The organism is Providencia sp. PROV130 (assembly GCF_028482225.1).
Taxonomy (GTDB): Bacteria; Pseudomonadota; Gammaproteobacteria; order Enterobacterales; family Enterobacteriaceae; genus Providencia; species Providencia rettgeri.
In genome coordinates this window covers 57,672-115,342 of the sequence record NZ_JAMPQC010000020.1, presented here as the reverse complement: position 1 = coordinate 115,342, position 57,671 = coordinate 57,672, and the positions used below count along the sequence as shown (strand labels likewise).

Annotated in this window: 51 protein-coding genes (2 of these 51 cut by a window edge); 21 read left to right on the top strand and 30 right to left on the bottom strand. The window is 39.4% G+C overall.

The window, feature by feature from the left end:
* From PSF28_RS14485 to PSF28_RS14470, 4 genes are all read right to left on the bottom strand, one after another.
* Window positions 1–570 carry the start of a sugar porter family MFS transporter gene (locus PSF28_RS14485; RefSeq protein ID WP_004913304.1) on the bottom strand. It extends 837 nt beyond the left edge of the window, so the window shows 570 of its 1,407 coding nt (coding positions 1–570); the start codon lies at window positions 568–570; the stop codon falls past the left edge of the window.
* A 406-nt stretch (window positions 571–976) separates the two neighbouring features.
* Window positions 977–1,963, bottom strand: coding sequence for an inositol 2-dehydrogenase (gene iolG, locus PSF28_RS14480; protein WP_004262138.1), 987 nt, complete (start codon window positions 1,961–1,963; stop codon window positions 977–979).
* Between the two features lie 582 nt (window positions 1,964–2,545).
* Window positions 2,546–4,483, bottom strand: a complete 1,938-nt coding sequence (gene iolD / locus PSF28_RS14475; protein ID WP_272685251.1) for a 3D-(3,5/4)-trihydroxycyclohexane-1,2-dione acylhydrolase (decyclizing) — start codon at window positions 4,481–4,483, stop codon at window positions 2,546–2,548.
* A 12-nt stretch (window positions 4,484–4,495) separates the two neighbouring features.
* Window positions 4,496–6,007 (bottom strand): CoA-acylating methylmalonate-semialdehyde dehydrogenase, encoded by a 1,512-nt coding sequence (locus PSF28_RS14470; protein ID WP_210838912.1) that lies wholly within the window; start codon window positions 6,005–6,007, stop codon window positions 4,496–4,498.
* 393 nt (window positions 6,008–6,400) lie between these two features.
* Between PSF28_RS14470 and PSF28_RS14465 the strand changes: the two genes are divergently transcribed.
* Window positions 6,401–7,237: a MurR/RpiR family transcriptional regulator gene (locus tag PSF28_RS14465; protein ID WP_004913314.1), complete on the top strand. Its 837-nt coding sequence runs from the start codon at window positions 6,401–6,403 to the stop codon at window positions 7,235–7,237.
* Between the two features lie 232 nt (window positions 7,238–7,469).
* On the top strand, window positions 7,470–8,465 hold the full coding sequence (locus PSF28_RS14460) for a hypothetical protein (protein ID WP_247605413.1): 996 nt from the start codon (window positions 7,470–7,472) through the stop codon (window positions 8,463–8,465).
* A gap of 110 nt (window positions 8,466–8,575) precedes the next feature.
* Here PSF28_RS14460 and PSF28_RS14455 read toward each other — a convergent pair whose 3' ends face one another.
* The gene (locus PSF28_RS14455; protein ID WP_272685250.1) at window positions 8,576–8,830 is read right to left on the bottom strand and encodes a helix-turn-helix domain-containing protein; all 255 of its coding nucleotides are present in this window, start codon (window positions 8,828–8,830) and stop codon (window positions 8,576–8,578) included.
* Window positions 8,831–9,737: 907 nt separating this feature from the next.
* On the opposite strand from PSF28_RS14455, the gene PSF28_RS14450 reads away from it, so the two are divergent.
* Window positions 9,738–10,622: a helix-turn-helix domain-containing protein gene (locus PSF28_RS14450; RefSeq protein ID WP_210840195.1), complete on the top strand. Its 885-nt coding sequence runs from the start codon at window positions 9,738–9,740 to the stop codon at window positions 10,620–10,622.
* A 50-nt stretch (window positions 10,623–10,672) separates the two neighbouring features.
* Here the strand turns inward: PSF28_RS14450 and PSF28_RS14445 are convergent, their stop codons facing one another.
* The 19 genes from PSF28_RS14445 to napF all read right to left on the bottom strand — a co-directional run bounded on the left by PSF28_RS14445 (window position 10,673) and on the right by napF (window position 29,289).
* Window positions 10,673–12,706 (bottom strand): TonB-dependent copper receptor, encoded by a 2,034-nt coding sequence (locus tag PSF28_RS14445; RefSeq protein WP_272685249.1) that lies wholly within the window; start codon window positions 12,704–12,706, stop codon window positions 10,673–10,675.
* A gap of 179 nt (window positions 12,707–12,885) precedes the next feature.
* Entirely contained in the window at window positions 12,886–13,239 is a 354-nt protein-coding gene (locus PSF28_RS14440; protein ID WP_442958816.1) for a DUF2946 domain-containing protein, read from the bottom strand.
* Window positions 13,240–13,625: 386 nt separating this feature from the next.
* The gene (locus tag PSF28_RS14435) at window positions 13,626–14,657 is read right to left on the bottom strand and encodes a phosphotriesterase family protein (protein ID WP_272685248.1); all 1,032 of its coding nucleotides are present in this window, start codon (window positions 14,655–14,657) and stop codon (window positions 13,626–13,628) included.
* A gap of 1 nt (window position 14,658) precedes the next feature.
* Window positions 14,659–15,624, bottom strand: a complete 966-nt coding sequence (locus PSF28_RS14430; protein ID WP_206082760.1) for a DMT family transporter — start codon at window positions 15,622–15,624, stop codon at window positions 14,659–14,661.
* A gap of 119 nt (window positions 15,625–15,743) precedes the next feature.
* The gene (locus PSF28_RS14425; protein ID WP_109912712.1) at window positions 15,744–16,481 is read right to left on the bottom strand and encodes a glutamine amidotransferase; all 738 of its coding nucleotides are present in this window, start codon (window positions 16,479–16,481) and stop codon (window positions 15,744–15,746) included.
* 26 nt (window positions 16,482–16,507) lie between these two features.
* Window positions 16,508–17,728: a PfkB family carbohydrate kinase gene (locus PSF28_RS14420; protein WP_272685247.1), complete on the bottom strand. Its 1,221-nt coding sequence runs from the start codon at window positions 17,726–17,728 to the stop codon at window positions 16,508–16,510.
* Window positions 17,729–18,214: 486 nt separating this feature from the next.
* On the bottom strand, window positions 18,215–19,288 hold the full coding sequence (locus PSF28_RS14415) for a cytochrome c-type biogenesis protein CcmH (RefSeq protein WP_210839976.1): 1,074 nt from the start codon (window positions 19,286–19,288) through the stop codon (window positions 18,215–18,217).
* Window positions 19,285–19,842: a thiol:disulfide interchange protein DsbE gene (dsbE, locus tag PSF28_RS14410; RefSeq protein WP_004262204.1), complete on the bottom strand. Its 558-nt coding sequence runs from the start codon at window positions 19,840–19,842 to the stop codon at window positions 19,285–19,287. Before dsbE ends, PSF28_RS14415 begins: the two co-directional genes overlap by 4 nt.
* Entirely contained in the window at window positions 19,839–21,770 is a 1,932-nt protein-coding gene (locus tag PSF28_RS14405; RefSeq protein ID WP_004913344.1) for a heme lyase CcmF/NrfE family subunit, read from the bottom strand. Before PSF28_RS14405 ends, dsbE begins: the two co-directional genes overlap by 4 nt.
* Window positions 21,767–22,258 carry a cytochrome c maturation protein CcmE gene (gene ccmE, locus PSF28_RS14400; protein ID WP_210839975.1) on the bottom strand — a complete coding sequence of 164 codons (492 nt, stop codon included), beginning with the start codon at window positions 22,256–22,258 and terminating at the stop codon, window positions 21,767–21,769. Before ccmE ends, PSF28_RS14405 begins: the two co-directional genes overlap by 4 nt.
* A complete protein-coding gene (gene ccmD / locus PSF28_RS14395; RefSeq protein WP_004262214.1) occupies window positions 22,255–22,467 on the bottom strand; it encodes a heme exporter protein CcmD in 213 nt (70 codons plus the stop codon). The genes ccmE and ccmD overlap by 4 nt, the downstream gene beginning before the upstream one ends.
* Complete coding sequence (locus PSF28_RS14390) at window positions 22,464–23,204, bottom strand: heme ABC transporter permease (protein WP_210839974.1); 741 nt, start codon at window positions 23,202–23,204, stop codon at window positions 22,464–22,466. The genes ccmD and PSF28_RS14390 overlap by 4 nt, the downstream gene beginning before the upstream one ends.
* Window positions 23,205–23,401: 197 nt before the next feature.
* The gene (napC, locus tag PSF28_RS14385; protein WP_210839973.1) at window positions 23,402–24,040 is read right to left on the bottom strand and encodes a cytochrome c-type protein NapC; all 639 of its coding nucleotides are present in this window, start codon (window positions 24,038–24,040) and stop codon (window positions 23,402–23,404) included.
* A 9-nt stretch (window positions 24,041–24,049) separates the two neighbouring features.
* A complete protein-coding gene (napB, locus tag PSF28_RS14380; RefSeq protein WP_004913351.1) occupies window positions 24,050–24,499 on the bottom strand; it encodes a nitrate reductase cytochrome c-type subunit in 450 nt (149 codons plus the stop codon).
* Window positions 24,496–25,359 (bottom strand): quinol dehydrogenase ferredoxin subunit NapH, encoded by an 864-nt coding sequence (gene napH, locus PSF28_RS14375; RefSeq protein ID WP_004262229.1) that lies wholly within the window; start codon window positions 25,357–25,359, stop codon window positions 24,496–24,498. Before napH ends, napB begins: the two co-directional genes overlap by 4 nt.
* Entirely contained in the window at window positions 25,346–26,056 is a 711-nt protein-coding gene (gene napG, locus PSF28_RS14370; protein ID WP_210839969.1) for a ferredoxin-type protein NapG, read from the bottom strand. Before napG ends, napH begins: the two co-directional genes overlap by 14 nt.
* 6 nt (window positions 26,057–26,062) lie before the next feature.
* Window positions 26,063–28,549 carry a nitrate reductase catalytic subunit NapA gene (gene napA, locus PSF28_RS14365; protein WP_272685246.1) on the bottom strand — a complete coding sequence of 829 codons (2,487 nt, stop codon included), beginning with the start codon at window positions 28,547–28,549 and terminating at the stop codon, window positions 26,063–26,065.
* Window positions 28,530–28,808, bottom strand: a complete 279-nt coding sequence (napD, locus tag PSF28_RS14360) for a chaperone NapD (protein ID WP_004913364.1) — start codon at window positions 28,806–28,808, stop codon at window positions 28,530–28,532. Before napD ends, napA begins: the two co-directional genes overlap by 20 nt.
* Window positions 28,798–29,289: a ferredoxin-type protein NapF gene (napF, locus tag PSF28_RS14355; RefSeq protein WP_004262238.1), complete on the bottom strand. Its 492-nt coding sequence runs from the start codon at window positions 29,287–29,289 to the stop codon at window positions 28,798–28,800. Before napF ends, napD begins: the two co-directional genes overlap by 11 nt.
* A gap of 806 nt (window positions 29,290–30,095) precedes the next feature.
* Here napF and nrfA point away from each other — a divergent pair.
* The 8 genes from nrfA to yegD all read left to right on the top strand — a co-directional run bounded on the left by nrfA (window position 30,096) and on the right by yegD (window position 39,197).
* Window positions 30,096–31,529, top strand: coding sequence for an ammonia-forming nitrite reductase cytochrome c552 subunit (gene nrfA, locus PSF28_RS14350; protein ID WP_004913367.1), 1,434 nt, complete (start codon window positions 30,096–30,098; stop codon window positions 31,527–31,529).
* A gap of 48 nt (window positions 31,530–31,577) precedes the next feature.
* Window positions 31,578–32,147, top strand: a complete 570-nt coding sequence (nrfB, locus tag PSF28_RS14345) for a cytochrome c nitrite reductase pentaheme subunit (RefSeq protein WP_210840264.1) — start codon at window positions 31,578–31,580, stop codon at window positions 32,145–32,147.
* Entirely contained in the window at window positions 32,144–32,815 is a 672-nt protein-coding gene (nrfC, locus tag PSF28_RS14340) for a cytochrome c nitrite reductase Fe-S protein (protein WP_210840263.1), read from the top strand. Before nrfB ends, nrfC begins: the two co-directional genes overlap by 4 nt.
* Window positions 32,812–33,768, top strand: a complete 957-nt coding sequence (nrfD, locus tag PSF28_RS14335; protein ID WP_210840262.1) for a cytochrome c nitrite reductase subunit NrfD — start codon at window positions 32,812–32,814, stop codon at window positions 33,766–33,768. Before nrfC ends, nrfD begins: the two co-directional genes overlap by 4 nt.
* Before the next feature lie 24 nt (window positions 33,769–33,792).
* Window positions 33,793–35,667, top strand: coding sequence for a heme lyase CcmF/NrfE family subunit (locus tag PSF28_RS14330; RefSeq protein ID WP_272685245.1), 1,875 nt, complete (start codon window positions 33,793–33,795; stop codon window positions 35,665–35,667).
* Window positions 35,660–36,706 carry a heme lyase NrfEFG subunit NrfF gene (gene nrfF, locus PSF28_RS14325; protein WP_272683923.1) on the top strand — a complete coding sequence of 349 codons (1,047 nt, stop codon included), beginning with the start codon at window positions 35,660–35,662 and terminating at the stop codon, window positions 36,704–36,706. The genes PSF28_RS14330 and nrfF overlap by 8 nt, the downstream gene beginning before the upstream one ends.
* A 333-nt stretch (window positions 36,707–37,039) precedes the next feature.
* Complete coding sequence (locus PSF28_RS14320; protein WP_210840564.1) at window positions 37,040–37,438, top strand: hypothetical protein; 399 nt, start codon at window positions 37,040–37,042, stop codon at window positions 37,436–37,438.
* Window positions 37,439–37,844: 406 nt separating this feature from the next.
* Window positions 37,845–39,197: a molecular chaperone gene (gene yegD, locus PSF28_RS14315; protein ID WP_210840493.1), complete on the top strand. Its 1,353-nt coding sequence runs from the start codon at window positions 37,845–37,847 to the stop codon at window positions 39,195–39,197.
* A gap of 82 nt (window positions 39,198–39,279) precedes the next feature.
* Here the strand turns inward: yegD and PSF28_RS14310 are convergent, their stop codons facing one another.
* Both PSF28_RS14310 and PSF28_RS14305 read right to left on the bottom strand, forming a co-directional pair.
* Entirely contained in the window at window positions 39,280–39,759 is a 480-nt protein-coding gene (locus PSF28_RS14310) for a DUF4822 domain-containing protein (protein WP_272685244.1), read from the bottom strand.
* 185 nt (window positions 39,760–39,944) lie between these two features.
* On the bottom strand, window positions 39,945–40,799 hold the full coding sequence (locus PSF28_RS14305) for a LysR family transcriptional regulator (protein ID WP_210840000.1): 855 nt from the start codon (window positions 40,797–40,799) through the stop codon (window positions 39,945–39,947).
* A gap of 109 nt (window positions 40,800–40,908) precedes the next feature.
* Between PSF28_RS14305 and PSF28_RS14300 the strand changes: the two genes are divergently transcribed.
* From PSF28_RS14300 to dmsD, 7 genes are all read left to right on the top strand, one after another.
* On the top strand, window positions 40,909–41,379 hold the full coding sequence (locus PSF28_RS14300; protein WP_210840001.1) for a multidrug/biocide efflux PACE transporter: 471 nt from the start codon (window positions 40,909–40,911) through the stop codon (window positions 41,377–41,379).
* A 374-nt stretch (window positions 41,380–41,753) separates the two neighbouring features.
* A complete protein-coding gene (locus PSF28_RS14295; protein ID WP_210840002.1) occupies window positions 41,754–42,221 on the top strand; it encodes a hypothetical protein in 468 nt (155 codons plus the stop codon).
* A gap of 290 nt (window positions 42,222–42,511) precedes the next feature.
* On the top strand, window positions 42,512–43,258 hold the full coding sequence (locus tag PSF28_RS14290) for an energy transducer TonB (RefSeq protein WP_272665768.1): 747 nt from the start codon (window positions 42,512–42,514) through the stop codon (window positions 43,256–43,258).
* Between the two features lie 475 nt (window positions 43,259–43,733).
* Window positions 43,734–46,160 carry a selenate/tellurate reductase subunit YnfF gene (ynfF, locus tag PSF28_RS14285; RefSeq protein WP_247605454.1) on the top strand — a complete coding sequence of 809 codons (2,427 nt, stop codon included), beginning with the start codon at window positions 43,734–43,736 and terminating at the stop codon, window positions 46,158–46,160.
* 10 nt (window positions 46,161–46,170) lie between these two features.
* Window positions 46,171–46,788 (top strand): DMSO/selenate family reductase complex B subunit, encoded by a 618-nt coding sequence (locus tag PSF28_RS14280; RefSeq protein WP_196724638.1) that lies wholly within the window; start codon window positions 46,171–46,173, stop codon window positions 46,786–46,788.
* Window position 46,789: 1 nt separating this feature from the next.
* A complete protein-coding gene (locus tag PSF28_RS14275; RefSeq protein ID WP_210840004.1) occupies window positions 46,790–47,647 on the top strand; it encodes a DmsC/YnfH family molybdoenzyme membrane anchor subunit in 858 nt (285 codons plus the stop codon).
* 121 nt (window positions 47,648–47,768) lie between these two features.
* Window positions 47,769–48,386, top strand: a complete 618-nt coding sequence (gene dmsD / locus PSF28_RS14270; RefSeq protein ID WP_272665767.1) for a Tat proofreading chaperone DmsD — start codon at window positions 47,769–47,771, stop codon at window positions 48,384–48,386.
* Between the two features lie 143 nt (window positions 48,387–48,529).
* Here the strand turns inward: dmsD and PSF28_RS14265 are convergent, their stop codons facing one another.
* From PSF28_RS14265 to PSF28_RS14250, 4 genes are read right to left on the bottom strand one after another with little or no spacing between them, the layout of a single operon-like run.
* Window positions 48,530–49,672 carry a trans-sulfuration enzyme family protein gene (locus PSF28_RS14265; RefSeq protein ID WP_272685243.1) on the bottom strand — a complete coding sequence of 381 codons (1,143 nt, stop codon included), beginning with the start codon at window positions 49,670–49,672 and terminating at the stop codon, window positions 48,530–48,532.
* 23 nt (window positions 49,673–49,695) lie between these two features.
* Window positions 49,696–50,694 carry a D-cysteine desulfhydrase gene (locus PSF28_RS14260; RefSeq protein ID WP_272685242.1) on the bottom strand — a complete coding sequence of 333 codons (999 nt, stop codon included), beginning with the start codon at window positions 50,692–50,694 and terminating at the stop codon, window positions 49,696–49,698.
* 16 nt (window positions 50,695–50,710) lie between these two features.
* On the bottom strand, window positions 50,711–52,135 hold the full coding sequence (locus PSF28_RS14255) for a Na+/H+ antiporter NhaC family protein (RefSeq protein WP_272685241.1): 1,425 nt from the start codon (window positions 52,133–52,135) through the stop codon (window positions 50,711–50,713).
* 40 nt (window positions 52,136–52,175) lie between these two features.
* Complete coding sequence (locus PSF28_RS14250) at window positions 52,176–53,321, bottom strand: trans-sulfuration enzyme family protein (protein ID WP_210840519.1); 1,146 nt, start codon at window positions 53,319–53,321, stop codon at window positions 52,176–52,178.
* Window positions 53,322–54,537: 1,216 nt separating this feature from the next.
* Between PSF28_RS14250 and PSF28_RS14245 the strand changes: the two genes are divergently transcribed.
* The 3 genes from PSF28_RS14245 to dbpA form a co-directional block, all read left to right on the top strand.
* Window positions 54,538–55,668, top strand: a complete 1,131-nt coding sequence (locus PSF28_RS14245; RefSeq protein ID WP_210837785.1) for a M20 family metallopeptidase — start codon at window positions 54,538–54,540, stop codon at window positions 55,666–55,668.
* Between the two features lie 23 nt (window positions 55,669–55,691).
* Complete coding sequence (locus tag PSF28_RS14240) at window positions 55,692–57,131, top strand: YfcC family protein (protein ID WP_004913421.1); 1,440 nt, start codon at window positions 55,692–55,694, stop codon at window positions 57,129–57,131.
* Window positions 57,132–57,404: 273 nt separating this feature from the next.
* Window positions 57,405–57,671: the beginning of an ATP-dependent RNA helicase DbpA gene (gene dbpA, locus PSF28_RS14235; RefSeq protein ID WP_210837787.1), read on the top strand. It continues 1,107 nt past the right edge of the window; 267 of the gene's 1,374 nt are visible here — the first part of the coding sequence; the start codon lies at window positions 57,405–57,407; the stop codon falls past the right edge of the window.

Here is a 57,671-nt window from a genome sequence, read left to right as displayed (position 1 = left end):
TAACAGGCACAGTGCAGGTACCGCCTGCACTAACAGCATATAACGCCAGACATCCGGTAGATGCCCCCAAATAGAACCGATAATTGCATTGATAGCAAATGCCGCTAGCTGCCCGATAACAATAGCAACTTCATTGAGTCCGGTAAGTTTTCCCCGCATTTCAGTCGGAGCCACTTCCGAAATAAATGTCGGTGCTGTCACCGAAGCCCCGCCCACCGCAAAGCCCAATATAAACCGAGCAATAAGAAGAACTTCAATATTTGGAGCCGCCGCAGATAAAAATGCCCCAAATAAAAATAGAAATGAGAGGTAAAGCAAATAAGTACGGCGCCCGACAAAGTCTGCTACACGTCCACCACAAACACTGCCTAATGCCGCTCCCACTAATAGGACACTCATTACCAGCCCTTCCGTGGTTGGCGTTAAGCCCATGTTTTCTTTCAGTGATGAAAATGCACCGTTAATGACACCAGTATCATAACCAAATAGTAATCCACCAAAGGTTGCAACCAAGGTTATTTGGTGCAACCTTTTTCTCTGTTGTTGATTGAGATTCATGATTAATGACATATTATTACCTTATTATTTGAATCATTATGTCTTACCAAAAAAACAATTTTTCAATATTTAAATAAATGTTTAATGTTAAATGTTAAATGTTAAATGTTAAATAATGAAATAAGTTTCTGGCACTCTGGTTTGAATCGCTACTTTGCTAGCTTTAGGCCTGATCGATAAACTCTTTGAAAATAGTTTTCGCGAATTTAAAACGATAAATACATCAGTTAAATTAAAAAAAGTAAGATTATAAAAAGCCTCAATTAATCTCAGAACATTGAAAGCCTAAAGAGTATTAAATAAAAGTAAGGTCAGTATTTTATATACTCATTGATAAATGAATATATTTACAATTGCGGCCAAAAATAGATTTTTAACCGCAAGTCTATAATTAAGTTAAATAGTATTACCGTATTAATTACAATTTAACTTCTTTACCTGTTTTTAATGATTCCAGCGCTTTGTCTGCAAGATATAAAGCCAATTCACCATCGGTACCTGTCGTTTCAGATTCCGCACGACCAGCTAAGATATCAACAAAATGCTGCCACTCTGCTTGGTATGCCTCATGGTAGCGTTGTAAGAAGAAATACTCTGGCTTGGCGGATAAGCATCCAACTTCACTTAACAGTGCAACACTATTCTCTTTAATATTACCTGCCGTTAATAAGCCTTTTTCACCATGTAATTCAATGCGTTGGTCATAACCATAACCTGAACGACGGCTGTTAGAAATGGTCGCCATTGCGCCAGATGGGAATTTTAAGATGATAAACGCAGTATCAATATCACCTGCTTGACCGATAGCAGGGTCAACAACATTGCTGCCTTGTGCGTAGACAGAGCAAGGCTCTTCGCCAATCATAAAGCGCGCCATATCAAAATCATGAATCGTCATATCTCTGAACATACCACCGGAGACTTTCACGTATTCCGCAGGTGGTGGTGACGGATCACGAGACGTGATAATTAAAGATTCTGCTTTACCAATAGCGCCTTGTTGGAATAAATTTTTCAAGTGGCGAAATTGAGGGTCATAGCGACGATTAAAACCAATAAACAGTGGAACATTATGTTCTTTCACGCTTTTTAAACACTGCTTCACACGCTCAAGGTCGAGATGAACAGGTTTTTCACAGAAGATCACTTTTTTATGTTTGGCGGCGAGTTCGATTAAATCAGCGTGAGTATCTGTGGCTGAAGCGATTAAAACCCCCTGTATATTAGGGTCTTGCATTGCTTCTTCTGTCGTCTGTACTTTTGCTTGGTATTTTTCAGCCAAGGCAACCGCATTCGGTTGATAAGGGTCGATAACAGAATAAAGTTTGGTTTCTTTATGGCCGGCAATATTAACAGCATGAACCTGTCCGATACGTCCTGCGCCGAATAGTGCTATATTGAACATTCAAATGCTCCTTGATACCTTAAATCCACTATTTGGATATTACGGAATATACCAAATAAAACATTCATTTCAATTTATAATTTTTTGAAAATTATATTTTTGGGCTCTAGATAACAAATGTTATATTAAAGTGTATTTTTAGTGTTATTCAGATCACAAATTGACAATGTAAGCGAACAGCATTTAACAATAAAGTCAGTGTTTGCTCGCACATTAAATTTTCATAACTTCTTTTTTTGATCTTTTCTTACCTTAAAATAAAACATACATTTCAATAAAATAATTTTCAAACTATAAGAACCATAAAAAAACCCAGCCAAAGCTGGGTATATAATCCAAATGATCCGAGTTGTATTGGCGATTAGCGTAGTGCTGTCCCCTATACAACTTGAAGTATAGCGAATATAGAACGGCAAGTAATAACCACTATGCAAATTAAAACCAAAGCAATCCCTGCTAATTTTCCAGTAACTACCCTACTTAGTTACACATCTGACCCATTAAGAAAACGAAGAACATTCCTCGACGGTAAAACACCGTCGAGTTATTTGGATACTATAAGACACTAACGCAATATATTGATTAATAAAGACGTACTTTATGTTCCACCATCTCTTTAATCTTTTCAGCAGAAGCAACTATTTGAGGCTTTTTAGAAATTTGTGCCGTTCCTGTCCGCCACCAAGCTTCATAACCATTGGTCATTGTTTTCGGAAGTACTTTAATATCAATCAATACACAGCCCGAATGGGACTTCGCGTCTTTCAGTGCGGCAATCAATTGTTCCTCATCATGTACTCGATAACTTTTACAGCCATAGCTTTCTGCGTTTTTAGCAAAATCGACCTTCACTAACGGCCCATCCATCAACCCCGTCTGTGGGTTTCGATGGCGGTTCTCTGTACCAAAACTTCCCATGCCTTGGCTCATTTGCAGATTATTAATACAGCCGAATCCCGCGTTATCAAACAATAAAATGGTGATCTTAATATTCTCCTGAATCGCGGTTTGCAGCTCACTGTGTAGCATTAAATAAGAGCCATCTCCAACCATCGCATAAACAGGTTGTTTCGGTGCAGCGATTTTAGCTCCAACAGCGGCGGCAATTTCATAGCCCATACATGAATAGCCATATTCAAGATGATAGGTATCCCTTTGTTTTGGTAACCAAATACGTTGTAAATCACCCGGTAATGAACCTGCAGCACCTACAATAATGGCATCGTCTTCCATGCATTGCTGCATCAAGCCTAACACCCGTGTTTGCGCCAGTTCTGTACCAAGCGTTTTACGGTACTCTTCAAGCTTGTCATCAAGATGGCCTGCAATTTCAGGAACAAAATCTAATGGCCGGTACTGTATACTAAACAAGCGCTCCAGCTCATTTTTCCATTGTTGTTTAGCCTGCTGAATTTCATCCCCCCACTGAGTTTCATAGTGAGAATCTTTCAATTTTATACTCAGTGCTTGTAACGCTTCTTTGGCATCTGCAACCACTTTCAATGCATCTAACTTACTTGCATCAAACTCCGCAACATTGATATTTAAGAATGTTACATTTGGATGGCTAAATAATGACTTCGAGGCGGTGGTAAAATCCGTAAAGCGAGTCCCCACCCCAATCACTAAGTCAGTTTCTTTAGCCAACAAATTTGCTGCTAGCCCACCTGTTGTACCAATTCCGCCCATATTCAAGGGATGACTAGCAACGACGGCACTTTTACCCGCTTGGGTTTCGCCAAATGGAATACGGTAATCTTCAGCAAATTGCAAAAATGCGTCGTGAGCTTCGGAATAACGTACCCCACCACCACAGATGAGTAATGGTTTTTTCTTGCTACGAATTAGATTTACGGCTTCTTCGATACTCACTGTTGTCGGTGGTCTACGTTCAATACGATGGATGCGTTTTTGGAAAAAATAATCGGGGTAATCCCACGCCTCGCCTTGAACATCTTGGGGTAGGCAAATGGTTACCGTGCCAGTATCCGCAGGGTCAGTTAACACTCGCATGGCATTGACCATCGCCGCCATCAGCTGTTCAGGCCGTGAAACCCTATCCCAATAACGTGAAACTGGGCGAAAACAATCATTAGTACTGATAGTTCCATCACCGTATTGTTCGACTTGCTGCAATACTGGGTCGGGCTGACGAGTCGCAAAGGTATCCCCTGGCAACAATAATAATGGAATACGATTGGCAGTTGCCGTTGCTGCTGCGGTGATCATATTTGCGGCACCAGGGCCGACTGAGGATGTCACAGCAAAAATTTGTTTACGTTTTTTTTGTTTAGCAAAACCCGTCGCAATGTGCGCCATACCTTGCTCATTACATCCTTGATAAACGCGTAGATGACCAGGCGCTTCTTCAAGCGCCTGACCTAAACCCACAACGTTACCATGGCCAAAAATCGTAAATACTCCCTGAATAAACGGATACTGCTCACCATCGACATCAACATATTGTTGGTTTAGAAATTTAACCAACGCCTGAGCGGTCGTCATTTTCTGCTTATTCATACGGGTCTCCGTTTATTCCATGGTTGGCATTGTGAAACTACTTTCATGGTGCTCTAAGCGAACACTTGCAGGCCAACGGCTAGTGACTGTTTTCATGCGAGTATAGAAGCGAACACCGTCATTTCCATGTACATTTAATGGACCAAAAATAGACCGTTTCCAACCACCAAAACTGTGGAATGCCATCGGTACTGGAATAGGTATGTTAATCCCGACCATTCCCGCCTGAACATTTTCTTGGAATTCGCGCGCTGTTTCGCCATCACGAGTGAAAATAGCCGTTCCATTACCATATTCATGTTGGTTAATCAGTTTCAAACCCGTTTCAAAGTCTGGAACTCGCACTACGGCTAATACAGGCCCAAAAATTTCTTCTTGATAAATGTCCATTTCAGGCGTGACATTATCAAATAATGTTGGCCCTACAAAATAACCATTTTCGAAGCCTTTCACTTTAAAGTCACGGCCATCGACCAATAACGTCGCACCTTGTTTTTCACCGCTGGTAATATAGTCGCAGATTTTTGCTTTGTGCTGTGCTGAAATTACGGGCCCCATGTCATTTTCTTTGCCTTCCGTCATACCAGGACCCACGGACATTTTAGCAATTTGGCCTTTCAGGTTAGCAATGAGCGCATCTGCCGTTTCATCACCGACAGCTAAGACAACGGATAATGCCATACAACGTTCACCTGCAGCACCGAACGCGGCGCCCATAATAGCATTAGCTGCCTGCCCCATGTCTGCATCAGGCATTAAGATACAATGGTTTTTCGCGCCACCAAGTGCTTGGCAGCGTTTACCATGAGCGGATGCCGTCGTGTAAATATATTCTGCAATAGGCGTTGAGCCAACAAAACTAACGGCTTGAACTTCTGGTGCAGTTAAGAGTACATCGACGGATTCTTTGTCCCCTTGAACAACATTAAATACGCCATCAGGTAAGCCAGCTTCTTTTAATAATTTAGCTAATGCTAATGCTAAAGAAGGGTCTTTTTCTGACGGTTTTAAAACAAAGGTATTACCTGTTGCAATAGCCACTGGGAACATCCACATCGGTACCATTGCTGGGAAATTAAATGGCGTTATCCCCGCACAAACGCCCAAAGGCTGCATTAATGAGTGGCTATCAACACCTGTAGCAACATTGGCTGAGTGTTCACCTTTTTGTAAGTGAGGAATACCGCATGCAAATTCAACGACTTCTAAACCTCGGGTTAATTCACCTACCGCATCAGAAAAAACTTTACCGTGTTCTCTTGAAATTAAACGCGCCAGTTCATCCATATTCTCTTCAAGTAAAGCTTTAAATTTGAATAAAACCCGAGAGCGTTTTAGGGGAGATAGTTTTGACCATTTAGGAAATGCTTTATTCGCAATCTCAATAGCTTTTTTTGTTTCATCGGCACTACTGAGTACAACTTGAGCAATTTGCTCCCCCGTTGCCGGGTTGAATACAGGCGCAAAACGCCCACTTTTGCTGGATACTATTTCACCACCAATGAAATTATGAATCTGTTCCATGTTGCCTCTCTTTAGCTGACAGAGTTACCTTGTTACTCAATGTATATGAAATATTTGTTTCATTTACAACTAAATTTGAAATAACATTCAATTTATGTGATCTAGACAAAGTTTTTGCGAAATTTTAATCGCGACTAAAAAAATACCAATCCTAAACTTATATCCATCACCTATTTATTGGCTATTTTGCCGTTGTATTGAGTTAAACAGGGCTTTCTTTCAATCAAGAAAACAAGAGAACAAATTGATGTAAGCTGTTCAATTTATTATCCCAAATTCAAATTATTTCGCGATCCTAAAAAAAGAAAATTTTTAAATATGAACTAAGTGTTTCAAAAAGATTCGACTAACGCTGTAAAACAACTACAATTAGAGCCAAATTCTGGAGGTTATATGTCAAGTGCATCAAATTTAAATGAGTTTCAAGAGCAAGTTCGCTCGCGATATGACGAACTAAGTAAACGGCTACAGCAAGTGGCACGCTATGTATTAGACAATACGAATAGTGTCGCGTTTGATACCGTTGCCGTCATTGCAAAGGAAGCTAAGGTTCCGCCTTCGACGCTGATCCGCTTTGCAAATGCTTTTAATTTCAGTGGGTTTAATGAAATGAAACAATTATTTCGTATGAACCTTGTGGAAGAGACGGCCAGCTACACAGATAGAGCCCGTATGTTTCGTGAAATGGATGGTTCCCAAGAACTGAGTGATGACCCTTCGCAAATTTTGAAGGAGTTCGCTCATTCTAACGCCCAAGCGTTACAACAAATGGCAGCTAGAACCCCTGCTGAAGATATTGAAAAAGCTGTATCGCTTTTAGCGAATGCACAGAATATCTACATTATCGGTTTGCGTCGTTCATTCAGCGTTGCAACATATTTAAGTTACGCACTTAGCCATTTGGAATGCCGTCCTGTCCTTATTGATGGGCTTGGTGGAATGTTCAAAGAGCAGATCAGTCGGATCAGTGAAAACGACGTTGTAATTTCAATCAGTTTCACACCTTACGCCTCGGAAACTGTCATGGTAAGTGAGAAAGCGGCTCAAGCGGGTGCACAGCAAATCGTTATTACTGATAGCCAAATCAGCCCGTTGGCAAGTTTCAGTGATGTTTGTTTTGTTATCAAAGAAGCCCAAGTAGATGCATTTCGTTCGCAGTCAGCCACCTTATGTTTAGCACAATCACTGACCGTTGCATTAGCCTATCGTCAAGGTAGCAGCTTAGTCTAGTTATACGGCTCTGTAATTAAACACCTCCATTAATTCAGAGCCTCTTCCTACCTTTTCCCTGATTAACATACACGTCATTATTGAATACTTATTAAGTTTCATTTTTTTCTTTAATTTGTGAATCCCATCAGAAAATACAAATTCTAAAATGACAATAAAATGAAATTATTATTTCACCCTGCTATGTTGGAATTATATCGCGTGTTAGATAAACTAAGAATAAGGGCTAAGCATGTTAAATACACACTTTCTTTATTTACTCGGCCACCTGCGTTTACTTGAAGAACAGCACTCTGTCACATCAATTAATCGTTCTGGTATTGGTTTAATCGGCACTGCTCCTTATAACCAACTTTATATAGATGCGATAAAATGCTGCACCCATCATAGTGAGCTAAAGTCAATTTGCCATTTGTCCCCATCTCTTCCTTCTATGACTGACTTCATGTGCCAAAAGAAAAAGATAGAAGCGCTAATCAACAATGATGACGTTGATTGCATCATAGTGACATCCACTTGTAGTGATGAATTACTCAAATTTGCTATTCAAACAGCGGTAACTGCAGGAAAAGATGTTCTATTAAATGATATCCCTAACTTTAGTGAAAGCGAACTGAATGAAATATTAAAGCAAGCCATGCGCCATGACGTATTTATTGACTACAACCAGCCTTTGAGCTTTGATAACCAGTTCAATCAAATAAAAGCATCTTTAATGCCTAAACAGGGTAGCGAAACAGGGTTATTACGTATCACAACACACCGAATAGTAGAGCCTGAAAACCAACTACCATTCAATATATTACGAAACACCATCACAAAGAACATAGAATTATTGTTATCATTAATGCCTGATTTTGTCCTTTCACTCCCTTCTATTCAGTTCTCGCATCCCTTTACTCAAAGAGCCGATGGCGACGTATTAATAATTAATCTACGCCAAGAAAACGGTTTATTGGTTTCATTTGAAATCTTTTTCAATACAGGAAAGATCTCAGATAAACTATCATTGAAGCAGTGCAATAACCGCTATGAGGTAGAGAAAAAACTTTCTTTTAATGAAAAATATCAAGAGGTTAATCAAGATAATTTCATTGTAAAGCAACTTGACCAATTTGTTTTAAGACTCAGTAGTAACACAAAATTAGCTAAGATTAATCAATGGAGCCACGCTAATGAGCTAACAGATAAAGTAATAAAACAGCTAAATATCTATGGATATATTTGATTACCATAAAATATAAAGATTATTCTGATAGAAACAGATCACATTATTATATTAGTGGGTTATATAATAGTACCGTAAAATTTAATATAACATAATCAAATTACTTACAATCAGTGTATTAATCTACACATTCCACTATTTACATTGACAACCCCATATAAAAAAGAAGCCGGGTCAACATTGAAGAGATATGCAAATTGAAATAATGAATCAACATCAATACAACTCTCTCCTGTCTCAAATCGATTCATTTCTTCTTCTGTTACACCGATTAAGCTCGCCATTCTTTCTATCGATATTTTATGGTTTTCTCGTTGTTTTCGGATTTTTATCCCTAGCATTTTAGCAATACTTTCTTTCCCCATAATAACCTCTACTAAATATTAAAATTAATATAATTAACCGGTGCGTAAATTATCACCAACCATAAATTTATAAATTGACTTAAAATAATAAAAACCTAATTAAATAAGTCATTTAAAGACCATTCATTTATGACTTAAAAAACCAATTTTTAGCTAATACAATGATATAAATAGACTATATAATTTCACCATTACATTTAACTCGTGAAGCTGGTCACATTGTTTAATCTCACTATCAATAGCTAAATTTACATTATAATCAGTCGACGACTAAACGTTGTATTTTCACGTTAACTAAAATTCTAGCTTAGATCTTCAATTAGATAAAACCATCTTGCTTGATTTAATGTTATAACCTTAAGAAATTAGTGACAATTTGTATTCATGCGTATCAATAAGTTTCCAGAGGATAATTATAATAACTTTAATTTTTTCACATCATAAAAAAAGACGTTTTTTTTTATTTATTAGTCGGAATTACAACATTAAATTTAGATGATAAAGCAAAATATTTCATGTTATGCTTATAATACTAAATGACCTTTTCAGATTAATGGTTTACATTACACACCTCTTATATTGAGCCTCCAAAATAGATTACTTCAACAGGCTGTTTTCGATAAAAATAAAATTACTTCACCCTATTTATGCCATGTTCATTACTTTCAGTCCATACTGCAATATGTAAAAATTAGATAAATTACACAAACTCTAAATAGGTGTATTTAGGTAATATTCCTACTTTTTTACTTCCCAAAACTTACTTAACTTCACATCTTTTTAATAAAATTGTCAGTTGGCGTGGTATCATATTACGAGCACCTATGAATACTTGCCAGTCATAACCTTGATGTATTTTATGGCTTATTATTTTATTGGTAAGTAAAAGAGACCTGAAAGGAAAATCATGCTACAAGAAAGTGTTATCAGGGAAATCATTCTCTGGATAGAACAAAATTTAGAATCTCGCCTATCCCTAGATACTGTTGCCGATAAATCAGGATACACCAAATGGCACTTTCAGCGCCTGTTTAAGAACCAAACAGGGCTCGCGCTTGGTTCCTATATCCGAGCCAGACGCCTTTCTTGTTCTGCTGTCGCATTACGGCTAACAAATGACAGCATCATGGACATTTCTCTGAGGTACCGTTTTGACTCACAACAAACTTTTTGCCGCGCGTTTAAAAAGCAATTTAATCTCACCCCTTCTGAATATCGAAAACGCGAAGGTTGGAAGATTGAAGGGTTCTGTTTACCTCTACGAGAAAGTAAAGAGTTAAATGTTCGAGTTAAATTGACTCAATTACCAGCCATTAATTTACTCGGCATTAAACATCGTTACACTAAAGATATTAATGAGTGGAACCTAAAAACAGATGAGCTACGCCGATACTATTGGAAAGCTTTTTTCGATAAAAACCCTTATGTCACTCAGCATTTATATGCAATTCATGGTGTAGACCAAAGTGCGAATGCAGAAGGCCATTTCCTATATACCACGGCTCTAGATGAACAAGATGTAGAGATTGCACTTCCCCAGACAACCCATTTACAATTACCTGCAGGTAATTATTTAGAAATCAAGATAACCAGTAGCCTTCATGGTATAGATTACAATGATATTATTTATACTGCTTATGGGAAGGTACTTGCTGAAATGGACATCGTCCGTGGCGAAGGACCAGATGTAGAACAATATGTCCTGAAATCGAAGCCCTCTTATGAAGCGTTCGTGAATGACTCACGAAATTTTATTCAAGAGCTAAATTACTATATTCCTGTTATTATTTAATAAATAGCAAACAACCCATACGGAAACTGTACGGGTTGTTTACCTAATAATTAAAATGTCACATTAATTTTTGCCCAGAAATTTCTTCCTGGTTCATTTACTGGCACATTGGATGAATAACCAAAACCGCTATTTCCAGCTAAGTTAAGGTGCTCACTGTAGGTTTTGTCGAACAGATTATCAACGCCTGCGCTTAACTTCATGTTTTCATTAATTGTATATGCTGTATTTAATGAAAAAATCGTGAAACCTGCACTTTTACTGAAGTCTTTACCCACCACATTACCATCATTTATAGCAACGCGATTTTGGCGGCTAACAACGCGTACTAAACCTGTCGTGGTCCAATCGCCTTTTTCCCATGATAAGCCAAAACGGCTTTCCAACGGTGGCATCTGCGGTAATGCCTTTCCATCTGTGCGATTTTCTCCCCACGAATAAGCCAAGCTTGCATCTGCTTTCCATTCATCACTGAGTTTTTGTGCTACACCGAGCTCGCCCCCCATGATTAACGCATCCACATTTTCAACCTGACTCATTCTTGGATTTGTTGCGCTATAACGGAAGAGAATAAAATCATCGACACGACCCACATATGCAGAAACCCATGCATTGGTATCTTCATGGCTATATTTAGCCCCAATATCTAACTGAGTCGTTTTTTCTGTTTTTAGCTTATCAAACACATTATTACTACCATCTGGGCCGAGTTTAGGCGAGAACAGCTCCCAGTAATCCGGAAAGCGTTCGGTATAGCCAACACCTACATATAACATAACCGGCGTACCAGATAATGAATGCTCATAACGTGCAAAGCCTGCTGGCATCACCGTATTTCGCCCTGAAGAACCCACGCCTGTATTATTTTCAACTATCACGCGATCTAAACGAGCTCCACTGACCACTTTACCTTGTTCAGTCGCATGCCAAGTTAATTCACTAAAAACACCATAGTCTTGGAATTGTGCATCTTTTTTCCAACTATTATTATTGTTTTTACGGTGTTTATTGGTCTGCATGTCAGCCCCTGCACGCAGTTCATAATCTTTCCACAGCCATGTTCCCATGGTACGGCCGCCCATGGTTTCACGGTCAACGCGCATTTTCATTGGCATATTCATCATACCATGGCCTCCATGCCCCATATGGCCCCCCCCCATTCCACCGCCTGATGGAGAGCGCAGCGAGTAGTTATCCATAATATGGTCGGCATAATTGTAGTAGATATTAGCTTCAACTTTATCTAACACATCACCGATATTACTCTTTTCAAAGCGCAAACCTAAGCTTTCGCGTTTAAACTGAGACCCATCCATTCCTCTCCCCGCATAGCGAGCTTCTCCATCACCTTTACCGGCAGTCAGTTCTAATAATGTGTATTCATCAGGCGTCCAGCCAACAGCAATATCTGCATTCCACTTATCCCATTTCGAAGGAACCTTATCACCATTGCCATCTTTATAATCATTTGAACGTGATTTATTACCAATGACACGAATATACCCCGTTTCATTACCTAAACTGATATCTGCATTACCATCCCAACGCTCATTAGATGCCGTTAAGGCACTTGCGTTGCCTTTAATAGCCGCTTCAGTAAATAACGGCTTTTCGCGCTCAAAACGGATTGTTCCAGCAGAATTTCCAGGCCCCCATAAAACAGTTTGCGGGCCTTTAATCATATTCAATACATCAAAGTTTTCCGGTGAGATATAAGAAGTCGGCGCATCCATGCGAGAAGGACACGCACCTAACATTTCACTATCATTGGTTAAAATACGCAAACGAGAACCGAACATGCCGCGAAAAACCGGATCACCGTTAGTTCCACCATTACGTATTTGTGAAAAACCAGGAATGGTTTTGAGGTAATCAGAACCATCACTTGCAGGGACTGGCTGCCTTGGTGTTTTAGGGGATGTCGTAATGGTTAATGGTGAGTCGACCGGCGCAGTAACAATCATCACTGAACTATCTGAAAGTAGGCTTTGGTTTATTTCAGTTTTAGCAACTGTAGACGCCGTAAAAATTGCACTAATGACCAGTGTCGCAATAGGAGCCACTTTAAAAACGTGTGTATTCATTTTTCACCTGTTTCTTAGAAAAGGAAGATGCTGCCTTCATCTTTTAGGCTGCAAACACATTTCAGCTCCCACAGATAAATTGCTTAATAAGCAAAAAAATTCAAGGTGAGCGAACGCGTTTTGCCCAGTGAAGGCAAAATAGCAATAAATTGATTTGTAATATTTACAATGCTAAGACATCAGGAAATAGGCGGGGCTCGAGCAAGGTGTAATGACCATGGTCTAAATAACCAAATGTGAACACAACGTTCAAAAGGAATAAATAGTGTCAGCGTGGCTAATTGCCGAATAACTGCAGCAATAAATAAGATAAGAAATGGAAAGTGGATCAATAATTGGCAGTAACCACATGCAATGTCTTCCATCGGAGATTGCCCAATCCCCGTCATTAACATGTGATTCATTGGTGCAGAAACGTCACAATTTTCAGGCATCAGCATACCTTGATGCGAGTGCATCGAATGGCCTGCCATTGATGAATGCTCAATTGTACTATTAGGGTTAGTGCTCACGCAGTGTTCCATCAGCCTCATCGATTTAGAGAACAATGGAGCGATAAACAGCATAACCACAGCCAATAGTGCAAGATAGGCAGCAAATTGTCTGATTGAAGTGCGCAGGTGCAACGTTTTTCCGTCATCTGAGTACGAATTTATAGAGCAGAATTGTATCTTATTTAGATACCCATTGTTATTGATATTTACCGAAAATGTTAATTTAAGATGAACTTTATTGATAAAATTGATTATCTATCATCAATACAAACCCATTGAAAAATCAATCAATTGACTGATTTATAGTATTAGGTACATTTCTCTAAGTCAGCAAACTGTTTTAAAGGCGCCATAAAAAAGTAGCAACCACAAGTGATTGCTACTAATTTTCCATCCAAAGAATTCTAAAAATAACAAAGGGTATTCTATGCTAATAAGTTTGCAGGGTTATCAATACAAAGGCGGTTAATCATCGATTTATCCACCCCTTTTTTGGCCAATAACGAGAGAAAAACATTGGGTACAAATCCCCAGCCATTACCCCCATTTTTTGCCCACATTTGTTTGAGAAAAACATCATGACTCAACACGATTTGTGCCCCATACCCCATCTCAATCAGTTTACAAACCGCATCCGCAGTTTCTGTTACTGTTGGTGCAACACCTTCTTTTGGAAATGAAATATCTAGACCAATCATGTCAAACTCAAGCCAAACACCTCTATCAAGCATACGGCGTTGATAGTCAAAATCTTTACCTGACGGGTCTGAGTGTGCCAATGAAATTTTAGCGGGATTAACACCCATTTCTTTGATTAAAATATCGAGAACTTCATCTCCCCGACGTTGCCAACCAGGCATATGAATATTCATTGAAACATGGTCATTAGCCAGTTGCGCTACTGATGCCGCTCTTAGGCTATTCTTTTCACCATCAGTAAAAAAAGGAGATACCCCGATTTCACCAATCATTCCTGCACAAATATCCGTTCCATCAATGCCTACATTGAGCTCATCATCAATCATTTTAGCCATAGCATCGATATCATTGACTAACCGGTTACCTTCAAACTTTTCAATATACAGGCCAGAAGAAGCAACCACATTAATACCCGTTTTAATGGCAACTTCGCGCAGTTGATGTACATCTCGGCCAATCGCTTTAGAACCTGTAGCATCTACCAATGTCTTACCACCAAGTTCCTTAAAATTATTGACTTCATAAATCACATCTTCGATTGGCTTTTTATCCATATTGTCACAGCAGCAATATGGGTCGTACTTCAGTCCCCATTGAATATCGGCACTGACTTTTTTATCAACCAACACATGTGAGAAGTCATAAAATGGCTCATCGACAACCGTTGATAAATCATTAAACAGATGTTCATGTGGTAATGTCAGTCCCATATCTTCTTTTTTAACGGGCCCTGTCACCGTTTGGATATAACCTTTCATTTTATACTCCTGCGGCTTTTGTCGCTTTGGCTTCTCTAAACTCAGGAATGGTCGTAATAATTGCGCCGACTAAAGCAAATACTGTTCCAATAATAGTCACTAAGTACACGGTATTGCCCAAAGACGGTAGCAATAAGTCAATCAGTACCGAACCTAATAACTGCCCTGCCGTTGAAGCAACACCGAGCATCAACAAACCTAATCCGCGGACTAAGATTGCCATTAATGCGATGGACATTAAACCTAACGGACCACCTAGATACATCCACCAAACACCCGGTAAATCTAAAGTGAGATGACCTAATGCCATACGGATCACGAGCGCTATCGTCAGTACGGTAAAACCAACAATAAAGTTCCACGTAATAGAAACCATCATTGAACCTGTTGCTTCTGCAACTTTTGAGTTACCTGCAGGTTGCCACCCTGCTAACAAGCCAGCTAAAAAAGGTAAAATAGCTAAATAAATGGCAGAACTTGAATGCCATTGTGGTGAAACCACAAATAATGTTGCGACAACCGCAAAAACAGCACCTAATACACGAAAGGTAGTGAATGGTTTTTTCTCATCGATACCAATACCAAAGCGGTCACACAGCAAGCCTGATAATAATAGTGCAGAAATCAATGCAGTTTGGAAAGTTGCGATACCTAATGCACTCGCGGATGCGCCTTCAGAAAACACCACCATCGCACCGCACAGGCCTGCAAACCAATTCCACAATGGAATTTTTTTATTTTTAATTAAGCTAGGAATTGCTGCAAATTGTTGTCTGGTTTGTTTCTTCGCAATAATGATAAAAAACATCACCACCAAACCACTGGCAAATGAAATAACGGCGCTCGCATTTCCATCTTTTAATACATCACCCAGCTGCCCATTCACTGCGGATTGCATTGGCGATAACATACCGGCTAATACCGTCGCTATCATTAAAAAAGGGGTAGAATAACTTTTAACACTCATAAAATATTCCTTTTGGATTTTTGACTATGAGTCATTATTTTTTGTAATCGGCTTACAAGGTGCTGAATTAACTCAGCACCCATTTTCTTTATTTTGATTTTTTACTTTTAAAGAATTAATTAACGAGCGATTTGCTTAAGAATATTTACCCACATATCTGAATAATGCTCCCAAGCCATAAACTCACGACTTCCCCAGTGTGGCGAGCAGTCACTCATAAAACAGCCTGTTTTTCCTTTGTCATATTCACCGAATACCAATAATGGGTCTTCACCAATATTTAAAACAACTTGTGTATTTTCTTTAGCAGCAACTTTGTTATAACCTAAAAACATTGGCCAATTACCAAAGTTTTTAATTGATTCATGGCCTGTATTAGCGGGTGTTGCAAAAACTCCCTCAGGGGTTTCAACGCGGTCGTCACCATCTAACATTTCAACCGGTAATACATCGGCTAATAATGTATTTTTATAATTAGCTTTGGCTTCAATTCCCATAAATGACAAGTAACCACCGATCATTAATAAACCACCACCTTGGCTAACATATTGTTTAATTAATCCAAGTGCGTTAGGTAATACTTTCATATTATAGAAAGTGTCATTTTGTAATAAGAAAGTATTGGCACCGATATCGCTAATAACGACAACATCGTACTTCTCTAATTCCTCTACGGTTTTAGGGAATGCCATTTGCACGGTATGTGCAGGCATATAATCAATTTCAACGCCTTTATTTCTTAAACATTCTAATAAGAAAGTTGCACCTTCTTCATATTTACTTGAAGTAAAGCTGTCATAACCTTTAGTGTGGATCATATGGATATGCCATGATTCACCAATAAATAGAATTTTCATTTTTTTCCTCTTTTCAGAATATTAATTTATTCAGGGGATTGAGTCACAACCTGAGAATAGGTTGTTTGATTAATACGATACATAACATTTATATCTTCAGGCATTTCTGAAGCATTGCTCGTTTCAACAGCAAGGGATGAAAACGCCGATGCATAGCGCAAGGCATACGAAAATTGTTTACCTTTCGCCAAAGATGCAGCAAGAGCCCCATTAAATGCATCCCCTGCACCCGCGGTATTTTTAACAACAGCAGTATAAGCTGGAGAATAAATAAATTTATTACCATCAAATGCAATAGAACCTTTACTTCCGAGTGTAATAACCACTTTTTTCACACCTTTGTGATAGATAACTTCAGCGGCTTTTTTAGCACTTTCTAAATCAATAACATTAATGTTAGAAAGCAGACTTGCTTCAGTTTCATTAGGGGTTAAAATATCAATATTTTCAATTAATTCATTAACGATGTCGTTATACGGAGCAGGATTTAAAATAATTGGAATTTTATATTCATTACCAATCTCAATAATTTCCTTTAACGCTTCAATATTAGTCTCTAACTGAAGAAGAATAATATTTGAGTTAACAATTTTATCTTTTTGAATTTTCACTTCGTCAGCAGTAATATCCATATTAGAACCTGGATATATAGAAATAATATTTTCACCACTATTTTCAGAGACAAATATAGACGCTGTGCCTGTTTGATATTTTTCAGTTTGGTATATGGTTGACGTTTTAATTTTAGATGACGATATAAAATTTATTGCATATTCACTAAATTGATCTGTTCCTATCTTAGTAATAAAGTGTACAGGAGAGTCTGAATAACTCGCTGCTAATGCTTGGTTACACCCTTTACCACCAGGAGAAAAAATAAATTTATTTGATAATAATGATTCGCCTGCCTCTGGTAACCGAGGTAAGTAACTAATCATATCTACGTTAAATGAACCTAATACACATACTTTACCTAACACGGCATCATCCTTATCTGTTCTTTCATTAAAACTTTCATTGCACTCAAGAAATTGAATTATCTCTTTTTTAGCAACTTTATCTAGTGTTTCAAATTCGATGTATGCGCCACCATGGCAACGGCTAATAATTCCTTTTTTTGCTAACGAATTTAAATCTGCTCTAATGGTTTCTTTAGTGACATTAAGTTCTTTCGATAAAACAGAAACTTTGGCTGATCCGGTATTTTTTAAAATATTAATTATTTTCTTATGTCGTTCTGCTTTCATGCCATTTTACCTCATGGCATTTACTCTAATTTATACCTTGTTACATTAATGTGATTGTACTCATAGGTTCTCCCTGCAAAGCAAAAAAAAGCAAAAAGCATAAAAGTAAAAACAAAAAAAACCAAAAAAGAATAACCAAAGGTAAATCTTCTATTATTATCAAAACAATATAAGAATTGATTAGTTTATTTTATGAAATTTAAACTAAGAGGAAAGTACATAAGTAAATATAATAACTCGGATTATTTATTATATATTTCATAAATATAAAAACTTTAAAATAAAACAAAGTTAAATTAATAATTTATATTTAGAGCTTCATTAATTAAATTAGATAAAATAATCTTGATTAATCGTTATAATCTATTATGGGTAAAATAATGATAGGTTGAGAGAAGGATCACAAATTGAGTAAATGGATTATTCACCAGATAAACAAAAGGGAGCGGTTGCTCCCTTTTGGTCATAGTAATTGACTGCCGTTAACTATTCCGCTTTCGCTGGCAACCCTTTCTTTTCGTGTACCATCATCAGTGCTTGTTCAACACTGCGCTCGATGATAGGGCGACGTTGGTCATTCTCTGGCAGTAGTTTTAACATCATTTGCCAAGCAGAAATGGCTTCAGCGTAGCGTTCTTGCTCAAACGCATTGAATGCAAAAATGCTCAACGCTTTCACATTGGTACGGTCTTCTGCAATCAGCTTTTTAAGTAGTTCCGCACCTTGACGGTTATCTTCTGGGTCAGAAGAGCGCGTCAAAACTTCCGCATAGCCCATCACTACATTTTCATTTTTAGGTGCTAGGCGATAAGCACGGCCATAGGCATCGGTTGCCATGGTCGCATTCCCCAACACCATACCAATACGGCCTAGCATTTCCCACGCTTCTACATTTTGCGGGTCTTCTTGAAGGCGAGTACGTAGACCTAAGGCGAGGTGTTCCATTTCCGCATTATTAAGTGGCGGCTCTGACGGGTCTAGCGCTCTATCTAGCAAGGCCGGAGCTTGTTGGTAGGCATTATTCCAATCCGCCACTTTCTCGTAGCTACCTACCTGATAATAAGCACCGCCCGCAACACCTAATGCAATGATAAACCCGGGTAAATAAACCCAATTGCTAGTGCGAGAGGCCTCAGGTAATGCTTCTTCATCACCCTGCTCAACCTGTTTCAATCTAACGCGTTTTTTAGAACGGGCAAAAATGATCCAGCCGCCTACCGCTATCGCAATAAACGGCAATCCCCACAGCATAACCGTTAGTGGTGTCAGCGGTGGGTTATAAGTGACGAAGTAACCATAACGGGCAACCATGTAATCAACGATTTCATCACGGTTCTTGCCTTCTTTCATTAACTCATACACTTTTTGGCGCAAGTCCAGTGCAATCATTGAGTTAGAATCCGCAATGCTGTTGTTTTGGCATTTAGGACAACGCAGTTCTTCGGTTAATTTACGGAATTGCTGCTCTTGCTGTTCATTATCGAAAGTAAAGACTTCTGTCGATGCATATGTCACCGTTGCACTTAACGTTAACATCAATAAACCCAATAAATACCTCATTGGTTCGCCTCCTGATTATAGCGCTCCCAAAGGGGTTTAAACTCTTTTTCCCAAACGCGCTCGTCCATTGCCCCTGCGTGACGATAACGGATCACACCATTGCCATCAATTAAGAACGTTTCAGGTGCCCCATATACCCCTAGGTCAAGGCCTAACATCCCTTCACCATCAAATAAGCTTAAGGCATAAGGGTTGCCCAACTCACGCAACCACACAATGGCTTTATCCCGTTTATCTTTATAGTTCAACCCAACCACACGAACACCCTGTGCAGACAATTTATTCAAATATTGATGTTCTGCACGGCATGTTGGGCACCATGTTGCCCAAACATTCAACAAGATAGGTTGCCCTTGTGTTAATACATCGGATTCGTAGTGCTGGCCTGGGTTTTCTAGTGATTCAAGGCGAAAAACAGGCACTGGCTTACCAATTAAAGCAGATTCTAATAAACGAGGATCATCCCCTTCTGCATTACGCATCAATTGCCATAACAGAACCGCGGCAATTCCTGCAAAAATAATAAAAGGAATTAAGAAGACTTTGCGGTTCATGCTGTTTCCCCTTGTAATTTGCGACGACGATAACGTGGGTCAAACAAGCAGAATAACGCACCAATAGCCATTAATACGCCACCAGACCAGATCCAACGAACAAACGGTTTATAATACAAACGCATAGTCCATGTATCTTTAGCGATTTCCTCACCCAATGCAGCATATAAATCGCGAGTAAAACCCCCATCAATCGCCGCTTCAGTCATAACAGCTCGACTAACACTATAAAAACGTTTTTCTGGCATTAAAACACCGATGACTTTGTCTTTTTCCTTCACTGAAATACTGCCAATAACACCTTGGTAGTTAGGGCCATCAGCTTCTCGTACTCCGTTAAATACAAAGGTATAAGCACGAATTGAAATGCTATCACCCGGCTTCATTTTCACGTCACGCTCAATACTGTAATTTTGGCTAAAGGCAATACCGACGATAGTTACCGCCAAACCTAAGTGCGCCAGTACCATTCCCCAGTAACTTGGTGTGAGCTTGATTTTCTTACTGATGCGGACTCGCATTTCTGCGAAGGCAAGAATAGCAATCCAGCACGCCATCATTAAGCCAACGACCGTCAGGGCTTCTACCCTATCTTCCATTAATAATGGCAGGGCAAATGAGAGAATAACGGTTAATACGGTTGCAATGATTAATAACTTTTTAATCGCCGCAGGGCGGTCACGCCCCCAACGTACGAGTGGTCCAATCCCCAGTAGCAAGGCAAATGGCACCATCAACGCGATAAACATGGTATTAAAGAACGGTTCACCAATGGAAATCGTACCCAGACCAATTTGTTTATGGACCAACGGTAGCAATGTACCGAGTAACACGACTAACATCGCTGCCGTTAGGATAACGTTATTGCCCAGTAACATGGATTCACGGGACCATAGCGCATTGTTCACTCTTGAGCGTACCTTGTGCCCACGCAGTGCAAACACTAATAAAGAGCCGCCAATCACTAACACCATGAAGGCTAAGATGAATAACCCTCGAGATGGGTCTGAGGCAAAGGCGTGTACGGAAACCAATACCCCCGAGCGGACTAAGAAAGTCCCGAGCAAACACAATGAGAAAGCAAAAATCGACAATAATAGTGACCATGCTTTAAAAGTGGCTCGCTGCTCAGTCACGGAAAGTGAGTGGATCAATGCTGTTCCCACTAACCATGGCATAAAGGAAGCATTTTCCACCGGGTCCCAGAACCACCAGCCCCCCCAACCTAATTCATAATAAGCCCATGCGGAACCTAACATGATCCCTAGCGTTAAAAAGAACCATGCTGCCATCGTCCAAGGGCGAGCAAAACGCGTGAAAGAGCTATCTAACCGGCCACTTAACAATGCAGCAATCGCAAAGGCGAATGCCACTGAAAAACCGACATATCCCATGTATAACAATGGTGGGTGGAAAATCAGCCCAGGATCTTGTAGTAATGGATTGAGGTCACGCCCTTCAATCGGAAAGGCAGGCAGCGTGCGCGAAAACGGATTTGAAGTAAAGATGATAAACAGCAAAAAACCAACGCTAACCATCCCCATAACAGCTAAAACACGGGCAACAATGTCGAGCGGCATGCGATAACTGCAAATTGCCACCGCAAATGTCCAGCCACTCATTAATAATACCCAAAGTAATAATGAGCCTTCGTGAGCTCCCCATGTTGCCGCAACACGATACCAAATAGGTAATTGCGTATTAGAGTTATTGGCAACATAAGTGACTGAGAAATCATTAACAACAAAGGCATTCACTAATACTAGGAATGCCCCTGTTACACAAAGAAAAAGTAACCATGCTAATGGACGTGATGATGCCATTAAGCGTGCATCATTGCGTGCCACTCCCCATAGCGGGTAAAAAGACAGCAAAACGGCAAGCCCTAATGCCAAGCACAGTAAAACGCTACCAATTTCAGGGATCATGATGCATTGTCCTTATAGGCAGCAGCTGGCCTGCGATGGTTTTCTTGCATCGCTTTTTCAACCTCTGGTGGCGTATAGTTTTCATCATGTTTCGCGAGCACTTCTTTCGCTAAAATATGATTATTCTCTTGTAATTCCCCTTGAACAACGACACCTTGCCCTTCTTTGAATAAGTCGGGCAAAATTCCATGATAACTTACATTAACCTCGCCTTCGGCATCATAAACAGTGAAAGTGATATTGACAGCATTAGAGACAGGGTCAGAATCACGTACTACACTGCCTGGCATGACCATGCCACCGACACGTAAACGTTGCCCAACCTCAGGGACTTGCTGAGTTTCTCGCTTACCATAAATGATTTCACCGGGGGTATAAAACAAGTCAATACTTGAGCGCAATGCATAGAGAATCAATGCGAGGGTTAGCCCCACACCAACCAATATGGAACAGATCAGCCAAAGTCGGTTACGACGACGAATATTCACACTCCCTCCCTACGCGCTCTTGCTGCTTTTTGCCTGACTTCACGAGCTTGCTGTTGAATAATTGCATTTATTATCATTTTTCTTTGTATATACGTATGCAAACAGAGTAATAAAATAGGTATTAATGTCAGCGCAACCGCCAGCCATACATAAAAACCATAGCCGCCCATCGCCCAAAATTCACTCCAAGATGCAAATGCGCTAGTCATGATTGACGTCCTTTTTTATTAACAATATCTAATACCCATGGACGGTTACGTTCTAACATCAATAATTGACTACGTAAACGGATTAACGTTAATGAGATAAAGAGAAATAGGTAACCAAGGATAGCTAAACGAAGTGGTGTACGCATAGCAGGGTTGATACTTTCTTGCATGCGAGTCGAAGGTTGGTGCAAAGTTTGCCACCATTCAACTGAATAATGAATGATAGGTAAGTTAATCACACCAATTAATACTAAAATCGCAGCGGCTTTTCCTGCGGTGCGACGATCATCAAAAGCATGCCATAAAGCAATAATCCCCACATACAGAAAAAATAGAATTAATTCAGAGGTTAAACGTGCATCCCATACCCACCATGCACCCCACATTGGTTTACCCCATGTCGCACCTGTAACCAATGCGATAAAGGTAAATACCGCCCCTACTGGTGCCATCGCTGCTATCGCCAATTCTGAGACTTTCATTTGCCAGACTAGACCGACAAAAGCCGTAATGGCCATCGTGGCATAAATTCCCATCGACCACATTGCAGCAGGAACATGGATATACATAATACGATAGCTTTGACTTTGGACTTTATCAGTTGGCGCAAAACCAAATCCCCAAACCCATCCCACCGCTAAACAAATTACACTCAATATAATAAACCACGGTATTAGACGCCCACATAACCGATACAGGTTGGCTGGGATGGCTAGTTGATGAAGCTTTTTCCACATAGTTTAATTACCCTGATTTATTATATTGTTAGTAAATGCTGCGTGACAGCATCATACAATACACATTAAAAAAGCAAATATATTGATTTAACACAAATATAACTTAGGCTGATCATACTCAAACGCATAACCAGCCTATTTATTGATCATTACTTATAATTCATCGATGTAACTCATCATAAAATGATTACCTTGAATTAAAAGCCAGGTTCAACTTCACGCATGTCCGGCAACTTATGGGCGATCCCTTTATGGCAGTCAATACAGGTTTTACCATCCGTGATGGCTTGGTCATGCATTTTGGCTGCGACCCCTTTTTGTGCAGTAAAGTCCATATACTCAAAGTTATGGCAGTTACGACACTCTTGTGAGTCGTTATTTTTCATCCGCCGCCATTCGCTTTGCGCCATCGCTAACCGATGGTCTTCAAATTTTTGTGGCGTATCGATAATGCCAAAAATTTTTCCGTATAACTCTTTACTCGCTTGAATTTTACGCACCATTTTAGGGCCAAACTCATGCGGTACGTGACAATCTGGGCAAGTTGCACGGACACCACTACGGTTAGTATAGTGAATAGTATCCATATATTCTTCATAGACATTCTCACGCATTTCATGGCAGCTAATACAGAACTCTTCCGTATTGGCCATTTCCATACCGGTATTGAAGCCGCCCCAGAAAATAACACCACTCACGAAGCCTATCAGTAATAATGTTCCTAACGCTAAGCGGCTTGGCCTACGCCACCAGCGCCATACTCGGCCGATTAACCCAAACAAGCCCTTTTTCTTCGGCTTGTCATCATTTGTTTGCTTTTCATTGTTATTTGACATAATTCCCCCTTATTTCCCAAAACCTTTGGATGGGGTAAATGTGTTATCAACAATCGGTGCCGTGTCTGACTGAGGCACGTGGCACTGTAAACAGAAGTAGCGATTTGGCGCGACTTCGCCAAGAACTTTGCCTGTTGCATCCATAAAGTGTGTTGGGCTAACTCTTGGTGCCCCTGTAGTGCGATAATTTTCCACACCATGGCATTGCAAGCAACGATTAGTATTAGTGGTAATTTGATAACCTTCAACACTATGTGGGATCATTGGTGGTTGATTCACATAGTTTAATGCCATTCTTTCTTGCTCTTTCGGAATATGAATGCTTCCTTCTGACGTACCGGATACTTCTGGTGATTGGGTCAGGTCTACACCATTAGCAGCCCAAACAAGGCTGCTTACAACAAAGGCCATTCCAGCCACCCAACGGCTGATCGTCTTTTTCAGGACAGGATTTTTCATGATTTTGCTCCCGAACTCCATCTTAGTGTTATTTTAAAAACATCCTCAGAACAAACATCGATGCAACGACCGCAAGTGATGCAATCTTTATCGGATATCTGCGCTGGAGCTTGTTTATCTAGGACCGGTGCGCGCAGAACTTGCGGCTCCGGACAAATGTGGAAACAGTCCATACAACGGCTACAGTTTTCTTTATTTTCCGCTGTAACAACCAATGCGCCCTTACACCCTGCCACGCCATATAGCGCACCTAATGGGCAAAGGTGACCGCACCAACCATGTTCCACAACTAATAAATCGAATAAAAACAGTGCAACTAAAACCAATGCACCGCTGCCAAAACCAAAAATTAAACTGCGCCCCATTAATGAAACTGGATTAAGCCATTCCCAAAGTAAGGTACCTGTAATAGCAGAACCGATCAGGATCACGACCAGCAATACATAGCGAATATTGCGCGGTATGGTTGCGGATTGGTTAAAATCAAATTTACGTCTTAACCACGCCGCCGCATCCGTCACTGGGTTTACAGGACAGACCCAACTACAGAAAATGCGCTTACCCAGCAGTGCATAAACCCCGAATACGATAGCAGCCCCAACTAATGCTGAGATCCCCGGTAAGTAACCACTTGCTAAGCTCTCTAAGGTGATTAATGGGTCAGTCAAAGGTACGGTGTCTAACAATAAGCTACTGCTGTAGTTACCATGTAAAATCCATACCCCAAACCATGGCCCACTCAAGAACATCGCTAACACCAGCAATTGGCTTATGCGTCTAAACACCAACCATTTGTGGCTCTGCCACCAGCCTTTTTTTGCCTGAGCTTCACGTCCGGCATCACGTTTACGATTCGCCATTGTTACCCTCCAGCCAACCAAAGCGGTAATGGTGTCCTAACTCACCTTTCGCCAGCGACCTTGGTAATACCTTGATAGCCGCTTCTTCCAATACACATGCCTGTTCACATTTACCACATCCCGTGCAGTAGTTGCTATTGACGGTGGGTAGGAAACGCGCGTGCTTACCGGTTCGGTGGTTTTGTTCAAGTTCCAATGTGATGGCTTCATCAATCAATGGACATACGCGGTAACATACATCACACCTTAGCCCTTGAAAGTTCAGGCAGTTTTCCTGATCGAGTAAAACGGCTAACCCCATGCGTGCATCGTTAATCGACTCAATGTCTTTATCCAATGCACCACTTGGGCAAACCTTGGCGCAAGGAATGTCCTCACACATTTCACACGGATTTTCTCGGGCGATGAAGTATGGCGTTCCGGAAGCCAAACCGGATGCCAATGTCGCTAATTTCAACATGTCATACGGGCAGGCTTGAACGCATTGCCCACAGCGGACACATGCACTGGCAAATACTTTTTCATCAAGGGCTCCCGGCGGGCGAAGCTTGACGCCACTCGCACGGGAAGTTTGTTGCTGAAGCCCCAGCACCACACCAACAGCCGCCAACCCACCCGCAGTGCGGGCAACATCGCGTAAAAAGCGACGACGACTGTTCTGGGACTTAGCCTGTTGAGACTTAGCTTTCTGGGGCATGAGCAATTACACCTTTTCCAGTTTAACGGCACATTTTTTGTAATCCGTTTCTTTTGAAAGCGGATCGGTTGCATCCAGTGTTAAGTTATTCACTAGCTGCGCAGCATCGAAAAACGCCATGTAAACTAAGCCTTTTGGTGGTCTATTACGGCCACGTGTTTCGACAATCGTGGTTACATCACCACGGCGTGAAACCACTTTGACTTTATCACCACGGCGTAAACCTCTCTCTTTCGCATCGATTGGATGTATAAACACAAGAGATTCAGGGAAAGCACGGTGCAGTTCAGGAACACGGCGTGTCATACTACCGGTATGCCAATGTTCTAATACACGGCCTGTTGATAACCATAAATCATATTCTTTATCTGGCGATTCTGCAGCAGGCTCAAATGGCAGGGCAAAAATCACCGCTTTACCATCTGGTTTACCGTAGAATTGATAACCCTCGCCAGCCTTAACGTAAGGGTCATTTCCTTCGCTATAACGCCACTGAGTTTCTTTGCCATCAACCACTGGCCAACGGATACCGCGTGCTTTGTGGTAGTCATCAAAATCAGCCAAGTCATGACCATGGCCGCGACCAAAGCCAGCGTATTCTTCGAACAGCCCTTTTTGTAAGTAGAAGCCTAATTCACGAGACTCATCATTAAGTTGGTCTTCTGCTAACTCGCTCACAGGGAACTTCGTTACAGCTTGGTTAGCGAATAACACGTCATACAGTGTTTTACCGCGTAACTCAGGTTTTTTCGCGAGTAACTCTTCAGGCCACACTTCATCCGTTGTAAAGCGTTTAGAGAACAGTACCATCTGCATTAAGTCAGATTTCGCTTCGCCAGGTGCTTTAACTTGCTGGCGCCAAAATTGGGTACGACGTTCCGCATTACCGTAAGCACCTTCTTTTTCTACCCACATGGCTGTCGGTAAAATCAAGTCAGCAGCTAACGCACTGACCGTTGGATAAGGGTCAGAAACCACGATAAAGTTGCGAGGATCACGCCAACCAGGCATACGCTCTTGGTTGATATTCGGGCCCGCTTGCATGTTGTTGTTACACATTACCCAGTAGAAATTCAATTTACCGTCTTTTAAAGCACGGTCTTGAGCTACGGCGTGTAAACCCACTTTTTCAGGGATCGTCCCAGCAGGTACCCCCCACACACCTTCTACTTTCTCACGGTGTTTTTCATTGGTAACCACCATGTCTGCAGGTAAACGGTGTGAGAACGTACCAACTTCACGAGCAGTACCACACGCTGATGGCTGGCCTGTTAATGAGAACGGCCCACAACCAGGTTGAGAAATTTTTCCTGTCAGTAAGTGCAAGTTATACGCTAAGTTATTCGCCCAAACACCGCGAGTGTGCTGGTTAAAACCCATGGTCCAATAAGAAACCACTTTCGTTTTAGGGTCTGCGTAAAGCTTAGCAAGTTCCTCTAACTGATCTTTTGGAACCCCGGTCATTTCTGCGGTTTTGTCTAGCGTATATTCTGCAACAAAGGCTTTATATTCGTCCCATGTCATTGGCTCAGACGCATCAGAACCTGCATTTTTCGCATTTTGTTCGAGTGGGTGAGTTGGGCGTAATCCATAACCGATATCTGTTGCACCACGACGTAAATTCACGTGTTTATCGAGGAATTCCTGATTAACTGCATTATTTTGAATGATATAGTTTGCAATATAGTTCAGGATCACTAAGTCAGATTGTGGTGTAAAGACGATGCCGTTATCCGCTAATTCAAAGCTACGGTGTTTGAAAGTCGATAACACTGCAACACGCACGTCAGGGTTAGACAGACGGCGGTTGGTGATACGAGACCACAAGATTGGGTGCATCTCAGCCATGTTTGAGCCCCAAAGGACAAACGCATCAGCATGCTCAATGTCATCATAACAACCCATTGGTTCATCCATACCAAAAGTACGCATGAAGCCCACGACCGCAGAAGCCATGCAGTGGCGTGCATTCGGGTCTAAGTTATTAGAACGGAAACCACCTTTGAACAGTTTTGATGCCGCATAGCCTTCCCAAACAGTCCACTGGCCCGAACCGAACATACCAATCCCTTCAGGACCTTTTTCTTTTAATGTGGTTTTGACCTTTTCTTCCATAACATCAAAGGCTTGTTCCCACGTGATCGGTGTAAACTCCCCATTTTTGTCATATTCGCCGTCTTTCATACGCAACATTGGCTGCGTTAAACGGTCTTTTCCGTACATAATTTTTGGTAAGAAATACCCTTTGATACAGTTTAGACCACGGTTTACAGGAGCTTCTGGGTCACCTTGACTGGCCACAATACGACCATTTTGAGTTCCCACCAGTACCCCACATCCTGTACCACAAAAACGACAAGGGGCTTTGTCCCATTTAATACTTTCTTGTTGACCAACCACTGCTTTCGCAATGCTCGGTGCGCCAATACCTGCCGCCGCAGCAGCGGCCGCTATCGCATTGGCTTTCATAAAGCTACGACGACTGAGTTTCATAATCTTCCTCACCTTGCTCTTCCTGCTGATGGTAAACCAGCGAAACATCTAGTACGCCGTCAATATCGCGTACTAAATCAATAGTATCTAACAACGTTCTACTACCTTGCCCTTCAACAACCACAATCAGTTTTCCGTTTTCCGGGGCGCTTAGCGCCACTTCACAATGGGAAAGTTGATTAATTTCTTCGGCCACAGTAGACAGTCGCTCACTTTTTACTTGTACTATTAAACTGCACACTTGATAGTTACTGTGCATGTTCATGCTCCACGGTAATGGCTGAAACTGGGCAACCTGCGACGCAAGCACCACAGCCTGTACAACCTGGTGTTTCTACTTTTGGCTGGTATATACCGGCCATTGACGGACGAAAAGAGATGACTTCAGGCTCACAACTGTCTTGGCAACGACGACATTCAATCGAAAGATAAGCAAGACAATTTTGGCCAATCGAAATTGAGATATCCCAAGGTTGGGAATGTTTTGGTAGGAAAATAGGTTCTGGACATGCTGTTGCACATGCATAGCAAAATGTACATTCACCACGCTTAAAATCAACAACAGGGTAGCCCCCTGCTCCTGGTTGGATAATTGCCGTTTCGCAACTTTCAACACAGGCATTGCAACGGGTACACAATTCGATAAATTGCGTTTCACTACCACTCCATGGCGGCCGAACCACTGGGGCTGCACTACGCCACGCACCAGTTAATACTCCCCGACGGGTGAGATCAACCATGTTTTTTTCCTTTACATTGCCAACAAAAAAACTAAAACGTATTGATAAACCGCATTTTTTATATGTGTATTTATGAGAAATATTAACGATAGAGGTTATAAAAATACATACTACCAAGTGGGTAAAAGAGGTAATTACCCGTATACGACTAGAAATGACAACATTTACGTTATTTACTCACCATTAGCTAAAAATAGCATCAAAATGACAAGCGAGTAGGCCTTTTTAATTATTTATTAACATTTTTTTAATATGTATTATTAATTTAAACTCAAGTTTTAATTTTTTAAATTATAATTCCAGCTCAAAACTACCACTAAAGTGGTATACATAATGTCATTTAGCAAAAAAATATCTGTATTTTTTTTGATATTAAACAAATTTCATTTCTAACTTTATTTCAAAAACAGCAATCAAATATTTAAAATAAAAAAATTATTTTAAAATCAACAAAATAAAATCAGACAACGCCAAACATCAAAATAAGAATCATTACTAATTAATTGTTAAAAGTAACAGTTAAAAACCACAGAAAAATAACCATATCAATTTCAATAATACCTATTTTTTATTATTTCCTCACATTCTATTTCCTTATTACAAATTATCTTTTGATCAAAAACAATATTTTTAGTGTGGTTTTTTGTTACACATATAAATTGGCAATGTCTTGGTAGCAGATGAAAGCTTGCTATCAAACCTAAATAACAAAAAGATACCCAAAATAGTTCGAGTCACAGGTCACAATATAACAACAACTCGAAAAATGAAGGGATGACTGGCTAAAATTACTCGAGGCCCTTTTTATGGCAAACATAAGAAATAATGCACTATGCTTATTGAGTCTGGTTGCAGGAATATTTCTCTTTACCTCTGTTCATGCTCAAACTCCGACTAAAGATAGTACATCTACCATCAACGCTCGAAATGAAACTTTCGAAGCCGCTCACCCTGATCAATACCACTCTTGGCGAGCAACATCCGAGCAATCAAACCGAGAAGACGCATTAGCGGAAGACCCTCGCTTAGTCGTACTCTGGGCTGGATACCCATTCTCACGCGACTACAACAAACCTCGTGGTCACGCCTATGCCATTATTGACGTCCGTGAAACCTTACGAACTGGTGCTCCGAAAGATGCCCAAGATGGCCCGCTTCCGATGGCATGTTGGAGCTGTAAAAGTCCCGATGTGGCTAGACTTATCCAAGAACATGGCGAAGATGGCTATTTCGAAGGTAAGTGGGCGAAAGGTGGCCCAGAAGTGGTGAATGTCTTAGGTTGCGCGGATTGCCATAAAACCGACTCAGCGGATTTTGCAAAAGGTAAACCAGAGCTAACACTTTCTCGCCCTTATGCAGAGCGTGCAATGGAAGCGATTGGCAAACCGTTTGATAAAGCCAGCCGGTTCGACCAACAGTCCATGGTGTGTGGCCAGTGCCACGTAGAATATTATTTCTCTGGTGATAAAAAAGCCGTGAAATTCCCATGGGATAACGGCACCAAAGTGGAAGATATGGAAGTCTACTACGATAACATTGGTTTCTCTGACTGGACCAACTCACTGTCGAAAGCTCCAATGCTAAAAGCCCAACACCCAGAATATGAAACTTGGAGTGCGGGTATTCATGGCAAAAATAACGTGACCTGTATTGATTGCCATATGCCAAAACTGCAAAACGAAAAAGGCGAACTGTACACCAGCCATAAAATTGGTAATCCATTCGACAATTTCGAACAAACCTGTAGCACTTGCCATACCCAAAGCAAACAACAACTGCAAGATGTGGTTGCTGAACGTAAAGTCGCTATCCAAGAGATGAAAATCAAAGCGGAAGACCAATTGGTACGCGCTCACTTTGAAGCGAAAGCTGCATGGGATGCAGGCGCAACCGAAGATGAAATGAAACCAATTTTAACCGATATTCGCCATGCACAATGGCGCTGGGATTTAGCTATCGCCTCCCACGGTATTCATATGCACGCACCAGATGAAGGCCTACGTATGTTAGGTGGTTCGATGGATAAAGCGGCAGATGCACGTACTAAACTCGCTCGCCTGTTAGGCTCTAAAGGCATCACCCATGAAATTGCCATCCCTGATATTTCAACCAAGGAAAAAGCACAACAAGCCATTGGTTTAGATATGCAAAAAATCAACGCGGAGAAACAAGAGTTCTTAAAAACTGTCGTTCCGCAGTGGGATGACCAAGCTCGTAAAAATGACCTATTAGCCAAATAACCATGATTTGCCCCAAATAATGGGGCAATACCAACCAATGGAGTGAATATGAGCGTACTACGTTCGTTATTAACTGCTGGGGTGCTGGCAACAGGCTTATTATGGGCAACAGCCGCATCCGCAACCCCACAAATGGCACAAGAAAATGCCGAAGGCCGTTGGGTTGTCACGCAGCAACGCAGTGCTGACAGCGCCTGCTTAGACTGTCATAAACCAGACCAAGAAGGCATGCATGGCACTCACGCAGAAGTGGTTAACCCTAACAATAACTTACCCGTGACTTGCACCAACTGCCACGGTAACCCAGGGCCTGATCACCGTGAAGGCGTCAAAGATGTCATGCGCTTTAACAACCCAATGTATAGCGTTGAACAACAAAACAGTGTCTGTCTGTCATGTCACTTACCGGAGCAACTGCAAAAAGCGTTCTGGCCTCATGATGTCCACGTCACCAAAGTGGCCTGTGCCAGTTGCCATGACCTTCATCCAAAGCAAGATACGATGAAGGTACTGACTGATAAGGGCAAAGTAAAAATATGTGTCGACTGTCACTCAGATCAACGCAATAACCCTGATTTCAATCCAGCAGCGGTGAAATTGCGTAAGGAGCAGCCATGAGTTGTTCTCGTCGTCAATTCATTATCTACTCAGGAGCACTGGCGGCGGTAGGAGGGGTTGCTAGCCATACGCTAGCTAACACCATAAAAATAGATGGCGTTCGCTACGGCATGGTGCACGATGAAAATCTGTGCATCGGCTGTACGGCGTGTATGGATGCGTGCCGAGAGGTTAATCAAGTACCGGAAGGTGTTTCACGGTTAACCATCATCCGTAGTGAGCCTATAGGCCAATTTCCTGATGTTAAATACCGTTTTTTTCGCCATTCCTGTCAACATTGTGAAAGTGCGCCTTGTGTTGATGTTTGCCCTACTGGTGCCTCTTTTATCGACAAAACAACGGGGATTGTTGATGTAAACCCTGACTTATGTGTCGGCTGCCAATACTGTATTGCTGCCTGCCCTTATCGTGTCAGATTTATTCACCCTATCAATAAAACCGCGGATAAATGTGATTTTTGTCGTAAAACGAATCTAAAAAAGGGTAAGCAACCCGCTTGTGTCGAATCTTGCCCGACCAAAGCATTAACCTTCGGTAATTTAGATGATCCTAAGAGCGATATTTCGTTGATGCTAAAAGAAAAGCCGACTTATCGATTCAAAATTGCACTCGGTACTCACCCCAAAATGTATCGAGTCCCGTTCAAATATGGGGAGGTTAGCCAATGACAACAGCTTCTGCTTTCCATTTTGAATCCTTAGTGTGGGACTGGCCCATTGCCGTTTACTTATTCTTAATTGGTATTTCGGCTGGGCTAGTAGTACTTGCGGTACTTATGCGCCAGTATTATCCCACTGCGGCTGGCAGTGATAGCACTCTCATGCGCACAACACTGATTTTAGCTCCGACAACAATCATCTTTGGGTTATTGATCTTAATTCTCCATTTGACGCGTCCATGGACATTCTGGAAATTAATGTTTCATTACAGCCCGACTTCGGTGATGTCAATGGGGGTAATGTTATTCCAAGTGTATATGGCTGTACTTGTTATTTGGCTTGCTAAAATCTATGAAAAAGAGCTCATTGTTTTACAGCAAAAATGGCTACCTAAATTTACGCTTATCCCAAGAATATTGACCCTGCTAAATCGTGCGATGCGTTCTCTGGATATTGTGATGCTAGTCTTGGCTGTTTTGCTTGGGGCTTATACTGGTTTTTTACTTTCAGCATTAAAATCTTATCCATTCTTAAACAATCCACTATTACCGGCTTTATTCCTATTTTCAGGAATATCGTCAGGTATCGCGGTATCATTAATGGCAATCGCATTACGCTACCGTAAAAATATCCATAACGGCGAAACCGCATTTTTACACCGTATCGAAGGCTTTGTTATTTGGCTGGAGATATTCCTATTAGCGGCCTTTTTTGTTGGGTTAGCGTTAGGGGACGATGGAAAACTTCGCTCATTAATTGCCGCATTAGGCGGTGGTTTCTGGACTTGGTGGTTTTGGATTGGTGTTGTCGGATTTGGTTTTATTATTCCTCTGCTATTCAAAAAATGGATGGATAAAGGCCAAGGTGCAGCAAGAGTATTGATTATCAGTGGTGCAAGCTTACTGGGTGTCTTCTGCTTACGCTTCTTTGTGCTATATGCAGGGCAGTTGACCATTGCATAACTCACTAAATAATAAGGGTAATCATTGGAACTAATACTCCCAGAAATTGGCTTTCTCTGCCTCACATTGGCACTCTGTATTGCCTTTTTTCAAGCATTGTTTGGAGTTATTGGTTTTTTCCGCCATATTCCGAGGCAAATGCCTCGGAATATTTTTTGGACCTACTTACAATTTTTTTTCTTGTTCGTTGCCTATGTTTGTTTAACTCTCAGTTTTATTCAAAGTGATTTTTCAGTTGTATATGTGGCACAACATAGCCACCGGTTATCGCCGTTATATATTAAAATTGCGGCAGTATGGGGAGGCCATGAAGGCTCAATATTTCTTTGGCTACTGTTTATCTCTGCTTGGAGTTGCCTATTTGCATGGCGTTATCGTCAGCAAACTCACTCCGTATTTCCTCTCACTTTAACCTTACTTGCTATTATTAGTACCGCATTATTACTGTTTATCGTCTTTTATTCCGACCCTTTTGTCCGCATTTTCCCACCTGCTGTTGAAGGGCGAGATCTCAACCCAATGCTGCAACATTGGGGATTGATATTACACCCCCCACTACTTTATTTAGGTTATAGCGGGTTAATGGTCGTGACCTCCTTAGCACTGGCATCCACGCTGTGCGGGCAATTTAACCAAACTATTGCAGGACTCTGTTGGCGCTTTACAGTGCCAAGTTGGTGCATACTTACTATCGGGATAACACTGGGCTCATGGTGGGCATACAGTGAATTAGGCTGGGGGGGTTGGTGGTTTTGGGACCCAGTTGAAAATGCATCGTTGTTACCATGGTTAAGTGCAACTGCGTTACTCCATAGCCTCACCGTTTCACACAAAACAGGTCATTATCGCCATTGGTCAATATTACTGGCGATCCTCACGTTTATTTTATCTCTATTAGGCACGTTGATTGTACGCTCAGGTATTTTAATGTCTGTCCATGCGTTTGCTTTGGATAACGTTAGGGCTGTTCCTCTCTTTTTATTGTTCAGTTTTCTGAGTTTTGGTGCTTTATGTATATATGGTTGGAAAGCTAAAAACATCGATAATTTGCCAACTAAAACTAATCGCCGTCAGCTTCACTTATTACTCACTTTAATCTTATTTTCTACTGTATTATTTATTGTCCTGACGGGCACACTTTACCCGATGATTTACACGTTATTTGGTTGGGGAAAAATATCGGTTGGGGCACCTTATTTTAACCAAGCATTATTACCATTTGGTATTTTGATGCTAATCATAATAGCAGTAAGTGCCATTTATCCGCTTAACAAAACTCGGATTAAAGCCCAATGGCGTATTCTTTTAATTATACTTCTCAGTGTGTTAGTAAGCTTATCTCTTTGGTCTAAAGGGCTTGTTATCGCTCTTTCTTGTGGTTTTTTATTTGCGATTCTACTTATCTTTTGGCTACGCCCCATCGATGCTATCCGCCAACAATTCCCTTCCCTTATCGCTCATACAGGGGTTGTGATTTTTGCGGCTGGCATTGCCTTATCAATTGGTAGCCACCATGAAACCAGTGTTAGTCTTTCTGTTGGGCAATCTATTTCACTCGCAGGTTATCAATTTCAATTCAACGAGTTACAACTTGAAGCTAAATCTAATTACACTACCGAAAAAGCCATTATACAAATTCGCAAAGCTAACCAACCATTACACCAGTTAATTACCGAGCGCCGGTTTTATACTGCTCGCCAGCAATTAATGATTGAACCTGGTATATATTGGGGGTGGCTACGTAATTGGTATGCGGTATTAGGTGAAAAAACGGGAACAAATAGCTATGCAATACGCCTTTACGTACAAGATGGCATTCAATGGATTTGGAGCGGTGCGTTTGTAATGTGTTTTGGCTTATTAATAAGCTGGATAAAAGGGAGAGTAAAAAATGCTTAAAACCCTATTAGCACTATTTTTCCTATTTTGCTCTTTTATATCCAATGCTCAGATTGTTGATGTGTGGCAATTTAATTCTATTGAAGAACAAGAATATTCTTTGCACATAGCCTCACAATTACGTTGTCCGCAGTGCCAAAACCAAAATTTACTCGAATCCAATGCACCCACTGCAGTAAGTATGCGCCACCAAGTTTTTAAAATGGTTGCAGAGGGAAAAGATAAAGCGCAAATCATGCATTATATGACCGAGCGATATGGTGATTTCGTGCTGTATAACCCTCCCCTGACTATTGGCACCGCACTGCTTTGGGGATTACCGGGTATTGCTCTGATTGGTATTTTTTATTTCATTTTCAAATTTGTTCGGTCACAAAAACAGCCGCTTATAGAGAACAATTTTCACCATCAGCAGATATTCGAGCAATTATTGCCAGAAGATGTAACAGCGCCATCAGTTGCAAAGCAATGGCATATGAATAAGTTACTCGCCATATTAATTGTGTCAGCTGTTATTGGTTACTTTTTTTCACCTCGGTTTGAATTAGCCTACCAGGAATACCAACGTATTTCAGATCCTCTACTCTCATTCACACCATTGCAGCAAGAACAAAATGATTTATTCCGCTTGCAAGATGATATTCGCCAATCACCTAAAAATAGTGAGCTTTGGGCTACACTAGGTGAATATTATCTCTATCAAAATAGTTATGATAACGCATTAATTGCTTATCAAAGAGCGTTAAAATATGGTGGAGAAAATGCTCAGGTATACTCCGCTATTGCAACCGTTTTATATTACCAAGCAGGTCAACAACTAACTGAAGATGTTAGAGCGGCAATCAATAAAGCATTAAGCCTTGATAAACAAGAAGTTACTGCTTTAATGCTAGTCGCTTCAGATGCTTTTATGAATGCAAATTATGAGCAAGCAATTGATATTTGGCAAAAATTATTAGATAGTAATAGTTCTCGTATTAATCGTTCTCAACTCATTGAAGCTATTCATATGGCAAAAATAATGAAGAACAAAAAATAATAATCTTATTTAATTATTATTTTTTTTGTTACTCTAGGGATTAATACATACTGAATTATCACAATAGTGATAAAATATTCTTTATGAAATGTCTATTTATTTAAATGTGTAATTTTTCGTTTCTTATTGATTACCATTGTTTCCCCTCTATATTACTTCAAATAATCTTATGTTAGATTGGTAACCGTTAATTATCCCAAATGTAATCCAAGTATATCTCCGTAAGTGAAATTATCAATTAAAAGTTAGCTTATGGCAATGAATTTTCATTTAATTTTTATATTTTGGCATTCATTGGGAGGTTCAAAAATAATAACATAAGAAATAAACACTATGAAAAATAAAATATTTTCATTTTTAGTCATTGGCCTAATTGCAGGCGCTTCCTTTATAGGAGGCGTTGTAAGTAACTATACACCTGATTTAGATATTGTAGAAAAATCTCAAAAAGCGGTAGAGGATTTTTTAGCATTTCCCAAAACGGCCGAGTATAAAAATGTTAAATATCATGAAATAAGAGAAACCTTAGACCATGGTATGCTAGGTTATGTATGCGGTGAAGTGCTTATTTTCACTAGCCAAAACTCATATTCATTTAAACGTTTTGTGGTCAAAACCTATCTTCATGATGACGGCCGTAATGTTGTTTCTATTCCATTAATTGATAGAGATGATAAAGAATTTCCTAATAATGATTTTAATGTAATTTGGAATAAATATTGTAATAGTTAAAAATATATAAACCAAACTATTTAAATAAGATATTTCCGAGAACCTCTTTAACATTACATTAAAATGTTAAAGAGGTGGAAAAATCAAATATTACATTACAAACCACACTCTATATAAAAATAGCTTTAAATAATCTTAATATTATCGATAGGTATTTTCACTCACCCACCTTAAGCTAAATTAATTATGTTCTTTTTATGAATATCAATAACGCAATCCTTCAACAATGATTGCATTTTGTCATAGTGCCTCCGTGCTTTCAGAGTATCTAGACAACATGCGATCAATTTATGCTATCTCCTTTTGAGTTTTCCCCTTCATATCGAACTATTTTTTCGATAGTAATTCATTCCTGCTTGATATAAAGTCTCTGCCTTTTTTCAACGTCGTTACTCTTGGAGGCGAAATGTTTATTGGTTTTGATTACGGTACATCTAACTGTGCTGTCGCAGTCATGAAAAACGGGGTACCCACACTATTACCATTAGAAGGCGATAGCGTTTATATTCCATCAACCTTATGCGCGCCAACAAGAGAATCAGTCTCTGAGCATTTATTTCGCCATTGTAAAATCTCCCCCTCGAATGAAATCGGACAGCAAATTTTAAAAAGATCTATCGCGTTTAACCGTGATGAAGGGATCGATTTAATGCCCGAGGACATTGTATTTGGGCAAGCTGCTTTAGATTTATATTTGAGCGACCCTAGAGATGTTTATTATGTAAAATCCCCAAAATCTTTTTTAGGGGCTTCAGGCTTACATGATACTCAAATTAGTTTTTTTGAAGACCTTGTCTGCGCCATGATGAAAAATATAAAGAATACTGCAGAACATTCTTTACAGCAGGTTATTGATGACACGGTTATTGGCCGGCCAATTAACTTTCATGGACGTGGCGGGGAACTTTCAAATCAACAAGCAGAATCCATACTCTATCGTGCGGCAAAACGTGCAGGTTTTAATCATATTGCTTTCCAGTTCGAACCTGTTGCTGCCGGGCTTGAATATGAATCAACATTAAGTAAAGACCAGATTATCTTAGTCGTTGATATTGGCGGTGGAACAACGGACTGTTCATTGATTCAAATGGGACCTACTTATCGAGATGCACAGGACAGAACACAATCCTTACTTGCACATAGTGGCCAACGAGTGGGTGGAAACGACCTTGATATTTACCTAGCATTAAAACAATTAATGCCACTTTTTGGAATGGAAAGCCAATCTTTATCAGGCATTAAAATGCCATTTCTACAATTTTGGAACCCGATTGCTATCAATAATGTTGAAGCGCAAAAAGAATTTTACTCACGACAAAATTTGACAGCGTTAACACGCTTAAAACAAGATGCAAAAGAACCTCAAATAATATCTCGATTGTTAGAAGTTTATAATGAAACATTAGGTTATAGCTTAGTACGTAAAGCTGAAGAAGCTAAAATTGCTTTGTCGAACGCCTCAAGTTATTTAGCTCAAATTAAATTAATTTCTGAAAAACTAGATGTGAATATTCCACATGAACAAATGGTGGAATCAATTGAATCACCAAAAAGTAAAATGATTGAATTAGTTAAAGAGGCTGTCAACCAAGGCGGGGTAAAACCTGATGCTATTTACGTTACAGGTGGAAGTGCTCGCTCACCAGTATTACACCAAGCGATTAGCCAAGAATTACCTAATATTCCGATAGTACGTGGAGATGATTTTGGTTCTGTTACTGCAGGATTAACACGCTGGGCGGAAACCTGTTTTAAATAAAGCTGCAATAGAACAATAATGCCGCAGAATAAATTACTCAATAAATGAGCTTTATATCTAGACTGCGGCATTGGTTTAAATGTTATTTTTTAACTTTATGGACAATATCAAAGTACTTATCTTTGCTATCTTGCTCTGGATAAATACGATACGTATATTCTTCAGGTGTTACTGTCACATTTTCAACGACACGAGTAAATAAAACTTTACCGTCATCATCCTTCGCTGTTAATGAACGGCTTTTGCCATTTTCATCAAATGACCAGTCACCTTTCATTTTAGGTTTGCCATCGAACGTGGTCATATTAAAAGTCCCGTCTGGATAATATTCGGCAACCCCAAAGAAGTTTGCAACTTGCTTATCTTCTGCGCTAACTTCTTTTTTATCTTGATCTAAAGCTTCTGTCGTTACCCAGACTTTGCCTACCATAATTTCTTCGTAAGCATTTAATTTATGTTCTGCCTTCTGTGATTGGCTTGCTGCTGGAGTTGTCGCTGCATTAACAGCAAATGACATAGTAGATACAACAGCAAAGAGTGTAGGTACTAATAATTTTTTCATTTTTATCCTCTAATAAATTAACTCAAACAACAATTTGATTAAGTTCAGATTAGCGATATAAAGCCAACTTTAAAAATTATATTACGTTTATTTACAAGATAATATCTTATTACATTTAATATAGACTGTTTTACAAAATAAAATATAGCGCAAACACATTGATTTTAAAATTAATCTCCTTAAATTTAGCTATTAAGTAATTTATTAATCAGCCAGTAACCTGCTTTTCCCGGTGGATTATTCTTAGACCAAACTAAATCCACATCAATTTTACGTGGCCATAAATCATAATTAATACTCATTAAACGGTTATGGCCGAATTGCTTAACTAACCATGTCGGTAATATTGCCCATCCAGCACCTTGTTCTGCCATTTCTAATAATAGTAAATAATTAGGCGCAAACCAGTTCTTTTCACTATTAATAATAATTTGGCTACTACTGCTTAGCCGTAGTTGGCGAGTCATTGTTAAATGCTGATAAGTAATTTTTTTCTCTTTAGCTAATGGATGGCTATTTAATACATATAAACCTAATTCACCTTGAATAGGTAAACGGGAAAAAGAAATATCTGCAGGATATTCTGTTCGAGATTCCATCATACCAACATGAGCCTGCTGGTTTTGGATCATTTCAATAACCGCATTATTTTCTGCAATTAAAAACTCGAACTCAAGATGCGGAAATTGTCTATCTAATGTCGTTACAATATGTTCAGCATGAGGGGGCTGATAAATATCTGAAAAAGCGCAGCTTAATCTTGGTTCAATATCTGGAAGCAGTTCAACTCGAAGTGCTTGAAGACGCTCATCTGCTGATAAAATATCCTCAACTAAACTTAACACTTTTCTACCTGCAAAAGTTAATGTTGATTCACGTCCCTGCCTATCGAATAACGAAAAACCCAAGTCATCTTCAAACCCACTGATTGTCGTACTCACAGTTGATTGGCTTTTATTTAATTTACGAGCCGCAGCAGAGAATGACTTTAAGGATGCCGCCTCCACAAAGGTACGCAATGTTTCTATAGAATAATTCATGAGGTATCGCTTTTTCCGATGGCTGCCATTTTGTATATATATAAAAAAAAGCAAATAATTGCACCCGATTTTTACCCAAAAAATAATTTTCCATATCTTTGAGGTAGTTATGAGCAGGTATACAAAAACATTAACTGAACGAATTTTTCATGCGGTTTCATTTGAAGTCATCGCGATCGCGATAACTGCACCGGTCAGTGCGTGGCTTTTAGGACGCTCAATTTTCCAAATGGGAACAGTCGCTATTGTCTTATCGACACTGGCAATGCTATTAAACTTATTTTATAACATGGTTTTTGACCGTTATTGGCCCTTATCTAAGGGGCCTCGCCCAGCCAAAGTACGCATTTTTCACGCCGTTGGATTTGAGTTGAGCTTTGTGATCATGGGTGTACCAATGCTGGCGTTTTTACTTAAAATGACATTCTTAGATGCATTCTTACTTGAAATCGGCTTTTTTGCCTTTTTCTTATTTTATACTTATGCGTTTAATCTTGGATATGACATCTTACGTGAGCGTTGGTTTGCGAATAAAGAAAATACTATACGCGTCTCAGAAACAGCGGTTAAACGTTCTTAATTTTAATTAAATATTCAAACACCGTGTAGCTTATCTATACGGTGTTATTTATATATCATAAATACAATAAACATGCCGAAATAACTCTCTCTTTTTTGCAAAATGATGAATGCGTTTTATGCACTCATCATATGCATAGATATCAATTTCATCATTGAACACGATCACCTATATTTACGGCATCGTAATGATGAGTTCTACGATAACTTTATAAAAATACTACTTAGATACGTTTATCTATCAATAACAAACCTAAGTTCGAGTGCAGTAAATGGAAGTTAAATATTAGATTACTTCTATTTTTAAAACTTATTTATATAAAGTTATCCATTATTTTGTCCAAAATTTAGGCAATGTTATTTAAAGGTATTCCGATGAACAAATTATTTATTTCTTCTGCACTTTTTCTGGTATTTAGTTTAAGTGCTCAAGCAGACGTAACCACCCATAAAAATGCCATTATTTCACTCAGTTTTATTGAAAATAATACCGCTTACGCAAACCAAATCGCTATTGCTAACCATGCAAAAGCCGCTAATTTATCGCCTAATGGCATCCAAGGTATTACGAAATCTTTTGCACAGATGAATTCGCATGAAAAGGCAGTTACTGCATTAAGTTTTAATGAAAATAATATGTCCGCAGCGAACCAAGCAGCCATTAATTCACATCTAAAAGCTGGTAATTTAGCAACAGATAAAGTTAATGGTATTAGCAAAAGTTTTTTAGCAATGGATGAACATGAAAAAGCCGCAGTCGCGTTGAGTTTTACCGAAAACAACCAATCCCCTTCTATCAAATACGCTGTACAACAACACTTAATCAGGAGCCAGACAAAATAATAAAATAGAGAAGGATATTTAACTGATTTATCACACAATTAATCTTATTAAGACTTGGTGACTCACTAAGTCTTTTTTATCTAAAGAAATATTTCATTAAAAATCAAAGCATTAAATTCTAATTATATACACCCACTAAAGTTGATAATAACTATCATTTGCAATTGATAATTATTAACATATAATTCGAATCGTTATTTTATCTTATGAGTTATAACTCAAGCATAACTACTTAGTACCTGTTTTGGTCTATCCTCTTTAGGTTCAACGAGAAAGAATATTGAGGTCTTATGATGAGTCGGAAATTAATCACTTTTACGCTATCCATAACACTGCATATTCTTGTTATTGGGTACTTAACCTATGTTACTGCTCAATCATTATCCTTAAAAAACCAAGCACAACACGATGCGCCGATTATATCGATCGCATTGACTCAAGCGGTCAACGTTGCAGAACCTGAAGAGCTCCCTCAACCTATAGAACTCCCTAGTGAGGTAAAAATAGAGCCCAGCCCAATTATTGAAAATGCCGCCATTGTTGTACCTAAAAAGCAAAAAAAGGTGATCAAAACACAAAAAGAACCTGTAAAACCCAAAGAACTCACTAAAAGAACTGAAAACACCCGCAAACAAGCTGACTCCGAAATTAAAAATGATTTGCCGATCGCACAACAACAAAAAACCGGTGACCTTGTTTCTTCTCCATCGGCAGGAATTAAAGGCCCCAAAAACCAACATGCGACTAGTGACACTAATAGCCAATTAATTAATGCCTATCGAGAAAAACTGCGCCAAGAAGTTGAGCGAAATAAACAATACCCTCGCCGTGCGAAAAAAATGAAAAACCGTGGTATTGCAACCATTCAATTTCAATTAAGCCAAACCGGAGAAATTAGCTTAATTCGTTTAGCAAGCAGTTCAGGAAATGATTTATTAGATCAAGCCGCTTTACTTGCAGTACAAAAAAGCCGCTCTGTCGGTAAGCCACCAGCAGGTTTTGCTCAATCTATCACTCTCAATATTGAATTTAATTAACCACCATTAATAATAACAATTATTTTCAATAAAAAATCACACCTTAATTGGATATTAGATATTCACTTTTTAGTTAGTTATTCTGTATTTATGTTTCATTCCCCAAAATAATAATAAATTTCATTGATTTTTCAGAGCAATGAATAGTTCTAGAGAAATATATTATTATTTTCCAACTATACGACTAAAAGTCTTCTCCTTAATTTCCGAAAAATCACCACCGAGAGAAATATTTTCTCTACAAAACGCAACATTAACATTTCTAAATTTTCAACCATGAACAAAAAAAAGAAAATTTCTTTTTATTCATAATGTTATAATGATATTAATTATCGTTAATATTTATTTATTACAAAAAAGTTACCAGTTTTACAAATATAACTTCATTGATATGGCGCAAAAAAAACTAAATATGACAGAGTAAGATAGCCCTTGAATAACACTATGTTTAATATGGTCATAAAGGCTAATATCAATGAATACAAAAAATAAATTATTAAATAGCCCTATCTCAAGGCGCAATGTCGTGAAATCTGGCGCTGCTGGCGGTTTATTTGCTGCAGTTGGCGGTTTATCACTTCCTTTTAATGCAAAAGCAATCGATACCACTCAAAACTCAACATCCCCTGAAGAAAAAGCCGTTTGGAGTTCATGTACCGTTAACTGTGGTAGCCGTTGCCTATTACGCCTCCATGTGCGTGACGATGAGGTATATTGGGTTGAATCAGATACGACGGGGAAAGATGAATATGGTGATCATCAAGTCAGAGCCTGCCTGCGTGGTCGTTCAATCCGCAGAAGAATGAATCACCCGGACAGATTGAAATACCCAATGAAACGTGTAGGTAAACGTGGTGAAGGCAAGTTTGTCCGAATTTCATGGGAAGAAGCCCTAGATACCGTTGGTAATAGTTTGCGCGATATATTGCAAAATTACGGCAATGAAGCTGTACATGTTCTCTATGGTACTGGCGTTGATGGCGGTAATATCACCAACTCAAATGTTCCTTATCGCTTAATGAATTCATGTGGTGGTTTCCTGAGCCGCTACGGCAGTTATAGTACTGCACAAATTCGTGCAGGTATGAATTACCTATACGGCTCCCAAGAAGCAAATAGTCCCGATGATATTGCAAATACAAAGCTCGTTGTGATGTTTGGTAATAACCCTGCCGAAACTCGTATGAGTGGCGGAGGTGTCACTTATTATGTCGAACAAGCGCGCGAACGTTCAAATGCGCGCATGATAGTCATTGACCCCCGCTATAATGACACTGCTTCTGGTAGAGAAGATGAATGGTTACCTATTCGTCCTGGTACTGATGGTGCACTCGCTGCCGCATTGGCTTACGTGATTATTACTGAGGATATGGTCGACCAAGAGTTTGTTGATAAATACTGTATCGGCTATGACGAAAAAACCTTGCCAGCTTCGGCACCTCAAAATGGTCACTATAAAGCGTATATTTTAGGCCAAGGTGCTGATGGCATTGCTAAAACACCACAGTGGGCTGCTAAAATTACAGGTATCCCAGCAGATAAAATCATTAAGTTAGCCCGTGAAATAGGCCAAGCAAAACCCGCTTATATTGTTCAAGGTTGGGGTCCTCAACGTCATTCAAATGGTGAGCAAACCGTTCGAGCAATTGCCATGTTAGCCATTATTACTGGTAATGTTGGCATTAGTGGGGGAAATTCAGGCTGTCGTGAAGGTACTTATGATTCCGGTGTTGAATGGTTCCCGATGCTCGATAACCCTGTAAAAACTCAGATTTCTGTTTTCACATGGACTGATGCTATCGAACGCGGAACTGAAATGACAGCCATTCATGATGGTATCAAAGGGAAAGATAAACTAGATGTTCCCATTAAATTTTTATGGTGCTATGCCAGTAATACATTGATAAATCAGCATAGTGATATCGCTCGCACTCATGAAATTTTACAAGATGACAGCAAATGCGAAATGATTGTCGGCATCGACCACTTCATGACGGCCTCTGCAAAATATTGCGATATTTTACTACCTGATTTAATGCCTACCGAACAAGAAGATCTTATTCCTAGTGAGTCCGCAGGAAACATGTCGTACATGATCTTAGGCCAACCAGCCACTAGTGCTAAATTTGAGCGTAAGCCTATCTATGAAATTTTGTCAGAAATAGCTAAACGCTTAGGCCCTGATGTCGAACAGAAATTTACCGAAGGCCGCACTCAACACGAATGGATTAAATATTTATGTGAAAAAAGCCGCGAACGCTTCCCTGATATGCCAACTTATGAAGAAATGAAAACTGTGGGTATTTTCAAGCACAAATGCCCTGATGAGCATGTCATTGGATTTAAAGATTTCCGAGATAACCCTCAAGCCAATCCACTGAAGACGCCTTCCGGAAAAATAGAAATTTACTCAGAAAGCCTAGCTGAAATAGCGAAAACATGGCAATTAGCACCAGATGATGTGATTGACCCGTTGCCAATTTATACCGAAGGCTTTGAAAGCCATACCGATAGTCTTAATAAAAAATACCCATTACAAATGACAGGGTTTCATTATAAAGCCAGAACACACTCAAGTTATGGCAACATTGATATCTTAAAACAAGCTTGCCGCCAAGAAATATGGATTAACCCTATAGATGCCAAAGCGCGTGGTATTAAACAGGGTGATATGGTCAAGGTTTTCAATGATCGAGGTGAAGTTCATATTCCAGCGAAAGTGACACCACGGATCATGCCAGGCGTGACTGCAATGGGCCAAGGGGCTTGGTTAGATGCCGATATGTTTGGCAAAAAAGTAGACCAAGGCGGGTGTATTAATGTCCTCACGACTCAACGCCCTTCACCGCTTGCTAAGGGGAACCCTCAGCATACTAACTTAGTTGAAATTGCAAAACTATAAGGAGCCCGGCATGTCACAACAATATGGTTTTTATATTGATACACAACGCTGTACGGGCTGCAAAACGTGCGAACTCGCCTGTAAAGATTTTAAAAACTTATCCGCTGATGTTCATTTTCGTCGTATTTATGAATATGCAGGCGGCGACTGGACAGAACAAGACGGTGCCTGGCATCAAAATGTATTTTCTTATTATCTTTCCATTTCATGCAACCATTGTGAGGACCCTGCTTGCGTTAAAGTTTGCCCAAGTGGCGCGATGCACAAACGTGAGGATGGCTTTGTCGTTGTCGATGAAAGTGTTTGTATTGGTTGCCGTTATTGCCATATGGCATGCCCTTATAGTGCACCTCAGTTTGATGCAGTTAAAGGGCATATGACTAAATGTGATGGCTGCTATGAACGTGTGGCTGAAGGCAAAAAACCCATTTGTGTTGAGTCTTGCCCGCTACGTGCATTAGATTTTGGGCCCATTGAAGAGCTACGTGCAAAATACGGCACAATCAATGAGATAGCACCTCTACCCGCAGCACACTATACCAAACCCAATATTGTGTTAAATCTCAATGCAAATTGCCGCCCTGTTGGTGACACCACAGGTTATTTAGCGAATCCGGAGGAAGTTTAAAATGGGCGCAGGCTTACATGAATATCCGTTAATCTTCTTCACCGTTATAGGTCAAAGTGTTGCCGGTGCATTTATTCTCATGGCTCTGGTATTGTTAATGAAACCCTTACAAGAGCAGCATCATAAAATAGTGATGAGCATGTTTGGTTTGTGGGCGTTAATGGGAATTGGCTTTTTACTATCCATGTTGCATATGGGCTCGCCGATGCGTGCCTTCAATTCAATGATACGTGTTGGTCATTCGGCTCTGAGTAACGAAATAGTCAGTGGCTCAATATTCTTTGCCTTAGGTGGGATATATTGGTTACTGTCATTATTGAAGAAGATGCCCAAGTCTGTCGGTACTATTTGGTTAATTGTCACAATTATTTGTGCGGCAATATTTATTTATGCCATATCTCGCGTTTACCAAATTGATACCGTCCCAACTTGGTTTAATCACTATGGTAGTTTGCAATTTATCCTAACCAGCTTTATTGCAGGTCCTGTTCTTGCTGCATTTTTATTGCGCATAGCAAGCTATGATATCAATAACGTCCGCTTCTTTACATTAATCAGTATTGTTGCAGTGATTGCGAGTAGTATCTTGGTGACAGCACAGGGGTTTGAATTAGGCTCCATCCAAAGTTCAGTACAAAAAGCATCTGAGCTTGTTCCAGATTATGCCTCACTGATGGGATGGCGTACTGTTTGCTTAACATTAGGGCTAGCTTTCTGGATTTACCCACATGTTAAAATGAAAAATCCTCCAATTATCGGGCTATTAGTCGCCGTATTATTGGTAATTTTTGGTGAATTAATTGGTAGAGGCATTTTCTACGGGCTACATATGACTGTAGGTATGGCTATCGCCGGATAACGACTATTCCATTGTTTTTACGATGATAAGGGGGCTAATTACCTTCTTATCATCGACAACAATCGCATGTTTCGCTACGATCGCACCAAAGCGTCATCATCAACATAGCAAGTGGACAAATATGGAACAAAAATTATTGGCAGATTTTTCGCTTTGCGCGCAAACTTTGGGGGCATTATTTTATTATGACCCTTCCGATGCACGTGTAAATAAGCTAATTGATTTATTTACGACGAGCGAATGGTTAGCTGAATGGCCATTCACACAGGATTATGATTGCCAACGTATTGATAAACTTTTTCAAGATAGTCTTTCTGAATCAGAAACTTTACAAGAAGCCTACCAGCGCTTATTTATTGGCCCTTATGCATTACCTGCACCACCTTGGGGTTCTGTTTATCTTGATAAAGAAAATGTTATTTTTGGTATTTCGACACTTGAATTAAGAGCATGGCTTCGTAATAACCAAATCAATATTGAATTAAATCAAAAAGAACCCGAAGATCATGTGGGGCTAATATTTCTTCTCACTGCCTGGGTGATTGAAAATAAACCAGAACTGTTACGTGAATTACTAGAAATACATTTTTTACCTTGGGTATATCGTTATTTAGAGAAAATGCAATTGCAAAGCGGAAATGCTTTTTATGAAGCCACTGCGCTGCTGGCGACAGAAACTTTAAAACATATCCAACAAACTGCTCAATTAAATCCAGCGAATAAAGAGCTTTGTCTTTAGTTTTATATCGTTCAAATAAGCATTTTGTGAAGTAAAAGCCCTCTAAATAATCTGACTATTTAGAGGGCTTAAAATATTATGGGCATTTTTTAGGCGTGTGGTAGGTATCACTCAGAAGTAAAAATGCGTTACTAATGGCCTAATTACTGTACCTGCGATAAAGCAAAATCGGCATCAGTGAGTAAGTCATCTATATCTTCACAGCCCAATGAGAACCGCAATAACCCATCCGTTACACCTTGCAGTAATCTTTCCTCTTCAGGGATACACGCATGGGACATCATTTTAGGGTAGGAAATAATTGATTCAATTCCCCCTAAGCTGACCGCAACGAGTGGAATACGAATCGCCTCTAAAAATTGTTTTACATTTTCATAGCTACCCAAATCAAAGGAAACCACCATTCCGCCATTTTTAGACTGTTGCATATGGATCATATGGTTTGGGTGTGAAGCTAACCCCGGATAAAAAACGTGTTGTACTTTTGGGTGCTCATTCAGATATTCTGCAAGCTTTTGCGCATTTTCACTAGCTCGTTCAACCCGCATTGCCATTGATTTTAAACCACGCATCGTCAGCCAGCTATCAAATGGGGCCGCAATACTGCCAATAGCCACCGCAGACTTATGTAACCACCTCGCATATTCAGGGTTATTCGTTGCTACTGTCCCTAAGATCACATCACTATGGCCATTTATAAATTTAGTCGCACTATTAATAGAAAAATCAATTCCAAGAGAGATAACATCTGATAACAATGGCGTCATAAAGGTATTGTCACAGATGGTAATAATATTATGCTGTTGCGCAATTTCAATAACAGAATTTAAATCAGTCACTTGTAATGTAGGGTTAGATGGCGTTTCAATATAAAACGCTTTGGTATTCTCCGTTATTGCTTGCTGATAGTTCATTGGATTAGTCGCATCAACAAATGTCACTGAAATGCCATAACGAGGCAGAAATTCAGTCATTAACTGGAAAGAACCACCGTAAATATTTTTGCAGGCAACAATATGGTCACCCTGGCTAAAATTAAGTAATACTGCGCTTATTGCTGCCATTCCTGAGGAGAAAATCTCAGCAAATTTCGCGTTTTCAATCGCGCAAATTGCCTCACTTAATGCATCTCTCGTTGGATTGGAAAAACGAGAATAAATATGGTCGTAACTTTCCTCAATATTGGCTTGTGAAAATGTGGATGATTGATATAACGGAATAGAAGAACTTCCGGTATATTTATCTGTCATGGGGTAACCATGAATAACCTTGGTATTAATTTTCATATGTAAATCGCATTATCAAAAGTCTATTTAATCGTTGCTACATTGATTTCAGAATAAGCAAAAATAGCGGGTGCTCCGCCAGTATGAATAAAAAGTAATGGCTGATTGCCATCAATACTTTCTTTTAAAATATGATCAACTAAACCCGCCATGGCTTTACCGGTATACACAGGGTCAAGTAGTATTCCTTCTTTTTGAGCTAATAGCTCAATGGCTTGTTGGCCCTTGTTATTCGGCTGACCATAGCAAGGTGAAAAATACTGATCCCACAGATTCACTTTAGGAAAATCTGTCAGGTTTAATAATTCACCAATTTCCTGCTGTAAGGTTTCTACCTTAGGTTGTTGCTGCGCAACTGTTCTTGAAACGGTAACACCTATCACTGGAGTTTGAGGAAATACCGATTGTAATCCCATAGCTAGCCCTGCATGCGTTCCTGCGCTACCAGAAGCAACAATAACTGCGGCAAATTCAATATCTTTAGGAGTCTGCTCGGCAACTTCTAATGCACAATTAACATAACCTAATGACCCTAAAGCATTAGAACCACCAATAGGTACAATATAGGCATCTTGCAATCTAAGGGATTCAACTAACGCTTGCATTTGTAAGCTTGGGTCGGTTAACTCATCACAAAAATAACAGCGGGCATTAAATAAATCTGTCAGTTGTTTATTACCATTTGTTAAAAATAATGAATTCAAACTCTGTAATGGGTTTTCTAATAATACGACACATTCCAGACCATACATTGACGCTATTGCAGCTGTTTGGCGAACATGGTTTGATTGAATAGCCCCTGCAGTCACAATCACCTTAGCCTTTTTTTGTATCGCATCTGAAATGATATATTCCAATTTACGCAGTTTATTTCCCCCCATCGCTAGGGGGGTCATATCATCACGCTTAATATAAATATCACGACCTAAATATCCGGAAAGATTATTTAATTTTGCTAACGGTGTTGGTCCTCGAAGTAGATCTATTTTATTTATTGCAGCTAATCGTTGTTTAATGCTCATTATATTATTCACCTTATTAATATGTGAAACCTAAATAGAGATAAACCATCAGCGCAAAAGCGGCAGTCACCGTGGCATAAGGCATTTGGGTACGAATATGCTCAATATGGTCACAATCTGTTGCCATAGAGGCCACAATCGCATCACTGGAAATGGGTGATGTCATATCCCCATAAATTGAACCTGCTATTGCGGCACCAATCATATATTCAACAGGCATTCCGACTGAAAGCCCCAATTGCACACCGATTGGGATCATAATCGCAAATGTCCCCCACGATGTTCCTGTTGCTAATGACATCACCGCACTAATTAAAAATATAAAGCCGATTGAGAAAGCCGGTGAAATGACACCAGAGGTAATTTCAGCTATATAAGCACCAGTGTTTAAATCTGAAGAAACGGTTCCCATTAAAAAAGCAAGGATCATCACTGAACTAATTTTTACCATGCTGGCATAGCCGATGTATAACTCTTTAAAGAAAGTCTCAATATTAAGCACACGACGCGCTAAGAACCACACAAAAGAGACTAAAGTTCCAAACATGACTCCCCAATATACCGATGTTGAGCCACTACCTTTACTAAAATCACCATTACCCGTGATATAAAGCGCAATAGGTACCATTAATACGGTTGATAAAATTGGAATAAAAAAGTTAAGAGAGGTATGGCAATTAGGATGCTCAATAATATCTTCATCATCCTGCTCAGTTTCTTCTGCAGACAATAAAGTTAAAGCTTGCTGCTCTGCACGTAAATCCGCTTTTTTCATTGGTCCCCAAGAAACATTGGAGAAAATATAAAATAATACTGAAGCTAAAGAAAACCACGCCATGATATTAAATACCATTGAGCCAGCTAAAATTTCAAATGGCTCTCCAGTAATTAAACCTTTAGATATTTGTACACCAATAACGCCCATCATTGCCGCCCCCCAACCGTTAATCATGGCTGATGAACAAACTGATACGCAGGAAGTTTGTACAATATAGGACATTTTTTCTGGCGAAACACCGTACTTCTTCGCTAATGTTTTTGTTGATGCTCCAGCAATTAATTGGTTAATCGAGCTTTCAATAAAAATTAATGATGTAATAATCATCGCCATTAATTGAACAGCTTTTTTATTTTTAATTAACTTTGTTTTATTTGTTAATAATTTAACCAATGAGCGCACACCGCCAGTAACAACGACTAGCCGCATAATACCGCCAATCATTACCATAAATAAAATTGTTTTTGTATTTCCCGGTGATGCAAACGTATTAATAATACCATCGAGTGTTCCGTTTACACCCAATAATATATTGTGATCATATATAACGGTAAAACCAACGAGTATCCCCAGCAATAATGATAATATAACTTGTCGTGTAAAAATGGCTAAAAGTATCGTCACCATTGGCGTGACAATGGTCCAAATTCCATAATCATTCATTAGATGCTCTCTTATTATATTTTATTTTGATTTTAATAAATTAAGATAGTGCGTTTTCTAAATCATTTAATAAGTCAGTGATATCTTCAATACCTACAGATAAACGTAATGTGGTGTCATATACATGGATACTTTCCCTTTCTTCTTTTGTCATCGACCCATGTGACATCGTGGCAGAATGATTTACCATACTTTCAACACCACCCAATGATTCGGCTAATACAAAGTAATTAACTTTAGATAAAAACGTTTTGGTATCTTCAATATCCCCTTTTAATTTAATTGTCACAACCGCTCCACCTGTACGCATTTGCTTTTTACATAATTCATATTGTGGATGTGAAGCTAACCCTGGGTAATAAACCTGTTCCACTCTTGGGTGCGTCGATAAATAGCTAGCCACTTGCGCTGCATTACTGCATTGTGCCGCCATACGTAACGCTAATGTTTTTAATCCACGTAAAGCAAGGTAGGCGTCAAAAGGAGAAGCAATTGCTCCTAAAGTCGTTTTTAGAAAATCAAGGCGGCTGGCTAAGTCTTCTCTTTGGGTGATCACAGCACCACCAATTAAATCGGAATGACCGCCAATATATTTACTTGCCGATAACATCACTAAATCAGCACCTAATTCTAACGGCTTTTGGTTCCAAGCTGTTGCAAATGTATTATCAACACAAGTTAAAATATTATGTTTTTTTGCAAGTGAACAAATCGCATTGATATCAACTAACTCTAATAATGGATTAGTTGGGCTTTCAATCCAAATTAAGCGTGTGTTGTCTTTTATTTTTGTTTTAACTTCATCAAGGTTATTCAAATCAACATAATCTATTTGATGACCGCTATTAATGGTTGAAACTCGTTCAAATAACCGAAATGTTCCACCATAAACACCTTTCATCGCAATAATATGGGAGTCTTTTGGTAATAAATTTAAAACTAAACTTGAAGCCGCCACTCCGGATGCAGTTGCTGTTGCATAACTTCCACCTTCAATTTCTGCTAGTAAGGTTTCATATGCATAACGCGTTGGGTTGCTGCAACGTGAGTAACAATATTCACCATGCTCTGTTAAACTTTGCTGAACAAAAGTGCTGGCTGTTGTAATAGCAGGAAAAATAGCATGATTAACGGTATCTTGCTGCTTTCCACCATGAATTAAAATTGTAGCAATATTCTTAGTCATAATCTAAAACCCAATATAGTAAAATAAAAGTGATATCTTTATATTTGTTGCTAAAAAGAATATGCCATAGGGAAATAGAAAATTTTTTCTAAAAATTGGTGTCTTTATTCAAATTAAGAGAAAAATTTTCTATTTTAGAATTAATTTCCTTTTAATTCATAATGTTGACGTATTTCCCATAAATGAGCGAGCCGTCACAATATTATTATTTTGTTTATCCCCCACAACCAACCAATCCATAAAAAATGCATAACACACTAAAATAAAACAATAAATGTTTTATTAAAGTTAAATATATCATCACTCAATGTAATTATTTAGTAGATATTCTGTCGTTGATTTAACATGAACCCTAGTATTCATACCTATTTTTCCTCTTTTCATACTGCATAATAGGCATATAAGAGAAAGTTATTCTCTTACATCTTATTTCTTGTAATGAGCTATATCACTTAAAAGTGAGAAGAAGTCGATTAATAAAAATGCAAATCAACACGTAAAAGAATGGTTATCAAGCAATAAAGGCTATTTATAAGATAAGGAAAGCACAGAGACTAAATTTGACTGAGATATTTTTAATTTAATTCCCCAGTTTTTTGGTTCAAAAAAAGCACAATTAACTATTACAAACTATGATAAATGAAATGCTATCGCTATTTAAATTATTAGAAAAACGCATGACCACTATATATTTTATAAATTATTCTAATCACTTTTTCTTAAAGAATCTCAATTTAGCCTAGTGCAGAATTATTCATTAAAAATTCAAATTTGCTCGAACAAATTCAGTAATGTATTCCATATTATATATCTTCATAAAATTACTCTCTATATGGGTTTATTTTTTTAGTGAATAATCATCTTGTATACAAATTATTTATTATGATACAGTCAAAAAATGCCTATGATTCAAGCATCAAGTATCGATATTGGTTATATCCTTTACTGTGATATGACTCACTTGAGCATAAAAAATTGAAGCATTAGTTTTCCACGATACAAACAGTGAGAATCAAAAAAATCCGCAATTGTTATTAGTAAATTTGAATTTTATCTTTGGTTTTTTAACTTTAATAAAAGCCATGTTTTATTTAGTGAAAATCTGAATTATATAAATTTAACTTAATATAAACTCTGTTTTGATATTACCTAAAATTAAATTTACCACAATAAAAACAACTTAATTTTGTAGTAGAGACAATATAAGGAAACAATTATGAATAATAACTTTTCAGTGCATGAAGCCAGTATGCTTGCGCTACTTAAACAAGTAGTCAATATTGAATCAGGTTCTTATGATAAAGAAGGTGTAGATAACCACGCTGCTGTTTGGTGTGAAAAATATCGCGAAATGGGGTTCGAAGTCGAAATCATTGAAAATGAATCACTCGGTAATAATTATCGAATTTATCACCCATCAACAAAGGCTGATATATTAATTTTATTGCATTTAGATACCGTTTTTCCTAAAGGTACCGTTGCTGAACGTCCTTTTAGCATTGAAGGTGACCGCGCTTATGGCCCTGGTGTAATTGATATGAAAGGCAGTCATGTCATGGTATATCAAGTCATGAAGCAACTTCATGATAATCAAGACATTCGCTACAAAAATATTGAGATTCTCCTCAATTGTGATGAAGAAATCGGTTCTATTTCATCTCGCGGCATCATCGAACAATGTGCCTTAGGAAAACGCTACGCACTTGTGATGGAGCCTGCGCGTGCTAATGGCGCGATAGTGAGTGCTCGCCGTGGTGTTGGGACTTATGTGTTAAATATTGAAGGGAAAGCCTCACATTCAGGTATCGCACCTGAAGCAGGTATCAGTGCAATTCAGGAACTATCATATAAAATTCAAAGCCTACACGCACTCTCTGCTCATGATAAAGGCCTATCCGTTAACGTTGGTCTAATTTCTGGCGGAACCTCCGTTAATACTGTCGCACCGAATGCCAGAGCAGAAATCGATGTTCGTATCTCGTCTGAAGAACAGGGTATTGAAATCGATAAAAAAGTCAGGGAAGTGTGTAGTACACCAGTATTAGACGGTATCAAACTCACCTTAACCGGCGGAATTAATCGCCCACCTATGGCTAAAACGGATGAAAGCACCGTTCTTATCAACATCATTAAAGAAGAAGCAGCCCAACTAAACATTGATTTACTCGATGTTTCCACTGGCGGCGGCTCTGATGCCTCTTTTACTGCGGGTGTCGGGACTGCCACTGTCGATGGGTTAGGCCCGATTGGTGGTTACCAGCACAGTGATAAAGAATATTTAGAAATACCGTCGCTCACAGAGCGTGCTCAACTATTTTTCAATGTATTACAACGCATTACACAATAAAAAATAATCCAATAGGAAACTCTATGACAACGATGTCAACAAACACAACAACACCACCTAAAAAACGTTCTGAAGGCTTAAATCCTTATGTGCTTTTGTTTTTTATCTTAGTATTGGCAGGCATTGCGACGTGGATCGTTCCCGCGGGGCAATATGCATCAGAAACAAAAGTCATCACCATGGTAAAAGATGGTATAGAAACAAAAGTATCTAGTTCTTACACCATTCCCGGTAGTTATGAGCGCTTACCTGAACAACACGGCATTTTGCCAGGACAAATTTTCACCTCAATTGCCGATGGTCTAATCAAAGCAGCTCCTATTATCTTTTTGATTATTTTCACTGGAGGTGCTTTACATCTTCTTGAAGAAACTGGGGCTATCAAAAAAGTACTCAATAATATCTCGCGCAGTAAAAGGCTTAATGACTTTTTACTAATCAGTATATTCTTTGTCGTTTTTTCTATTTTAGGAACAACAGGAATTGTCGTTAACTCAATTATTGCATTTGTTCCTATCGGTCTTTTAGTTGCTAAATCCGTGGGAATGGACGATAAATTTGGTGCCGCTTTAGTCTATGTCGCGGCTTATTCGGGCTTTAACGCCTCAATCATGGCACCAATGACAGTTGGCCTATCTCAAGGTTTAGCCGACGTCCCGTTGTTATCCGGTCTCGGTTTTAGAATGGCAATTTATATTGCATTTGTTATCGCGGGTATTTTATTTTTAACGATTTATACCAAAAAATGCCGTAACAAAGGTATGGTTCGACCTGATATTGAAATTAATACTGACGAACACCAAACCTCTAAAATTTCAGCTTTGCATGTCATCACCCTTTCCTATAGCGCATTCTGCTTAATCGGATTTATTTTCGGTGCCGTTGAGTGGGGCTGGGGAGAAAAAGAGATGATGGCAATGTTTATCATTTTAGGCGTTGGCGTGGGTATTTTAAACCGTATGTCGCCTAATACCATTGCTACTGGTTTCTTAAAAGGTTGTGCAGGAATGGTAGGCGGCGCGTTTATCGTTGGTATGGCTCGTGCGATTGCTATCGTATTATCTGATGGCATGATTCTGGATACCATCGTTAATGCCATTATTTCAATGATGGACGGTTTACCGAAGACTTTATCTGCCCTTTCCATGTTCGCAACCGCAGCAATAATGCACTTCTTTATTTCATCTGGTTCTGGTGAAGCGGCTGTGCTTGTACCAATTTTCACGCCAATGGGAGATTTATTAGAAATCACTCGCCAAACGACGGTGCAAACTGTATTACTTGGAGAAGGTGTTGTTAACTGTATTAACCCAACATCAGGAATTTTAATGGCTGTACTTGCAACGGCAAAAATTCCTTACACACAATGGGTGAGATTTATTTGGCCATTAGTCTTCACATGGATAGCCATTTCTATTGTCGCTCTCATATATGCAGTAATGACAAATTTAGGTCCTATCTAAAATATCAATATTGAATAATCCACTCTTCTTAGCACCGCTTTTTAGTGGTGCTAAGGGTTGTTGATACAAAACAGAGTAAAAAGGTGTTTTTCTCGCCTTGTGTTATCAACCGCTGTTGTAAATTTTCCATTTCATCACTTCCTGTTGATTTAATTTTGAACTATATCAGTGATAACCAGGTTCTACATTAATAACGAATTAAAAACAGACAGAGTAAGGTAGGAATAGTATTATTAGCGCCACTATGCCTTTTATTCTATTTGAGATTGTATTGTGACTTCATTTGCTGACCTAAATGCGCTTTCTGCGGAACAACTCGCTAACTTGCAAGAGTTAGGCTACCTCAACATGACGCAGATCCAAGCTGCCGCTCTTCCTCCGATCCTTGCGGGTAAAGACGTTCGAGCACAAGCTAAAACTGGCAGCGGCAAAACTGCTGCTTTTGGTCTGGGCTTATTACAACATATTGATGCCAAGTTATTTAAAACTCAGTCATTAGTTTTATGCCCAACTCGCGAACTGGCAGATCAAGTCGCCAAT

Bases quoted from the DNA above. Each gene is read 5' to 3' on its own strand.
- PSF28_RS14440 (WP_442958816.1), bottom strand. From the start codon at position 13,239: ATGAGGCTGATGGAACACTGCGTGAGCACTAACCCTAATAGTACAATT.
- nrfB (WP_210840264.1), top strand. From the start codon at position 31,578: ATGAGCGTACTACGTTCGTTATTAACTGCTGGGGTGCTGGCAACAGGC.
- PSF28_RS14405 (WP_004913344.1), bottom strand. From the start codon at position 21,770: ATGATCCCTGAAATTGGTAGCGTTTTACTGTGCTTGGCATTAGGGCTT.
- napD (WP_004913364.1), bottom strand. From the start codon at position 28,808: ATGCACAGTAACTATCAAGTGTGCAGTTTAATAGTACAAGTAAAAAGT.
- yegD (WP_210840493.1), top strand. From the start codon at position 37,845: ATGTTTATTGGTTTTGATTACGGTACATCTAACTGTGCTGTCGCAGTC.
- PSF28_RS14305 (WP_210840000.1), bottom strand. From the start codon at position 40,799: ATGAATTATTCTATAGAAACATTGCGTACCTTTGTGGAGGCGGCATCC.
- PSF28_RS14310 (WP_272685244.1), bottom strand. From the start codon at position 39,759: ATGAAAAAATTATTAGTACCTACACTCTTTGCTGTTGTATCTACTATG.
- napC (WP_210839973.1), bottom strand. From the start codon at position 24,040: ATGTCAAATAACAATGAAAAGCAAACAAATGATGACAAGCCGAAGAAA.
- PSF28_RS14245 (WP_210837785.1), top strand. From the start codon at position 54,538: ATGAATAATAACTTTTCAGTGCATGAAGCCAGTATGCTTGCGCTACTT.
- PSF28_RS14425 (WP_109912712.1), bottom strand. From the start codon at position 16,481: ATGAAAATTCTATTTATTGGTGAATCATGGCATATCCATATGATCCAC.
- PSF28_RS14275 (WP_210840004.1), top strand. From the start codon at position 46,790: ATGGGCGCAGGCTTACATGAATATCCGTTAATCTTCTTCACCGTTATA.
- PSF28_RS14435 (WP_272685248.1), bottom strand. From the start codon at position 14,657: ATGAAAGGTTATATCCAAACGGTGACAGGGCCCGTTAAAAAAGAAGAT.
- PSF28_RS14240 (WP_004913421.1), top strand. From the start codon at position 55,692: ATGACAACGATGTCAACAAACACAACAACACCACCTAAAAAACGTTCT.
- PSF28_RS14390 (WP_210839974.1), bottom strand. From the start codon at position 23,204: ATGTGGAAAAAGCTTCATCAACTAGCCATCCCAGCCAACCTGTATCGG.
- PSF28_RS14250 (WP_210840519.1), bottom strand. From the start codon at position 53,321: ATGACTAAGAATATTGCTACAATTTTAATTCATGGTGGAAAGCAGCAA.
- ynfF (WP_247605454.1), top strand. From the start codon at position 43,734: ATGAATACAAAAAATAAATTATTAAATAGCCCTATCTCAAGGCGCAAT.
- iolG (WP_004262138.1), bottom strand. From the start codon at position 1,963: ATGTTCAATATAGCACTATTCGGCGCAGGACGTATCGGACAGGTTCAT.
- napG (WP_210839969.1), bottom strand. From the start codon at position 26,056: ATGCCCCAGAAAGCTAAGTCTCAACAGGCTAAGTCCCAGAACAGTCGT.
- PSF28_RS14300 (WP_210840001.1), top strand. From the start codon at position 40,909: ATGAGCAGGTATACAAAAACATTAACTGAACGAATTTTTCATGCGGTT.
- PSF28_RS14470 (WP_210838912.1), bottom strand. From the start codon at position 6,007: ATGGAACAGATTCATAATTTCATTGGTGGTGAAATAGTATCCAGCAAA.
- PSF28_RS14430 (WP_206082760.1), bottom strand. From the start codon at position 15,624: ATGAGTGTTAAAAGTTATTCTACCCCTTTTTTAATGATAGCGACGGTA.
- PSF28_RS14280 (WP_196724638.1), top strand. From the start codon at position 46,171: ATGTCACAACAATATGGTTTTTATATTGATACACAACGCTGTACGGGC.
- nrfA (WP_004913367.1), top strand. From the start codon at position 30,096: ATGGCAAACATAAGAAATAATGCACTATGCTTATTGAGTCTGGTTGCA.
- PSF28_RS14295 (WP_210840002.1), top strand. From the start codon at position 41,754: ATGAACAAATTATTTATTTCTTCTGCACTTTTTCTGGTATTTAGTTTA.
- PSF28_RS14450 (WP_210840195.1), top strand. From the start codon at position 9,738: ATGCTACAAGAAAGTGTTATCAGGGAAATCATTCTCTGGATAGAACAA.
- PSF28_RS14255 (WP_272685241.1), bottom strand. From the start codon at position 52,135: ATGAATGATTATGGAATTTGGACCATTGTCACGCCAATGGTGACGATA.
- PSF28_RS14320 (WP_210840564.1), top strand. From the start codon at position 37,040: ATGAAAAATAAAATATTTTCATTTTTAGTCATTGGCCTAATTGCAGGC.
- nrfC (WP_210840263.1), top strand. From the start codon at position 32,144: ATGAGTTGTTCTCGTCGTCAATTCATTATCTACTCAGGAGCACTGGCG.
- dmsD (WP_272665767.1), top strand. From the start codon at position 47,769: ATGGAACAAAAATTATTGGCAGATTTTTCGCTTTGCGCGCAAACTTTG.
- napB (WP_004913351.1), bottom strand. From the start codon at position 24,499: ATGAAAAATCCTGTCCTGAAAAAGACGATCAGCCGTTGGGTGGCTGGA.
- PSF28_RS14420 (WP_272685247.1), bottom strand. From the start codon at position 17,728: ATGAAAGCAGAACGACATAAGAAAATAATTAATATTTTAAAAAATACC.
- PSF28_RS14445 (WP_272685249.1), bottom strand. From the start codon at position 12,706: ATGAATACACACGTTTTTAAAGTGGCTCCTATTGCGACACTGGTCATT.
- napF (WP_004262238.1), bottom strand. From the start codon at position 29,289: ATGGTTGATCTCACCCGTCGGGGAGTATTAACTGGTGCGTGGCGTAGT.
- ccmD (WP_004262214.1), bottom strand. From the start codon at position 22,467: ATGACTAGCGCATTTGCATCTTGGAGTGAATTTTGGGCGATGGGCGGC.
- PSF28_RS14455 (WP_272685250.1), bottom strand. From the start codon at position 8,830: ATGGGGAAAGAAAGTATTGCTAAAATGCTAGGGATAAAAATCCGAAAA.
- dsbE (WP_004262204.1), bottom strand. From the start codon at position 19,842: ATGAACCGCAAAGTCTTCTTAATTCCTTTTATTATTTTTGCAGGAATT.
- PSF28_RS14265 (WP_272685243.1), bottom strand. From the start codon at position 49,672: ATGAAAATTAATACCAAGGTTATTCATGGTTACCCCATGACAGATAAA.
- PSF28_RS14465 (WP_004913314.1), top strand. From the start codon at position 6,401: ATGTCAAGTGCATCAAATTTAAATGAGTTTCAAGAGCAAGTTCGCTCG.
- PSF28_RS14460 (WP_247605413.1), top strand. From the start codon at position 7,470: ATGTTAAATACACACTTTCTTTATTTACTCGGCCACCTGCGTTTACTT.
- PSF28_RS14290 (WP_272665768.1), top strand. From the start codon at position 42,512: ATGATGAGTCGGAAATTAATCACTTTTACGCTATCCATAACACTGCAT.
- PSF28_RS14415 (WP_210839976.1), bottom strand. From the start codon at position 19,288: ATGAGGTATTTATTGGGTTTATTGATGTTAACGTTAAGTGCAACGGTG.
- PSF28_RS14260 (WP_272685242.1), bottom strand. From the start codon at position 50,694: ATGAGCATTAAACAACGATTAGCTGCAATAAATAAAATAGATCTACTT.
- napA (WP_272685246.1), bottom strand. From the start codon at position 28,549: ATGAAACTCAGTCGTCGTAGCTTTATGAAAGCCAATGCGATAGCGGCC.
- nrfD (WP_210840262.1), top strand. From the start codon at position 32,812: ATGACAACAGCTTCTGCTTTCCATTTTGAATCCTTAGTGTGGGACTGG.
- napH (WP_004262229.1), bottom strand. From the start codon at position 25,359: ATGGCGAATCGTAAACGTGATGCCGGACGTGAAGCTCAGGCAAAAAAA.
- nrfF (WP_272683923.1), top strand. From the start codon at position 35,660: ATGCTTAAAACCCTATTAGCACTATTTTTCCTATTTTGCTCTTTTATA.
- iolD (WP_272685251.1), bottom strand. From the start codon at position 4,483: ATGAATAAGCAGAAAATGACGACCGCTCAGGCGTTGGTTAAATTTCTA.